We start from the raw sequence: 56,399 nt of genomic DNA, 5'->3' as shown, positions 1-56,399 counted from the left end.
AGCGAGCAGAGTACGAGATTTAATGGATAGAATAGATTTAGAGGTTCTGCCTCGACGCTCATCTGAAAACCACTCATTGCAAAATGACCTATGAATCCTCAACTTTTGGATAAACCAGTCAGTGAAAGCAACCAGTGCCTCACGCTTTATGATGTTAGCTGGGAGAAATTGGAAGCAATAGAAGCAGCTTTAGAAGATTTTCCAAATGTGCGGCTAGCCTACCTCTATGGAACCTTAGATATTATGTCTCCTCTTTCAGTAGAACATGAAGATGGTAAAAGCACTATCAGTCTCTTACTGCTGGCTTATTTTCAACACACAAACATCCGATTTTACAAGCGTGGTAGCAAGACTCTCGGCAGTATCCAACTAGGAGGAAGAAAAGAGCCTGATGAATCATTCAATCTGGAAACTAAGAAAGAGATTCCCGACATTGTAATAGAAGTAGTTGTCACCAGCGGCGGAGTAAATACTCTGGAAATCTACAGGCGAGTCAAGGTTCCCGAAGTATGGTTTTGGAAAAAAGGCAAGCTAGCCCTGTACCGTTTGCAAGACGAAGAATACAAACAAGTCGATCGCAGTGAATTGCTACCTGATTTGGATTTAACATTGTTCGTTCGTTGTGCCAATATCCCCGATCAATACGATGCTGTAGTTGAGTTTCGCAATCAACTGCGCGAGGGACAAGAGGAAGCATAATCAAAACATATTTGCTGCAATTTGTCAAGAAACATAATCGAAAAACAAGAGGAATTATGAAACGAAACGATTTGCTGAATGATATTTTGCCTAGAGATTTTCAAGACACCGTTGAGTTAGGACAAATGCTGTGGCAGCGCCACCCAATCCCGGTGCAGCTATTTCTAGTAATGTGCTTTAATTTGATAATAGCTCCCGCTGTGTATGCCGCTACAGATGAAAGTTTAACTAAAAAAGCTGCATGGGGTTTAAGCCTTTTGGGTTTAGTAATCATCGGACTCGCAGTTTATTTGTTTACGGTAATTTTCCAACCGGAAAGATTTTAGGTATAGCGTGTAGGGCGCGCCGACTCTGAGAAACCGGGTTTTTGACCTAATCTGTGCGCTAAAACGAAATATTTCGCGAAAAAACCCGGTTTCTGGCCCCCGCGTGTAAGTCCTTCTTCCTTCTTCCTTCTTCCTTCTTCCTTCTTCCTTAATTGAGGTAATTTATGAGAGAATTAATCAGAGCGATTCGCGTGACCTTAGTTTTGTGGGGAATCACCGCAATTATTTATCCTTTAATCGTGCTAGTAATCGGTCAAGTCGCCTTCAACTCGCAGGCTAACGGCAGCTTAATTACTAAGCAGGGAATTGTAGTCGGTTCATCCTTAATCGGTCAACCTTTCAGTTCGGACAAATATTTTTGGAGTCGCCCCACCACCACAAATTACAGCAGCTTTGCACCTACAGATTTCGATCCGACAAAAGCAGATAATTTAACTCAAAGAACGGGAGTTTCGGGAGCTAGCAACCTTGCACCCACTAACTCGGATTTGCTGAAGCGAGGTAATGAGAAAGATGGTTTTCAAGGCGTGGAAGTAGAAATAGCCCGCCTCAACCAAGCCGGCATCAAACCGACTGCAGATTTAGTCTACACCTCCGGCTCTGGGCTCGATCCGCACATTAGTGTAGAATCAGCTAGGGCGCAAGTTGAGCGTATAGCAAAAGTGCGATCGCTAAATCTCAATCAAGTAGAAATGTTGGTATCCAAAAATACAGACGGCAGATTTCTCGGCATTTTCGGCGAACCAGGAGTTAACGTCCTCAAACTGAATGTGGCTCTCGACGGTTTACAATAGTCATTAGTCATTAGTCATTAGTCATTAGTTAGTTGTTATTTGTTATTTCTGTCAACTGTCAACTGTCAACTGTCAACTGCCAACTGCCAACTGTCAACTGTCAACTGCTATGATTCACTCTAGCGAACTCCCAGACCATCCAGACGCGGTTTACATCCAACCCAACCACACTTATGATCGCACCCGCCGCCGGGGAAAGCACAAAATATTTATCGGGATGGCCCCCGGTGTCGGCAAAACTTTCCGAATGCTAGAAGAAGGCCACAGACTCAAACTTGAAGGAATTGATGTCGCCGTCGGACTGTTAGAAACTCACGGGCGAAAAGAGACAGCAGCTAAAGGCGAAGGACTCGAAATAGTACCGCGCAAACAAATGCTGCGTGGCGAAAAAATGCTCAACGAAATGGATACTGAGGCGGTGATTGAACGCCGCCCTCAACTAGCATTAGTAGACGAATTAGCTCATACAAATATTCCTGGTTCTCTCCGAGAAAAACGATATCAAGATGTCGAAGAAATTCTGAATGCTGGAATTGATGTTTTCTCCACGCTCAACATTCAGCATATAGAAAGTCTCAACGATTTAGTAGCTCGAATTACCGGAGTTGTCGTGCGAGAACGAGTGCCCGATCGCATCCTCGAAGCTGCTGACGAAATACTCGTTGTCGATGTGACGCCGGAAACTTTAGAAGAAAGGTTGTTAGAAGGCAAAATTTATGCTCCCGAAAAAATTGAACAATCATTAAAAAACTTTTTCCAGCGCCGTCATTTAATTGCTTTGCGAGAACTCGCCCTGCGAGAAGTCGCAGACAGTGTTGAAGATGACGCAGCAACATTAAAAGGTCAAGTTTGCAACATTCACGAACGAGTTTTAGTGTGCGTCTCGACTTATCCCAATTCCTTACAATTACTGCGGCGGGGCGCGAGGCTTGCTAACTACATGAATGCCCCGTTTTATGCTTTGTTTGTCGATCATCCAGATCGATTTTTAACAAAATCAGAAAGCTTGCACGTTGAAACTTGTGATAAACTCTGTAAAGAATTTAACGGGAAATTTTTGCGAGTAAACGGCAATAAAATAGCCAGAGCGATTTCGGATGTAGCGAAACAGTATCGGATTACTCAAATTGTGATCGGTGAAAGCCAGCAATCCCGCTGGAATTTGCTGCTGCGGGGCTCCTTGACTCAACAGTTAGTGCGATCGCTCAAACACGTAGATTTGCACATCATCGCTACCGAAAAAAATGGGGTTCCTAATTAGTCAGTTGACAGTTGACAGTTGTCAGTTGGTAGTTGTATTAGTAAGTCCACCTAATTAAACGTAAACGTAAAATACGGATCGCTCTCCAGCTTACTGTGTATATCTTCTCCCTTCTTCCTTATTCCTTATTCCTTCTTCCTTCTACTTAACAACTGTAACTTTCGGAGGATAGCAGACTCTAGCTGGTGGTGGATGCGCCAGAAGCTTTTAGCTGTCAAGATCGCACTTGTTAAACCAGCTCAAAAGTGCGATCGTCATGGTAGATCCTTACATTTTAAACTTGCTAGTGATTGGTATCCTCCTGCTCACAGTCACCTTGGGATCGGGATGGATTTCGCGATTGCCGGTATCTTATGCCTTAATTTATCTAATTGTCGGTATCGGATTGGGGCCCTACGGCGTCAAGCTGATTGAATTGCGCCCCGAAGCTCAATTTTTAGAAAGACTTACAGAATTTGTAGTGATTGTTTCTCTGTTCAGTTGCGGCTTAAAAATGAATCGCCCGCTGCAACTTTGGGCTTGGAATTCCACAGCGCGGCTGATCGGTTTTTTAATGCCAATTTCGATTTTTGCTGTGGCTGCGATCGCTCATTGGTTTGTGAAATTAGATTGGGGGCCTGCTATTTTATTGGGAGCAATTCTCGCTCCCACCGATCCAGTTTTAGCCTCAGAAGTTCAATTAGCTAATATAGACGATAGCGATGAATTGCGTTTTGGTTTAACATCGGAAGGTGGTTTAAACGATGCTTTATCTTTTCCCTTTGTTTACTTCGGCATTTATGCGATGAAAGATAACAATTGGTCGAACTGGTTTCCGCAGTGGGCAGCAGTTGACTTAATTTGGGCGATCGCCGCAGGTATCGTGATGGGCATTTTAGTAGCTAAAGCCGTCACCTGGATCGATCGCCAATTGCAACGCTACAGACCGGCCGACGAATTAATGGAAGATTTCATCGCTCTCAGCACAATTCTGCTCACCTATTCCCTCACAGAAGTAGTCAACGGCTACGGATTCCTCGCAGTTTTTGTAGCAGGAATTGTCGTGCAGCGCAGTTACCACGACCCCGAAAAACCGCTTTCCCAACTAAATTTTACCGAACGCATTGAAAAGTTGACAGAAGTAGCAACTCTTTTACTATTAGGTTCGCTCCTGCGCCTAGAACCTATGTTGGCATATGGCGGCTACTCGCTTTTAGTAGGTGGATTGTTAATTTTTTTGATTCGGCCTGTGGGAGCTTGGATTAGTACGATCGGCAGTCCTTTGCATCCCGCCAGCCGATTGCTGTTCGGTTGGTTCGGCATTCGTGGCGTCGGTTCTATCTATTATTTTACCTATGCTTTGGGTCACGGTTTGAAAGGCGAAACTGCCGAAAAAGTAGCCTGGATAACCTTTACAACTATCGTAATTTCTGTGATAGTACACGGCATTAGCGCCACCCCGTTAATGAACTGGTACGAGCGCCGAATTAAACCCAAAGTACCGGATTTAATTTAATTCAGTAAGGTGCGTGACTTTAATAGTCCTGGACGCAACTGTCACACAACAATCGACTTGTAGGGTGCGTCAGGCGAAGTTCTCTAATGGCGATCGGGAATTTCGGGAGCTGACGCACCTTACTATATAATCTAAAATCGACTTGTAGGGTGCGTCAGGCGAAGTTCTATAACGACACCGAAAGAAAAAAAGATTATAATTTTTTCGATAACTCTAATATAAACATTCGCGGAATCAAACATGGATCGATTTGAATTTCAGCTAGCAATGCTGCAAAAAGGAGCAGAGGAACTAGAGAAAAAAATAGCTAACTTCACAACAATTCTGATGCAATTAAAAACTGCGGCAATTACCATTTGGGTAGCCTTGATTGGTTGGGTTTTTACAAGCAAAATAGATGCGTTGGTTCCCCTAGGATACGTTATAATTTTTGGTTTTTGGTTTTTAGAAGCTACCTACTGGAAGGTGCAATTTTATTACCTGCAAAGAGTCAATGCAATTACCCAATTCTTGAATAATGAAAGCGCCTTAAATGAAAGTTTTAATACTCGCTCAATTCCTGAAGGTCTTGTTCACCCGCTCGGTTCATTAAAAACAATTAAAATGCCTTCTTTATGGAGAGCTATCTGCGCTCCATCAATCTATATTTTTTATACCTTTTTGTTTGTTGTTAATTCGATCGTTTGGTTAATAATTCTTAAAACAGCCCTCTAACTGGGTAAGATCCCAATGTGCGATCGATCGCACAATATCTTCCATCCCAACTAACTAAAAGTGTAAATTGGAGGTTCAATTTGCTTGCTACTCCAAAAAACGGTTGCTTTTTGTATGGTTTGGCTTAAGAGTTCGCCTGTTTTCTTCTCAATACTCTGTTGGTTATTTTCAAAACACAGATTTAGACTTTTATCGCATCATTCGTTTGTTTGCAGAGTTGTTATGCCGCCTTCTACCTACAGGGAGCATCTCATTTTTGTAAAAAGCATTTTTTCTTATAGTGCTGTCCTCGCTCGCGTATCGTATAATACGCGAGCGAGGACAGCACTATATAAATGCAAAGCTGAGATGCTCCCTACCTACATCTCCAATCGACTAATTTTTGTAACTCTGAATATAAAATATCTTTACCTCTTAAATCAGCGAGCCATCTTTTAGGAATTGCTTTCATTCCATCGCGTATTCCAGCTATCCCACCCGCCACACACGCCGTTGTATCTGTATCTCTACCCAGAGAGATAGCAGCTTTTACAACCTCTTCGTAAGTATTTTTTTTCATCGCCCATTTAGCAGAACGTAAAGTATCAACCACATAGCCACTTCCCTGCCCATCAATACTATCGTCAGGTCTTACTGCCCACATTAGTTCTGCATATTCATCTGAGTCTTGACCATAGATTTCTTTAATTTTGGTTACTGCCTCTTTCCAAGAATTGGCTTTTCCCTCTAAAGTGTACCTAGCCCACAAACAGTATAAAGCACAACATATTTGCGATCTAAGATGTCCATGAGTCACAACTGACTGTTGATGAGCATCGTTAACAAGTTGTTCATCACTACCTTTATGCCATAGTGCCAGCGGCAGAACTCTCATTAATGAACCATTGCCCTTGGCTTGTTCAGTTTGTCCAGCTATTGCTGCCTTAACTCCTAATCTTAGTTTTCTAATAGCTTGACCTGTTTGGATGCCAACATCAAACACATTGCCATCGACTGCCATATACCCAGTTTCATACCAATCAACTAATCTCGTGCCAAAATTGTCAATATCTAATCTTCCGCAATCTAGGAGGGAAGACAACAGAACAAGTGCTTGTGCCCCATCATCAGACCAGGTTCCAGGTGCGATAGTTTTATGCGATCGATCGAAATAGTCAGGTGGGGTAAATTCTATTTCCGATACAGGAGGAATTTCAGTTTGTGCATGAAACTCATAAGGTACACCAAGGGCATCACCTATCAATAGCCCATAAACACCTCCTTCTATTCTTTCTTTGAGCTTTACCATGAATTTATCCTAAGCGATCGTATCCTTATAGGAAACATAACAAAGTATTCTACAGAAAATTTAAGTACATCTACCCAACATAGGGCGATCGCACTAAAAGTTTCTAGATAACATACCCAATTCGATGTAATACCCCGAAAGTTTCTGGAGCGAACCCCATAAAAGCATATTATACAGAAAAATTTAGGAAGCAATTTAAAAGGAAACCCGTGTCAGGACAGTTGCCGCCCGAAGCGGTTGATGCTGATACCCACGATCGCGATCGCTCTTTCAAACCATATCAATATCTATGGAATCGCCAGCCAAATCGTTTCTATAAGCCTTTGGCGTAGTTTTAACCTGTTGGCGAAACACTCTGGTAAAATGACTCTGACTTTGAAAGCCGACTTGATGACAAATTTCCCTGTCGGGGCGACAAGTCGCCTATAACGCTGATAGAATAAGCCTCATAGCTCTTAAGCCTTGTTGATAATTAGGTAGTTTATGTGGGGACAAAGACATTAATTCAACAACAACCTGCCAATTACCAAACATCGAATCGACCCATGATTCACCCCAAAGTCCAATATAAAAAGTGCTATGACGTGCATATTTTCTGTGACTTTCTGTTTTTCTACTTAGATATTCTTGAACTTGTTTTGACTTAATTTTTATCCCTTGGATTATACTCTTCAAGTATGCTAGTGATAACAGAATTAATAATTTACTCAATCGCTCGCCCGTAAGATTAGTCCTTTCTAGGTTATATCCTCCACCCTTAAAGTCTCTAAACATTTCTTCAATTCCAAATCTTTTTGCATAAGCATCAACTGCTGCTTGTATATTTGCCAAGCTTGTCAGAATATACCAAGGTTCTTCTGTAGTAATATTTCGATATTTACCCAGCCACTTACCGGCTAAATTAAACCCCGTAATTGGTGCGGTTTTTCGGATTGTTACTTCTTGATTGAAAAAGCTATTTCCTGGCTCTAATCCTAGCATTTTTAGTTCAGTCCATAACTCTAATTCCGTCTTGATACAAACATTTTTTTTTAGTCGTAAACAGAAATCTACTTTCTTCTCCCTCAGCCAGTTTGCCAGGGTAACACTACAAAATTCACGATCTCCTAACACGAGCAATTTATAATCTGATAAGCCGGCGAATACTGGCGTTAATACTAATTGTTGATTTTCTAATGTGCTGTTCCCTTGTTTGTCAAGAACTTTCCAATAGATAGGAATAGCTCTTTTTCGCCAAATCATGCTGACCATCAAAATATTATTTGATTGCCATTTCGTTTTTGTCTATTGCTAAATATACAACCTTATTTTGTTTGACATTACCTTTGGTCCAACCAATCACCAGTGGCAACCAAATATTATCTAGACTCCATTCATCCTCCGATAAAAATCTCTGAATCTTTTTTCTTCTACTTTCAAATTTAATGGGCATCCCTAGTTTTGTTGCTATGCTTTCCAATGTAACTTCTTTAATCGATTGCACTACTTGAATCAATAAAATTGTCAATAAGTAATTAGAAGGTGTCAGCTTTTCTGACAAATGGGCATGATATAATTCTGGTATCATTTAATTGTTTTTGGGTAAGAAGCTTTCTTACTCTATCTTTTTCTAGGCAATTTGTCTAGGATTGCCTGACTGTCTGATTTTCAGGCAACCTGTCACCCCGTCAGCAAATTTCCACAAGAGTCAACTCCCGCCGCCGAAGCAACTGCTTTGCTCTCTCGATGCGACATTTCATCACATACTGATGGGGTGTACTCCTGTAGATTGCTTGAACAAACTCACAAAATAATGCGAACTAATCTGCACCGCACTACTCAGTTTTTCCAAGCTCAAATTACCATAGCAGGAATAATTGCAATATCGCCGCTGGCATAATCTACCTCTTGCCAACTTCCATTAAACATAAAACTCGCCCGAAAATCATTTTTAGCTATGATAATAAAGTGGTGTTCTAAATCAGTTTCCGGTATTTCGTCAGCAGGTTCTAGCTCGTAAATGAGATTCATCAAACCATCCCATCCCAATTCAAAGCTAGAAAGGAGGTGCAAATGCGGTGCAGGTTCGTTATCAGACACGGCAAGTCTCGACTTCAAGCGATAAACAAGGTTTGATCGTTCGGAATTTAGTCCACAGATTCAGAAGACTAAAGTCCCAACGATTTGAGATATTGCACCACGGCTAATAACTTTGGAAAGAGCGGGCGGGACGCCCATCCCACAATCACAATTAAAATTGTAAGTTATTTAATTTGCGCTCCTAATCTGATGGCGATGCGGTTGGTTTCACCCCAACTAATAAAGCGAGTTCGCGCCACTTCCAATAACAATCTACATCTGTAAAACCAATTTCTCTAAACCAGCGCAATTGCGTTTCCACATCGAGCAATTTATTAGACGGATCGTCGGGCGAATCGCTAATACCGAGCGCCTCTCGAAATTTCTCGTGTAAAGCCTTTGTTGGGGATGCTACGTGCTCCAAATTGCCAAAAATGCCTCCGGGTTCCAAAAGCTCGAAAATCTCGGTGTAAAGGTCAAATTTGCGATCGTCCTTTACGTGATGGATAGCAAAACTAGAAACGATCGCATCAAACTTGCCCAAATCCGGCAGCGGTTCGTCAAAATTGTGCTCGATTACCGTGACATTCTTATCATCAGCAAAGCGAATTCTGGCTTTTTCCAGCATTGTCGGCGAAAAGTCGATCGCCACACACTCAACATTCGGGCGATCGCACTTAAGCAAACCCAACAACCGTCCATCACCCGTACCTACATCCAGAATACGGCGCACAGTTTTCGGCACCTCCTCCAACAAAACCGCCTCACCCTCAGTGCGGTGAGGAATACCATCAGCCTTAGCCAGATACCACAAAGCGTGTTCCGCCGAGCCCCAAAGATTGACTTGACTCATAATTTTTTAACCCTCATAAATCTCGCCATTTTTGCGAGTAAAAATCCAGCTATTACCGTCAGCTTTCGCAATTAAATCATCATCGGGATAATTTGCTGAATCTCCCGGAGTGCGATCGCCAACTTCCAGATAAACAACAACAGCATTCGTGCGGTTAACCAAATGATGCCCATCAGCATCACCAGCCCGAAAACCCGCCGCCATACCCGGTTGCAGCACTTCCTCACCCGCATTAGAAATCAGAGTAATCTCCCCTTCCAAAACATAGACTAACTCATCTTGACGGCTGTGCCAATGTCTCAGAGCAGAACAACTTCCCGGCGCCAGCCGCACCAAATTCACCCCAAAATTCTGCAAACCCGCAGCATCGCCCAAGCGTTTTTTCACCCTTCCCACCACCGCAGATTGAAATTTCAGGGGATAATTCGAGCCTGTAATATCCGGCACATTTTCAGGATTGACAATCATAAAATACTCCTTCTAGCAGTTGTGACATCTCTCTCTTTTCTTGCTTCGCGTCCTTTGCGTCTTCGCGGTTCCTTCGTTTTAAATTCTAATCAGCCAGTGGATCAACCATACGACCCAGAAATAAGATACTATCCGATTGAGTGTCCCGAATCAGAAACATAAAAGGGCGATCGGCTCTAAACATTGGTGAAAGGCTCCTATCCTGCATCACAACTGCTGTAGCCGCCGCCGCCTCAGTCCCCTCCTCATTCACATCGACGAAAGCTTTGTGAATTACCGCTGAGATATACAGCCCTTGCTCATTACTTAGGTTAGATAAGTCAGTTTCCGCAGTTGTCATGCCAGTAAAGTCAGCCTTTTCCCTATCAAAAGCAAGCGGCATCCCCATCTCTGAAAGTGCTTGGTTGAGTTCAAACTCTGAAGTCAGCTTAAATTTAGGCAACCAAACTAATAACTCGCTCATTAGGGAGAGTGAAGATAGCCATTTCTTCAAGTTTTCGATTGTCAATTGCTGCTCCAACTGAGCCAACCCATCCAGCTTCCTTGGCAAGAGAATCACCATAGATAGCCGATCGCCCACATAAGGAAGTTCCAGCACTTCTAGGTCTTTTAGGGAAGCGTAGCGGAACGCTCCTTTCTGGTACATCATTAGCACATTAACCTGCCGATATGGTGCAATTGTAAAGGGTTCTTCCTTTGTGGAAATTGGCTCGAACTGACTTGCCCAGTTGCCTTTGAAATAGATAGCATTAGTCAAAACCAATCGTGTATCTTTGGTTAAAATCCCTGCACAAATTAGGTTTTGAATCTTCTCCTGAGTTTGTTGCGCCACCCAAGTGTTAATCGTCCAACGAGTCTCCTCAGTAGCTCCCATAAAGTCCACAAATGCTAGTGCAGCGTTGTAGTATTCTTGGGTAGTTTGAAGAAACACATCAAGGAAATGAAACCCCTGCTGTCCCCAAAGTCGATTAGCAGTGTTCAGTTGATAGCCGGAATTTTGACCCATATTGAGGTCAGCCATCAGTGCAGCAAAGGCTGGGTGCAGGTGCTTTTGTTTTAGCTGCAAGTGCAAAACATTGTCCATCTCCGAAGCTGTCTCGCTTCTAGCACCCGCATAAGTCATCGCCAGCGCTGTTGAGATGCTGTAGGGAGAGAAGAAAAGGTTTCCTTCTTCGTGGCGCAGTTTGTTATAAAGGTCGATCGCGAAAGCATTGTTGCCTTTCACCAAGATTGTCACATGATCTAAACTCTTTATTTTCATTGAATAAATTCTCCTTTTTTATGGTTCGTTCTTAGTGGGACAGGCGTCCCGTCTGTGATTGTGAGTGTTCCTTATTTCAAAGGTTTAAAATTAGTAGGATTTTCCCTAATCGGCTTAATAAAACGGCTGTTAGCCCGCACAAAACAATTACCCTTATCCGTTGAAATCGGCAACCCAGGTTTACCCTGAGAGTCAGCAATCATAATTTGATTAGCATTATTTCCAGTCACCGCTTGCAAGCGTTCTCCCAGACGAAAAGTAGTCACCACCGGCCACTGAGAAATATTGTGTTTATTTCTTTCAAACAAATCAGCAGGCGCATCAACGCCATCTACAGAAACCGATCGAAATCCCTGAGCCATAAGCCTAGATTAACCCCCAATCCTCAAACCAAAACCACCTCCAGAGACACAATGCTAATTTCTGCTTTCATCGATCGCAAAAAATCCTTAAATCCAGGCTCATCACAATTTTATACCCGCTGGCAGTCGCCCGTCAGCTTAATATCCCACCTCCGACAGTTTCCGCAACCCATTAAGAATGTGTTATATAATATTTAGATTCATTAAGAAATATTGCAAAAATGCTTCTTTCACCCTCTGGCGCCAGCAAACTCAAAGAATCTTTAAAAGAAAAAGTATTCTTTGGGAATGAGCCAACCCCCGAACTCATAGCCATCTTACTGATTTACTTCGTCCAAGGCATTCTCGGACTAGCTCGCTTAGCCGTCAGCTTCTTCCTGAAAGACGATCTTGGCATGACTCCGGCCGAAGTATCAGCAATGATGGGTGTTGTCGCCCTACCTTGGATTATCAAACCCTTGTTCGGCTTCATGTCGGACGGTTTGCCCATATTCGGCTACCGCAGACGACCTTACATCGTCCTCTCCGGGTTCTTGGGCACGTCAGCATGGGTGAGCCTCGCAACAATTGTACACACGCCACTGGCCGCCACAGGGGCGATCGCCCTGAGTTCCCTCTCCCTCGCCGTCAGCGACGTAATCGCCGACTCCCTCATAGTCGAAAGAGCTAGAAAAGAATCCGTCACCGACGCAGGTTCCCTGCAATCCTTATCCTGGGGCGCATCAGCCCTCGGCGGACTAATCACCGCCTACCTCAGCGGCTACCTGATGCAACACTTGGGCACCAACACCATTTTTTTAATTACCGCATCATTCCCCCTAATCGTATCAGCAACAGCCTGGTTAATTCACGAAGAAAAAGTAAACAAAAAAACCGACTTTGATACAGTAAAAAAACAATTCAAACAACTGCGGCAAGCTGTTACCCAAAAAACAATTTGGTTGCCCACCGCCTTTCTCTTCCTGTGGCAAGCCACCCCAAGCTCCGACTCAGCCTTCTTCTTCTTCACCACCAACGAACTAGGCTTTCAACCAGAATTTCTCGGTCGAGTGCGCCTCGTCACCAGCATTGCCTCCCTCCTCGGCATTTGGCTGTTTCAGCGATACCTAAAAGCAATTCCATTTAGAGTAATTTTCGGCTGGTCAACAGTAATTGCAACAGCCTTGGGAATGACTACATTATTATTAGTAACTCATGCCAACCGAGCATTAGGAATAGACGACCAGTGGTTCAGCATCGGAGACAGCCTGATCCTGACAGTAATCGGACAAATTGCCTATATGCCAGTGCTGGTACTCTCAGCGCGATTGTGTCCTCCCGGTGTCGAAGCCACATTATTTGCCGTGTTAATGTCAGTCACCAACTTAGCCGGACTTATTTCCCACGAAGGCGGTGCACTTTTGACCCACTTACTCGGAATTACCGATCGCAATTTCGACAACCTCTGGCTGCTAATAGTCATCACCAACCTCTCCACACTGCTACCCCTGCCATTCCTAAATTGGCTTCCCGCAGAAAATGCAGAAAGCAGCGACCAAAACAATCAAGAATCACTCCCCCTATTACAACCAGAACTAGGAGGTGCCAAACAAGGCGGACAGAACTTCATACCCGAATACTTTCCCGACTTAGTACCCACAGTCAGGTCAGAAAAACGCCGATCCGACTAACACAAATAAAGGAAGAAGGAAGAAAGAAGAAGGAAAATTGACTGCTAATATCTTTCTAGTTTGATTTAATCTCCTTTCATCTCCTTTTTTCTTACTTTCTTACTTTCTTACTTTCTCTCTGCGCCCTCTGCGGTTAAATCAATAAAAACTTATTCCACCAATGCAAAACTTACAAACTTCCCAACCCCAAACAGCAGCCCAAAAACCATCATACGATCGCACAGACTGGCAGCGCGGCTACGAATCCCAACCCAACGAATCCGACTACTGGATTGACGACATAGAAGGCGAAATCCCAGAAGGCTTACAAGGCACATTCTTTCGCAACGGGCCCGGATTGCTAGACGTTAACGGCCAGCGCATCCATCACCCCTTCGACGGCGACGGGATGGTTTGTGCGATCGCAATTTCCGAAAAACGCGCCCATTTCCGCAACAGATTCGTGCACACAGAAGGCTACCTCGCCGAACAAAAAGCCGGAAAAATCCTGCACCGAGGCGTTTTCGGCACACAGAAACCCGGAGGCTGGCTGGCCAACATATTTGATGTCAAAATCAAAAACATCGCCAACACCAACATCATTTATTGGGGCGACAAACTGCTAGCACTCTGGGAAGCAGCACAGCCCTACAGACTCGACCCCCGCACCCTAGAAACCCTCGGATTAGACACTCTAGACGGCATTTTGGAACCGGGCGAAGCCTTCGCCGCCCACCCCAGAATTGAAAAAGGGAAAAATGGAGCCGGAGACAGATTAATCAACTTTTCCGTCAAGCCCGGTTTGTCGAGTACAATTACCATTTACGAATTCGACGAAAGTGGCAAACTATTGCAGAAACACGCCCATGCAATCCCGGGTTTTGCTTTCTTGCACGACATGGTAATTACCCCGAATTACTGCATATTCTTCCAAAATCCCGTCAACTTCAATCCCCTACCATTCTTGTTAGGATTTCGGAGTGCGGCCCAGTGCATTCAATTTTCCCCAAACAAGCCAACCCAAGCAATTTTAATTCCCCGCAACGGCACCGACGAGGTAAAAGTATTAGAAACCGAACCTTGTTTTGTCTTCCACCACTGCAACGCATGGGAAGAAAACGGCGAAGTTTTTGTTGACTCAGTTTGCTACGATTCATTCCCAACCGTCGAGGCGGATGGCGATTTTCGCGAGCTTGATTTTGACACCATTCCAGCGGGGGAATTGTGGCGATTCAAGTTAAATTTGAACGAAAAAACTGTCAACCATCAAGTAATTGAAACTCGGTGCTGCGAGTTTCCGACTTTGCATCCCAACAACGTCGGACAACCTTACCGATATCTTTACATCGGTGCCGCCGATTCTCCGACGGGGAATGCTCCTTTGCAAGCTATTCTTAAAATGGATTTCCAGACAGGAGAGCAGCAAATTTGGAGTGCTGCGCCGCGCGGTTTTGCGGGGGAACCTGTCTTTGTTCCCCGTCCCGATGCTATGGCGGAGGATGACGGCTGGCTGCTAGTTTTGATGTATGATGCGGCTAATCATCGATCGACCTTAGCGATTTTAGATGCTAGCGACATCACCAAAGGCCCAGTAGCGCGCCTGCATTTAAAACAGCACATTCCCTACGGTTTGCACGGAAGTTTTACACCAAATGTACTGCTTCCTATGGATTCGTAGTTCGTAATAGTCGGCAATTAAAATCGCGAATAGACAAACAAAGTCCGCCTCTTACACGGTGCCCAGAAACCGGGTTTTTTACGAAAATACTTGCTTACTACCCGAAGTTCTGGTAAAAAACCCGGTTTCTTTAGTCCCTGTTCGTAATTCCTGAACTATTCAAGATGTAAAATATATTATATAAAATGCAAACTGTCAACAAATTAAATCTCAAAAAAATACTTATTTTAATTTGCAGCATCGCCGTAAGCTTGGCAATTATCTTATCTATTTACTCTCACAATGCTAATGCCCAAGAACCTTACAAACCAGCTCCAAAAAGCACTGTATCCTCCAAAGGCTTGGTTGAGGTAAAAATGACGGTAATTGGGGTAGACCCGATTAAAAACGAATTAGAAACCCGTTTACAGTTTGAACTAAAAGGTATCTATAAAAAAGGGCCGACTTACCCCGCTCAAGACTTGTTAATGACAGTTAATGGCGCAAATGTAGTGGATTCGGAAATTACCTTTAAAGAAGGCAAACCGATGATTGTCCCTGCATTAAAGTTTAACTTAGTCAAGGGAAAAATTAATAATTATCCGTTTGATACGCACATTGCTAAAGTGGCTATTTCAATCGATCCGCTGGCTTCGATCGGCAAAAAATTTGCTCCCTTTGAACTGAATCCCGTGCCGCTGGAATTTAAGTTTAATGCCGATGTTCCCGGTTTTGACATCAGTTATAAGCCGATGGAAGAGAATTCGTCTATCTTTATTTATATTGATGTTGCTGCAACTCGATCGATTCCGGTGAAATTCTTTGCTTTAGTGATTATTGTGATCATGTGGGTGCTGTCAAGTATGGCGCTGCTGCTAGCATTAAAGGTGATGAAATCTGGCAAGTTACCGGAAGTGGGAATGCTGAGTTGGACTGGTGTGATGTTGTTTGCTTTTCCTGCCATTCGCAACTCTCAACCGGGAGTACCACCTGTGGGAACTGCTAGCGATTTCCTGTCGTTTTTTTGGACTGAGATTATTGTTGTGGTGGCGTTGGTGATTATCGGTAGCTGTTGGTTGAAGCGGTATCATCCGCCGGTTGATGAGTAATATCGTTTGTAGTGCGGACTTCAGTCCGCTTTCATGCAGCGGACTGAAGTCCGCACTACAAACTGTCAATTTTTCACCTGCAAATTCTCAATATCCTTGGCGGGTACACCCAAGCCGCGCAAGATAGTAAAAGCAATAATTCGATATCCCGATGGATTGGGGTGAACTCCATCGGCTGCTAACAAATTTAAAGTTTTGCCGGCGTGTTTTTGATAGGTGCCGATCACTTCCCGAAAAGGTGCATTCAAATCGATAAATAAACACTGGTTTTGCTTGGCAATTTCTCGCATCGCCGCAACATATTCTTGCAACCTGCGATTTTCTGGGCCGTCTAGAATTTCGCGGATGGGAGTAGGAGAAAGCAGGACGACTCGAATTCCGGCGGCTTTTGCTGCCTGCACCATTTGGGTTATTTTGTCTATGTATTCTGCCAGCGATACTCCGGTGGCTAAGTTGCCTTGCGGATGAAACTGAAGCTTTTGGAAGTCGAAGAAAGCGTGCCAAACGTCGTTGACTCCGGCGTTAATCATGACTAAATCTGGCTTTTTGTCGATCGCATCTTTCTGAAAACGCGCTTGCATATCAGTCGCCTTGTTACCGGAGATGCCAGCGTTGACGATTTCGATTTCGCGATCGGGATACAGGGCATTCAGATAGCGTTGCAGCAGCCAAACGTAACCTCCGGGGTATTTCCCGGCTTCGGTGATGCTGTCGCCCACAGTCACAATTTTGCGCTTGCCGGCGAGCACGTTCTGGATTTCTGGCGGCGGCGATGCTTCGGATACGGGCTCTTTAAACATGGGAATTAAGGAGTGAGGAATGTTGAAGATGATAACAACCGCAATTACGGCGAGAGCAAGTCTGATTAAAACTTGCTTCAGGGGGGATTGGGGACGGGGCGATTCCCTACGGGATAGCTTCGCCGCGCGTACATTTGGAGACATTACGCAGTTTGTATTAAATTGATGCTTGAGGAAATTGTATGATGAAACTACAACAGTTATTACAATCCAAGCGCGAGGATATTCTGGCGGTGGCGCTGCGACATGGGGCGTTTAATGTACGGGTGTTTGGTTTGGTGGCGCGGGGTGTTGTCGATGAGATTAGTGATATTGACCTTTTGGTGGATTATGATTTACAGAAAATTTCGCCTTGGTTCCCAGGCGATGCTCTTGATGAATTTGCAAGATATACTAGGTTGTAAGGTAGATATTATGACGGAACAAGGATTAAGCCATTTGATTAAGGATCGGGTTTTGGCGGAGGCGAAATATTTCGTCAATTTTACTTTCAAGGAGGCTGTATGATGACTTTACAAGAAATTATCGCTCAGGTCGAGAGTTTATCAGTAGAAGATCAGGATCAGTTTTTCGAGTTTATCCGCAAGCAACGGATTGAAAATCGGCGAGCTGAAATTTTGGCGAATGCTCAAGAGGTTTTTAAGGCTGTAGAGACGGGAACAGCCATGAGAGGAACTTTTGAAGAGTTGAAATCATATTTATTGGAGGATGAGGAATGATTTTAACAACCTATCCGAGTTTCAAAAGAAGTTTTAAGCGATTACTGAGATGTTACGAGTTGTTGCAAGTTATAATGATTTATTAATTGTTGAAATTTTGAACGGTTGAGGGTATTATTATGAATGACAATTCAGATAAAACAAATATTTTTGTGATAGACAAAGAATTCATAGCTGAACTACGATCTTTGGTCGAAGAAGTAGCGATCAAAGCCAAATATCAATATATTGAATTTTACTATAAGAGATTACCACTAACGAATTTCTACGGCTTGTCTAACTTTACTCCTCATTTTTCAATTACAGGGGCATACGAAGGTGAGGAGTATAACATAGATACGACGATTGAATTATTAAATCAATTAGGAAGTCTGGGTTGGAGATTTATTAGCGTTATGGAACGACGTTTTGCTGGAAAAAACTCTGAAGGTAGCATGGAGTTTTATCATAGCAATGTTTATTTATTGGAAAAGAAGTCATCCGAGTTCTGTTTGGATCAATTGGCAAATATACTAAACACTGAAAATATAGAAAGTAAAGACACAGAAAATGAAGATGCTGATGCTGATAATGAAAATATAGAAAGCAAACACACGGAAAATGAAGATACCGATCCTCTATCTTTAGTTCCTATTGAAGAATTACAATTGTCAGTTCGTGCCTATAATCTTCTAAAAAGAGCACGAATAGACTCGGTAAAAGATTTGTTAGACTATAGTAAAACAGATCTCAGTGAGATCCTAAAACATCGTAGGAGTGAAGAGGAGGTAGTTGAAACGCTTAAAAAAAGATTTGACCTGATACTGAATGACGATTAAATGGCTTTTTTAACCTTGATACTGAATCGAGAAACTTGACCTAATATGCACAGGGTGGAAAGCCTACCGCAAATACAGCGGTTCCCGCTTTCATGAGGTATAGCAGCAACAATTAACAAACCAATTTCTTAAATGTTGAGGATTCATTGAGTGTGCCGTAATACAGCAGGAACCGCTGTAAAAGTTAAGTCCTCAACCACTACCATGCTCTTATTAAGAGCTAAAAGCAATCTAGCAAAGACTTAAAGAATAAATTACAAAAATCTTGCCGATTTTGATTGTTTGTGTTATCATGACTTTTATAAGCCCAAAGCTTAGAAAATCCAGCACTCCCTGCTTTGCAAGAAGCAAGTGCAAATATTCAAACTTAGCACTTATAACCTTCTCCAAAAATTCGACAGTTATCTTGTCGGGTGAGCGTTTGGTTCTTCCAACGCTTAACAACCAAAAATTGAATAATGATCAACCTTAGCCAGGAGTTCTACCAAGAACTCCTTTTTTTTGTCATTTACACATCGAATTAAGTTGAAATTTTGTTTGCTGAATCAGAAAGGAGTTTTTGACATGGCTAAATCCAAACATAAAAGCATTAGAAATCAGCCAGAGATGTACGACGAGATCAAAAAAAGCTGCACCTTTGGCCTCACCAAAACGGCTATCAAAAAACTGGATTCTCTTTCTCAAAGATACGGTATTTCTCGCTCGGAACTTGTTGAGCGAATTGCTAGAGGACTTATCAAGTTATAGCAACCGCCAAGGCTATTAAGGCGCTTTGGTAATTGATCCCTTCTACTTCGCGAACTGGGTGATGAGTAAAGCGCCTTGGCGATGCTGTACATACATTTTTTTTAAATGCTGTATAGCCGAGAATAGCCATGAGATTAACTTTTGAGAATTTGAAGTCATATTTATTGGAGGATGAGGAGGAATGATTTTAACAACCGATCCGAGTTTCAGAAGAAGTTTTAAGCGATTAATCAAAAAAAATCAGCAATTACAAAACCAGATATTAGAGGTTTTAGAATTGTTGGGCGATGATCCTTTTAATCCGGCTTTAAAATCTCATAAGTTAACGGGTAAATTGAACAGCTTATGGTCTTGTTCAGTGGCTTATGATTGTCGAATCATTTTTGCTTTCAAAAAAGATGCTACAACAGGTGATGATTTAATTGTCTTGGTTGATATTGGAAGCCATGATGAGGTTTATTAATATGTAGCTGCGCCTTGACTCTATGCCCTACGGCTCCAAGCCCCTTGATTTCGATTACGATAGAAACAGGACTTACGCATTTCAAAGTAATTCTTTTTTTTTGCCCATGAGTTCCGACTTAGTTCCCCTGCTTCCGAAAGTATCGATCGGCCGTCGCGCTGCTGCTTTCTGCATCGACGCGATCGCAGTTGGGTTGCCCAGCTTGCTTCTCGGCACTAATCCGATCGCCCAAACCATCTTTTTTGTCCTACTGTGGATGATCCTGCGCGTACCCATCGTCAGGAAAAACCACGGTCAAAGTATCGGGCGCTGGGCGTTGGACATGAAAATTGCCGATGTTAGATTCCAACGGATTCCCGGAGTGCAGGAACTTTGCAAGCGCGAGGGATTGCTGGGCATTTGCGCCGCCCTAGCCTTTGCGGGTGTAGGCGGACTCACATCTACCAACGCCGCCGTCTTGCTGCTGATACTGCCGCTGGCGATCGACTGTAGCACTGCTTTCATCGACACCGCCCGGTTTCCCCAAGCTTTTCACGATCGACTCAGCGGGACGATGGTCATCGGAACCAAGCGCGGCTACTCCCTCGACATCAAAGTTAGAAGATTGCTTGACCAAGTGCAGAGCAATGTGAGAAGATAATAAATTGTGTTTAAATTAGTCGAAATTTATTTAGAATTATGGCTAAAGGCGTCCGCATCATAATTACCCTAGAGTGTACTGAGTGCCGAACCAACGCGAGCAAACGCTCCAAAGGCGTGTCTCGGTACACCACCACCAAGAACCGTCGCAACACGACGGCGCGGCTGGAACTCAAAAAGTTCTGCCCCCATTGCAACAAGCACACTGGCCACAAAGAGATCAAATAGTCATTAGTCATTAGTCATTAGTCATCAGTCATCAGTAGTTGGCAATTGATATTGACCCGCGAACAGCAGATAACTAACAAATGCTTTCCTGACGGCTAGCAACTAACGGCTAATAACTAGGAACTAACAGTTAACAGTAGTCAACAGTCAACAAAGAACAAACCATGACTTACTTTCGCCGGCGCGTTTCGCCAATCAAACCAGGAGACCCGATCGACTACAAAGATGTCGATTTGCTCAAAAAATACGTCACAGAACGCGGTAAAATTTTGCCCCGCCGGATTACCGGTTTGACGGCAAGACAGCAACGCGACCTGACTCGTAGCATCAAAAGAGCAAGAATTGTAGCTTTGATGCCCTTCGTAAACCAAGAAGGTTAACTGGATTTTGGATTTTAGATTTTAGATTTTGGACTGGAAATAAGACTTACGCGAAAACAACGTCTTTTTGTCGCCAGCGATGGTCGCTAATCGATCGCAATATTTTGTATTGAGTCGCTGCTGCGTAAGTCTTAGTCAAAATCTCAAAAGTTAAAGATTAAAGCATAAAAAGCATAACTTTTTAGATGTTATTTTTAACAATTGATGTAAAAATTGTCAACATCCAAAATCTAAAATCCCACATCGTAACCAGATAAATGGTAATAGTAAAAATATCAAATATAAAATAATAAAGCTGCCAAGTGGAGAAGGGAACGTTAGTAGAATTTAGAGTGCACGGCGACCGTCGTCTGGCAGTTGCCGATCGCCCCGACGGCAAGAAAAACTGGGTTGTCGTAGACGAAAACGGTCAACCGCACAGCATACCGCCCAAACAAATCAGCTACGAAACAGTCGGAGAAACTTACAAACCCTCCGACATTTCCAAATTTATTAAAGAAGTAGAAGGTTACTCAGATCCATCGAGTCTAGAAGTGGCTTGGGAACTGCTAGTGGATGACGGAGAAAATACAGACCCCGAATCCCTGGCAATGTTACTATTTTCCGATCGCACTCCGGCGCAATGTTATGCAGCTTATTGTTTGCTGTCAACTGATAAACTGTATTTCAAACAAAAGGGCGATCGCTACGAACCGCGATCGGCCGCCCAAGTAGCCGAAATCAAACACCAGCAAGAAGTAGAACAGCAGCGACACCAAGAATCCCAAGGATTTTGGGATCGAGTCAAACAGCGACTGGCTGGGGAAAATAATGTAGATTGGCTTCCTAGCGATCGAACTCGCCTCGATGCCCTAGAACGGTTTGCCACCCTCGGAGAAGAAGCAACCCATCGCACGCCGGCATTAGAAACTTTAGCCAGCTTACAACGTCCCGAAAACCCCGAAGCAGCATTTGGGCTTTTAGTCGATCTCGGCCTGTGGAGTCCCCACGAAAACCTGTTTTTGCGGCGCAGCCAAATTCCTCTACAACTATCGGCAAAGGTATTAGAAGTGGCGCAAAGCTGCCTAAAAGAACCCTCAACCGACTCCGATGCAGATCGTCTCGATTTAACTCACCTCAAGGTTTACACGATCGACGACGAAAGCACCACCGAAATCGACGACGGGCTCAGCTTAGAATTCCTCGAAAACGGCCAGCAGCGCCTGTGGATACACATCGCAGATCCCACCCGCTTGCTTACCCCCGGAGACGAACTCGACCTCGAAGCCAGAAAGCGCACCACTACGGTTTATCTGCCCACGGGCATGATCCCGATGTTTCCTCCAGCTTTGGCAACCGGGCCGATGAGTTTAATTCAAGGTAAAGAGTGTAGCGCCCTCAGCTTTAGCGTCACCTTAGACGAAACAGGCGCCGCCCAAGATGATTACAGCATCCACATCAGCAAGATCAAACCTACCTACCGCTTAACCTACGATGATGTAGACGAAATGCTGGAGTTGGGAATCGAAGCAGAACCGGAAATAAGCGCGATCGCCACTTTGGCGAAACTGCGCCAAAAATGGCGAGAAGCCCAAGGTGCAATCAGCATTTTCATGCCCGAATCGGTGATCAAAGTCAACGGCGACGAGATCAAAATCCACGTCATCGACGACTCCACAGCCAGACTGCTAGTAGCCGAAATGATGATTTTAGCTGGCGAATTAGCCGCCCGCTACGGTCAAACACACAGCCTACCAATTCCCTACCGCTATCAGGCGCAGCCAGAACTCCCCCCAGAGGAAGAACTGCTAGCCGTACCCGCAGGCCCAGCCCGTGCTTGCGCCGTGCGCCGCTGTATGCCCCGCAGCGAAATGGGTCTGACCCCAGGACGGCACGCAGGCTTGGGTTTGGAATCCTACACTCAAGTTACATCTCCCATCCGCCGTTATACCGACTTGTTGACTCACTTCCAAATTAAAGCCCATCTGCGGGATGAGCCCCTGCCTTTTTCGGCCCAAGAAATACAGGATATTGTGATGTGTCTCGGTACCGCAGTTAGAGAAGCCTCTACCGTGGAACGCCAAACTAACCGCTATTGGGGATTGGAATATTTGCGGCGCAATCCTGATGAAGTTTGGGAAGCTTTGATGCTGCGCTGGTTGAGGGAAGATAGCAATCTTGCTTTGATTTTGTTGGAAGAGTTGGGTTTGGAATTGGCGATGCGATTTGGTCGATCGGTCGAAATTGGCGATCGGCTAGAAGTCAAAGTCACTCACTGCGATCCGCGATCGGATGTGATTAACTTCCAAGAAGTGATTCTGGAAGCGGCACAATAGGATTTGAGATTTTGGATTTTGGATTTGAGATTTTAGTTATTGTAGGGTGCGTCAGGTGAGAAGGTAACGATCAAAGACTCAGAATTTTCCTCCTGACGCACCCTACGGTTAGTTAGCTATTGTAGGGTGCGTCAGGTGAGAATATAAGGATGGCAGACTCAGAATTTTCTGCCTGACGCACCCTACGGTTAGTTAGCTAGAAACCAATACGCTTAGGTTAGCAATCTCAGACGAATTTTATCTCACGAATTTATGGGAGATACACACCTGTGAAAGGAAGTCTAATTGTTCTTCTCTAAACGCTATTCGGTTAAAACTGCTCACTCTTCAACCCGCGCATCCGGGTTTTGTTTCTGTAGAGGCGGTTTCAACCGTACGTCTTAACTAAAATCTAAAATCTAAAATCACAAAATGCCCAATTCAATTAACCAAGTTCAGCCGCCGCTGGAATTCATACCCCCAGCCTACAACCCCCTAGTAGTCAAGGGTTGTCAGCAAATACTCCCTTGGTGGCTGCGATTTAAGACGAATATCAGCCACATTCAAGCCGAAAACGTCGAAACCCTCGCCGAATTATTCCACCAATTTCAAAATCAGAAAGTTCGTTTCTTGCTAGCCTTCCGCCACCCCAACTGCGACGATCCCTACTGTTTGGGACAACTGGTTTGGAAACTCGTTCCCCAGGCGGCGCGCGCCAAAGGCATTCCCCTGCAATTCCCCGTACATTCCCACTTTATCTACGATCGCGGAATTCCCCTGTGGGCCGGTTCTGGCGTCGGCTGGCTGTATTCTCGCCTCGGTGGTACTCCGATTGTGCGCGGTAAGATCGATCGCGCTGGATTGCGATCGGCCCGCGATTTATTTGCTAACAGCCAATTCCCGATCGCCGCCGCCCCAGAAGGCGCTACCAACGGTCATAATGAAATAGTTAGCCCCCTGGAACCGGGAATCGCTCAAATGGGTTTCTGGTGCGTTGAAGATTTGCTGAAAGCCGGACGTACTGAGGAAAAAGTGTTAATTGTGCCGATCGGCATTCAATACCGCTATGTCAATCCGCCTTGGGAACCCTTAGAAAAACTTTTAACTCAATTAGAAATAGATTGCGGACTGCCACCCTTAGATCGCACCAATGTTGCCAATTTAGAGGCGGAAAATTCCGCTCCAGAAGACCAAAATCACAAATTTCAATATCTGCGACTGATTCGACTTGGCAGCCACTTATTAACAGTAATGTCAGACTTTTACAGCCGTTTTTATCATAAAAAGATACAACCAACAACCTCGATTTTAACATCATTATCCCTACCAGACACAACGACCAATGATTCGAGCAATGAAGTGATGGTAGCTCGACTGACAGCACTGTTAGACGTGGCTTTGCAAGTAGCAGAAGAATATTTTTACTTAAAGCCCAAAGGCAGTTTAATAGACCGCTGCCGCCGTCTGGAACAAGCAGGCTGGGACTATATTTATCGAGAAGATATCAAAGATATTGCAGCACTTTCTTCCTTAGAAAGAGGATTAGCCGATCGCCTCGCCGAAGAAGCAAGTCTGCGGATGTGGCATATGAGACTGGTAGAAAGTTTCGTGTCCGTCACGGGCAGGTACGTCGAAGAAAAGCTGACAGCAGAACGGTTGGCAGAAACAACTTTGCTGCTGTGGGATGTACTGGCTCGCATCAAAGGCGGAAATCCTTTTGGCCGCCCTTCTTTGGGCAAGCAGCAGGTGCAAATGACCGTGGGCGAACCGATATCAGTGGGCGATCGCTGGGAGGCATATCAAACCAGCCGCCGTTTAGCAGTTGCCGAACTCACCCAAGACTTGCAATCAGCTTTAGAAGGAATGATTAAATCTTAATTACTCCAAATTTGCAATTAGGAATACGAAGAGAGAAGTAGGAAGAGAGAATCAAGAAGAGAGAAGCAAAAATAAGGATGATATAGCAACCGCCACATAGGTTAGGACATAAATAATGTCATGAATAGATTCTATAACCCTGTAACCTAAACGGTTTGATTCTCATACTATGTAACTGTCAACTGTCAACTGTCAACCGCTATATCTTGCCTTTCTGTTCCCGCTCCGTTTTTGATTGGTCATGAAGCAAACAACTTGTTATAAACTTGGAGAAGATGTATAATTAACAGCAACTAATATCCAGTGCCGGTTAATCACTGACAATAAACTTGTTGATAGAAGAATTTATATGTTTGAGGATTTAATTTTTCATGATCAACTTAATTAGAATGGTTTAACCGGACTCGTTCCAACAATAAACGCTCGACAATGAACCAACAAAAATAACCGATGAATAACAAACATATAGATTTGTATACTAACTCAATCAAGCTAAAATTGCTGAATTATTTAGCCCAGGAATTGCTCACCCCGCTCACTTCTGTCATCGGCATGACGAGCGTGTTGAACCAAGAAATTTATGGCCCATTAACCAGCAAGCAAAAAGAATATATTGATGTGATCCAAGACAGCAGCCAGTCTTTGCGATCGCTAGTTGAAGAAATTTTGGGACTGGCAGAACTAGATGATTCCGCTTTCACCTTGAAGCGAACCGCAATTGATATAGAAACTTTGTGTCAGCAAGTGGTGACAACCCTCTCGCCGGCGGCAAGTAGACGAGAAGAAGAAATTAACTTGTCGATGGGGCCCGGGCCGCGCATCTGGTTGGCGGATAAGGATAAAGTTCAGCAAATGCTGCACCACTTAATTTTTAGCATTATTCAATCTGCTGGGGCAGGCAGCGTGATTCGAGTCCACCTTTCTCGGAAAGAAGACGGTATCAACATCGGAGTTTGGGTTTTTCATCCTTGGTTGGGAGAAAGTTTGCCCCATGCTAAACTCTACTCCGACTACTTGCAGAAGGTCGGAGCCGATAGCGGTGCGCGATCGAACTCCGAAACCAGTTCCCTCGGACTCGAACCGCAACTCCCGAAACAGACACAGGGTTCCCAGCGATTAACGCTGGCGTTTTCTGAGTTGGCGGCTTTGGTGGCCCAGGATGCTGCGGATACCGCACCTGTGTTAGCTGGTTACGGCGCCAGGGAACGCTTGGGGCTGCTGCTTTGCTGCCAGTTGGTGGAAATTCAGGGCGGCCAACTCTCGATTCAGGGCACTCCAGAATCTGGATATCGCTACGTGCTCTGGCTCCCCTGCACCAATGCTACGGAGTTGTTGGAATGGTAAAAAGTGAAGGAAGAAGGAAGAAGGAAGAAGGAAGAAGGAAGACGGAAGAAGGAAGAAGGAAGACGGAAGAAGGAGAAAGGGAGAGGGGGAGAATTGCCCAATTACCCATTCCCAATTACCGATTACCAATTACCAATTCCCAATTCCCAATTTCCCAATTACTAAGTACAAATATAAAAGTGAAATGAATTCAGTTTGGCAACAGTTAACTCTGGCAAATTTGCCGCTCTCTCAGTGGCAAAGTGGCAGTTATTTATTGAATTTGGCGATCGGCTCTTTGCGTAGTTGGCGGCAGAGTAGCTGGCTGATGCAGTGGGCTGAACCCCTGGGTTTTGGTTTGCTGGCCTTGACGTTTAGTATGGGCCCGTTTGTGAACAATGCCCTGGTGGGGGTGTTGATGGCTGCTGGTGCTGCATTTTGGGTGCTGCTGACTGTTTCGGACGATCGCGCGATCGCCCTCACACCCATTCACTTACTGGTACTTTTGTACTGGGGCATTGCTACCGTCGCCACCGCGATGTCGCCGGTGAAAGCCGCCGCTTTTACAGGTTGGACGAAGCTAACGCTGTATTTGCTATTTTTTGCCATGATGGCGCGGATCTTGCGAGATCCCCGACTGCGATCGTGGTTAATAGCCGTATATTTGAATGTCGCTCTAGTTGTCAGTTTCTATGGCGTGCGGCAGTGGATTGATAAAGTGCCACCATTAGCTACTTGGAACGATCCAACTTCTACTCAAGCTGATGTCACGCGAGTTTACAGCTTTTTGGGCAATCCAAACTTGCTGGGTTCCTATTTGCTTCCAGCCATTGCCTTGAGCGCCGCCGCACTTTTTGTGTGGCAAGGATGGGGAACCAAACTTTTAGCGCTGACGATGCTGGTGGTGAATTGTGCGTGTTTGCGCTACACCGACAGCCGGGGTGCTTGGATCGGTTTTGTGGCTCTGCTTGTGGTGTTTTTGGTGCTGCTTTGGTACTGGTACAGCCCTTTGATGCCTAGGTTCTGGCGTACTTGGGCGCTGCCGTTAGGGTTAGGAGGTTTGGCTGGGGCGTTAATTTTGGGAGTGGCTTTGGTGGAGCCTCTGCGCGATCGAGTTTCGAGTATGTTTATCGGTCGTGGTGACAGCAGCAACAATTTTAGGATTAATGTTTGGACGGCGGTGATTGACATGATTCGCGATCGGCCAATTATCGGCATTGGGCCGGGAAATACTGCTTTTAATAAAGTTTATCCGCTTTATATGAAGCCAAAATTCACTGCTTTGAGCGCTTATTCTGTGCTGCTCGAAATTGCTGTAGAAACAGGCTTTATCGGTTTAATGTGTTTCCTGTGGCTGATGACTGTCACCGTCAATCAAGGTTTGTTGCAGATAAAAAGATTGCGCGATGCCCAATTTAACATCTCTAACTCGCAGGAAGCATCCCCAAATCTTAACTCGAATCAGGGGTTTTGGTTGATTGGGGCGATCGCAACTTTAACTGGCATGATGGCTCACGGTTTTGTCGATACCGTTTGGTACCGGCCAGAAGTTAATATGCTTTGGTGGTTGATGGTGGCGATTATTGCTAGTTTTTACAGCAACTCGCAACAGCAACAAGATTCAGCTTTAACCGAGGGCGAGTAGAGAGAAACTGGTAGCGGGGTTTTCTCCCCGCAGGCCTGCGGATGCTAGTTCAAAAAAAGAATGCAGCTTTAGGCAAGCTGCAAGCGATGATAGTCATCAGTCATTTCCAATTCTTTAATCTCAATTCTTTAATCTAAAATCTCAAATGGTATAAGGTGCGCATTGCGCACCTACACAACTACTACTACATACTACATACCTGTGGATGTAAAGTGCTGATGGCGCACTCTAAAAAATTCCTTGAAAATAACTCTTATTCTTCGCTCGTAGGAGGCATGACGAACCTAGGACACGGATAATTTCCACCATTTCTATCTCTGCACCGCCGCCACGTTGACTGATTCGAGTTGAACGGCGTTTCGACTGATTCATTCACTGTGGGCTTAACAGTCGCAGGAGTTGGCAGTGCTCTTGAGGCTTGACTTAGCTCCAGTACCGTTATAATTGCCAGTATGGTTGATGAAAGCAAAACTGTGCGTTTCATTTATTTGTTTTTTCCTCTTTTAATCGTTGACGTGCCATTCCTATCCATATATCCTCATCGAATTCTTGGGAATCCGCATACTTTAGACAAATCTTCCACTGTGGTAGCGCCTCCTTCGTCTTTTTCATCCCTTCGAGGACTTGCGCTTTTAAGCAGTAAGTTGCTGGTCTTTCGCTATCCAGCTTAATTGCTGCATCCAGATGCTGCAATGCTTCTGAATATCTACCCTGCTTCAGCCGAGCCCATCCCAAATTTTTGAGTAAAGAATATTTTACTCGATCGTCCTCAGCTAACTTTAAACCTTGCCACAGCAAGTGAACGGCAGCAGGATAGTTTTTTTTGTCTACTATATATAATCGAGCCAAATTGCTGTAAGCAGCAGGCATACCGAGTTTTGCAGCTTGCAGATATTTTCCTCTGGCGCATTCTAAATCTTGCACCTCTTCGCAAAGCCATCCCAAATTGTAAAGAGCTGGTCGGCTTTTGGGATCTACGGAGAGCGCTAACTCATAGGCTTCTTGAGTATCAGCCAATCGATTGGCTTTATAGTTTTCCAAGCCTTTATTGTTAAACAGTGAGGCGAGTTCTGGCAACCCAAATTGCCAGCCACCAAAGCCTACTGCTAACATCAGTAGAAATGCCGCCCATTTGGACTGATGATGCTTTTTTGTTGGCTCTTTCATGACATTAAAAATTTTAGCTAACGGTGTCGTTTTTAGCATCTTTTAACTTGAGAGTTGGGATATTTTCTTGTCTAGATTTAATTACCACCCTCATGGCATCATAATTTTACGAAATGACTCAAGCTTGAGCCTATTTCTCATTTCTGGTTTGCAATTCCACAACCGAATGCTGGCGTAATGCTGTGATTACGTAGATGTATTCGAGCATAGGTTAATCTTTCGTGGGACTCCACAAGCAATCCGGATATTTTCAGAAAGATTGAAGCGGGAAGCGGGAAGCGGGCAGAATGTTTACGAAAATAAGTAATAATACTTAGTCTGGACAGCAGATAGGGGACAGTAGACAGTTGAGAGGTGACTGACTACTGACTACTGACTATTGACTACTAACTACTAACTACTGACTACTGACTACTGACTACTAACTACTGACTAAAATTGCTTCATTGCGCGCTGCATATCCCGGTTGTCTTCCCGTTTCTTCAAATCTTCGCGCTTGTCGTAAAGTTTTTTCCCTTTCCCCAAACCGATATCAAGTTTTACCCAGCCACCTTTCAAATACATTTTTAACGGCACTAAAGTCAAGCCTTTTTCTTCGACTTTCCCGATCAATTTGCGGATTTCTTGCTTGTGCATCAGCAATTTGCGGGTGCGGCGAGGCTCGTGATTAAAATAGTTGCTAGCACTTCTCCAGGGCGAAATATGAACGTTAATCAGCCATATTTCACCGTTTTTGACCAATGCGTATCCGTCCCGCAAATTTGCTTTTCCTTCTCGAATTGATTTGACTTCGGTTCCTTTCAATTCGATGCCCACCTGATATGTATCTATAATTTCATACAGATAGCGCGCTTGTCGGTTGTCGCTAAGAATCTTGTATCCTGTACTTTTTTCGCTCATTTTTACCTCCGATAAAATTATTATAAGGCTAACATTTATGTATAGAAAATAGAAGCTTGACAAAACTTAATTTACAGGTCTAGGCATTACCAATTTTGCTGAGCTAAGATTTCATCAATGTGAATGTCAAGCGGTATTATGCAGCGCACCAACATTCCCGATTCGGGAATTTCAGATTCTGTTAGTCCCCCTCATGCGGTTAATTTGGTTTGGCTGGCTCCTTTTTTGCTGGCTCTTGCTTGGTTTTGGGCCAATATCTCGGCTGTTAAGTGGCTGTTATCCTCGTTTGTTGAGATACCGACACTGTACAAGATAGCAATTGGTTTTTTGATTGTAGCATTAGTAGTGCGATCGCTCAGTTCGGGCGATCGCCCGTTAGCGAAGCCCATCCCTACGGGAGGCTCATCAACGAAGAGGATCGCCCTTTCCCCAAATATCGTTTTGAGGCGCAATCCGCTGCTGTTGATGTTGGGTACAGGTGTTTTGTCGATCGCCGCAGGGTGCATAATAGATATCCCACAACTTACCGTACTGCTATTTATCCTCGGAACTTACGGGCTGTGCGGCTTGTTTGCGGAGCCGAACTTTTGGCAAAAAAACTTGCCAATAGCCGGCTTACTGGCTTGTATTTTACCCTTCAGCAACCAGTTTAATAGCGGATTGGGTTTACCCGCGCGAGTAATGACTGCTCATGTAGTAGAACAATTGCTCTCAATCCTGCACGTAGGAGCTATTTCTTCTTACGATATCCTGATTTTGGAAAACGGTATCGCTCAGGTTGACGTGCCTTGCAGCGGCATTAAAACCCTATTAGTCGGCACGCTATTTCTGCTAATGGCTACCTGGTTAGAAAGCCGAAAATTGAGTTTTCAATGGCTAGCAGTATGCGCTGCCAACTTGTTAATGTTGTTGTCTGCTAACGCTTTGCGGGTTGTCGTGTTAGTGCTGGTTGCCCAAGCTTGGCAACAGCCAACCTATGCAGAAATCCTCCACGTACCCCTAGGAATTGTGGGTTTAGTCTGCGCTTGTTTTGTAAGTTGGTTGATGCTACAACAAGTTCCCAAATTTCAGGCAACCCAAGAAAGTGATTTTAACTCGCAACAACATTCAGAAATACTGAAAAATCAGCCTCTGGCAAAACCCGGACTAATTGTGGCAGTAGCTGTTTTGGCAGTAATTGCTCAATTATATCATGTAGAAAGTGACAAATTGGCGATCGCCCCTTTGCAACTACCGGCACAAATCCTATCCGAAGCAATCCCCCTGAATGCCAGCGAGCAAAAATTCTTCGGTAATTACCCAGACACCCAAACCGAAAAAAAGAGATTTGTCTCCGGCAACTTAAACGGTTCCATGTTGACAGTAGCCAGCACATCTTGGCAAACCTATCACGCACCAGAGTTGTGCTTTGTCGCCAGCGGCATCCCCGTCAATCGCATAGAAAAAAAACAGCTAACTCCTGCTATAACAGCGCGCTGGCTGTCTCTCAAAAATAACCAACTATCTGCTGCATACTGGCTGCAATCTTCCCAGCAAACCACAGATAACTTCTTGTCGCGCATCGGCAGCGACATCACCAATCGCAATCAGACTTGGGTGCTAGTTTCTATTCTTTTTGACAGTTCCGTAAATCCTGAAAATTCCGAGGTGCAAGAGTTTACTACTAACGTACATAATGCTGTCAAACAAAGCTTAAAAGGAGCAAAACATGAAAGGCAAGCAGGTATTTAATGCAATTTTTAAAATTATTTTCTGGGTGTGGAACCTGACATTTTTGTCAATTGTTTATCTGGGATTTTTGCCGTACCTGGCAATTCCCTTAATCCAAGCAACAATAGACCGAATTATTCCCATTGAATTTTCCTTGACTCTAACAGCACTGATCGCAGTACCGACAGTATTTACCATAGTCGGAGCAAGGCGTTTTCAAAGGCAACCGCTACAGCTAATGCGCTTATTTTACGGAGTAGAAGCGCCGTTATTTTTACTCTGCTTAGTCAGGCTATTTATGCTGCGAGAACTGAATCCAGCTAGCTCGCTAATTATCGCTACAATCGTTTTGTGCATCGCAGCATTTTTAGTAGAAATGCTCTACGGATATTTGGGTAAACAAGAAAATATTGAAGATATTTCAACATCTCAAGATGCTGGCAAAAAACAGCCAAGTTTGATGGGATTCCTGGGAAACAAGCGAAGTGCGTGGATACAGTTAGGATTTCACAGCTTAATGTTGTTAGTGGGAACTTGGGCGGCAACCTTGCTGATGTTTTATGCTTTACCCATCGCACTTGTGAGCATAGTTGGATTTTTTAGTTTTGGCTGGGTGACACCACTGATAGACTCTCTAAAGTACAGTTCATTTGAGATAATTTGGTGGCTACCATTATCCTTCATTCTATTTGGTCTTACCTCCAGCTTATTCGTGGTAATGCCTTCACTTTACGGCTTTCTTTACATCCAATCCGGGCGCAAAATATTAAACAGTTTTGCTTCCCAATACGGAAAAAATAAAGCAATCATGGGCAGCTTGGGAGTTATGGCGGCTTGGCTGGCGATTTTCGCAGCTTTGCTACAGCAGCCCCAAATTCAAGCAATAAAAATGCTAGCGACTCCCGCAGCAAATGATACTGCGCGTCAAACTTTATTAGCCAAGTCTGATATGATTCGATCGGGCTTAGTTAACGCTTATTTATCTCCGTACCGCTACCTCAGCACTGTGGGAGAAAACAACCACATTTATGAGATGTACAAAAATACTTTCAGTTTGCCCGATCGCGCGGCTCGGAACGTGCAGAACAGCTACAATTATTTAATGTCGCCGTTTTTGTATCAAGGCTCTGATGCCGATGTTAAAAAAGCCGAAAAACTCTACGCTGAATTCTTCGATACCGAAATTCAAAAAGGCAACGCAGCAGCAGTAAAGCACGCGGTGCAGTCAACATCTAACCGCGAAGAAGCTAAGGCAGGTTTGCTGAATGTCAATGAGGAGAAAGTATGGTTGCAATCGCAAGAAGTTACAGTTACTGAAAACGGCGATTGGGCTGATGTTCAACTCTACGAAGTTTACAAAAATCAAACGCCGAACTTGCAGGAAGTATTCTATTACTTTTCACTGCCGGAAAGCGCCGCAGTTACAGGAATTTGGCTGGGCGATACTGGGGAGTTGAAAAAGCGTTTTGTATTTACGGTATCGCCCAGAGGTGCTGCACAACAAGTTTACAACCAGCAGGTGAGAGAAAGGGTAGATCCGGCTTTGCTCGAACAAGTTGGCCCGAAACAATACCGTTTGCGAGCTTTTCCAATCCCGCCTAAACGAGAGTTTACTCAAAATAACGGGCCGACGGAAATGCACTTGTGGCTGACTTACAAAGTCATGCGACAAGCACAGGGTTGGGCGATGCCAATCTTGGCTGAAAAACGCAATATTTTTTGGAATCAAAATACTCGTCGGGTTATAGCGGGGAAGGATATTAAATACAGCGGAAAAGAGGCAAAAGAAACTTGGTTGCCGACTTTTGTGCCAGCAGTTTCGCAGCAGCAAGCAATACCGCGTCTGGCGAATTTACCTGGGAAAAATACGATTTCTGCTAAGCCACTGGTTGAGGCAAATTATTCGCTACCGCAGGGCAAAAAATTTGCAGTGATTCTGGATACTTCCCGCAGTATGGCGGGGGAAATGAAGGAAATTAAGGAGAATTTTGAATGGTTGAAAACGAATACTGTAAAAGCAAATACGGTTGATTTGTATGTGGCGAGTGCTGCGGGAATGCCGCCGAAGTTGGTGGAAGATTTGCGGACTTTTGATGTGGGAAAGTTAACGTTTTATGGTACGATCCAACTTAAGGATATTCTGCAACAGTTTGCAAAGTTACGCGGTGATCAAAGTTATGATACTGTATTCTTGGTGAGCGATCGGCATAGTTACGAGTTATCGGACGATCGCAAAAACGCAATTTCCATGCCCTCACCCCTATGGACTGTGCATTTGGGAGGCTTACCACCTGGTTATGATGATGGAACTTTAAAGCTGATTCAAGATAGCGGCGGCGGAGTTGCGACAAATATCACAGAGGCTATGCAGCGAGTGGCGACGACAGCAGCATCGGGTAAGTCTGCAATCAGTGTTGTTGACGGCTATGTTTGGAGTTACAGCAAAACTCCGAAGGCGGCAGCGGTTCCGAAAATTACAGATGATGAAAATGAAGGTTTTAAACCGATAGCTGCGCGGCAGTTAATCACCGCACTTAGCAAAGAGAAAAGTTCCAATCAGTTGACTCAGTTGGATGCCATGCACTCACTGGCTAAAACCTTTAAAGTCGTGACGCCTTATTCTTCGATGATTGTGTTGGTTAATGACGCGCAAAGGGAGCAGCTAAAGGCGGCGGAAGCTAAAAATGATCGATTTGAAAGAAAGGTAGAATCTGGTAAGGAGGAGTTGACGAAACCTAGCAATCCTTTGAATGTTTCTGGGGTTCCTGAACCGGAAGAATGGTTGCTTTTGATCGTTGGGGCGATCGGGCTTTTGGCGGTTTTTCTCCGTCAGCGACGCGCCAAAGTGATAGGTTGAGAGTGAAAAGTGCGATCGCCCAGGGACTCAGAAACCGGGTTTCTTAACCAAATTCCGGTCAGGATAGCCAAATTCTCGCAGAAACCCGGTTTCTGGCGATCGCCCAGGGACTCAGAAACCGGGTAAATCATGACTAATCTATATCGACAAAAACGCGATCGCCCTCGATCTTTACCGGATAAGATTCCAGGGAATCGGGTGAATTCAAACACTTACCAGTATCTAACTTGAACCGATATTTGTGAAACGGACAGGTAATAATGCCGTTATCAACCTTACCCATGTCGATCGGATATTCTAAATGAGTGCAAGCATTGCGGTAACAAGTGACATTCGCACCTTGGCGATTCAAAATCAGTGAAGTATCCTCAACTTTTACCTTTAAAATATCCCATTCTGGGACTTGATTCAGCGCTGTTATCTCTACCCACATAAAATATTTTTGCTCCGAAATGAATTTTGTCTAGGCTTACGCAAAATCTTTATATAGCGGTTCTCAAAAAAGTGAGATATGCCCTATGCCCTATGCCCTATGCCCTATGCCCTATGCCCTATGCCCTATGCCCGATAGTACCTCATATGAGAGCTCGAAAGGCTATAACTTCACCCGACTTTTGGGCTGGTTGCAGCGGACTCTACTCGCTGACAGAGGCAAAACTCAAAACGATCGCCCTCTGAGACAATCTGAGGCATGGGAAAAGCAGGCAAAGCACTCAAACAGGTGCTGAAAACTTACGTTCAAACAGGATGGTGGAGCCGTTAAACCAGCCTGGTTTTGCACATTTAGGGATGGTTTCCTGTGCGATCGCACAGATTCGGCGATCCGAGGTGGTTTCAGCCTTAGCCGTGCCTTTGTTTTTCTAGGATATGGGAAACGGGCGGGCGCTCCCAAGAAGTTGCGGGCGATAATGCTCCGCATCGCTAGCGCGATCGTGTTTCACATCTGGGAAAATAAAAATGTAACGTTCCGGTTGAGTGGCTACAAATAACTTTTTCATCACCACCAATATCTTTCGGTAGTCCGCTCCAACCGGGTTGTTAGACCGTCGCGATCGCCAGTTGACGCTGTTATTGTCCGCGTCCTGGTTTGCAATCTGCAAAACCTAATGCCTCTGTGTCAAGGAAACTAGCGATCGCCATTTCAATGACTGCTTCGATTGGGTATTCAATTTCAGCAGCACGAGCAATTAGGGCAGCACGAATTCGTTCAGGAAAACGTCCTAAAATAACTTCGGCATCAGCGAGGGAAAGTTGCTCTTGAAGTTTGGCTTGCATGGGTTTACATCTCAGTTGGAATTTGGACGTTGTAAGGGGGTTCAGTAGCTCTTAGAATGATGGCTTCTAGCTCCAATAGTAACGCAGGCTTCTCCCAATGAGAAATTGTCTGTACTGCAATCCGTATGTCTTCATCGCTATATTTATCGAGCCACGCCCACAAAAAAGCTTTGTGCCCGCCACTGAAGCGACCTCGTAAACTCTTGGTTTTACCGATGTATAGCAATCCATCAGTTCTGTGTCTGATTGCATAAATGCCAGGACGTGCAGGAATGCTCTCAAACCTACGGGTCAAGGGTTGACATTGCTCAAAAGGAATGAAAGCAATCGCGTCTAGAATTCTTCGCGCTTGGATTTGTAGGTCAGAATCATTCGTTGGCATGAAGGCAAGAAGGCTAATTGCACAGAAATCATAATCCCACAAATTCTGTTACAACCATCATCAACTAGGGATGGTTCCCTGCGCGATCGCACTGATTTGGCGATCCGAGGTGGTTTCAGCCTTGGCTGTGCTTGTATTTTTCTAGGATATGGGAAAAGAGCGGGCGATCGATCAAAGTTGCGGGCGATCGGGTTTCACCTGTCGGGAAAAATGTAACGATCAGGTTCACCGGACGCTAGTAACCTCTGCACCATAACCGATCAACTCTCTGCGGTCGGTGTGCATGGGCGTTGTTAGACACCATTTGAGCTAGATGATGCAACTGTAACACCATCTAGCATACGCATTAATAAACTTGCAAAACCTAGAATCTCAAAAGTTTTTATTGGATCAGAGGTATCCAAGAAACGATGGCTGAGTGGATTCTTAAAACTACCGATTGCGCCTCGGTACATAAACTGTGCTGCGTCCTGTTCTGAATTTACTTCACTAAAAATGAGCTTTGGTTGTTGATTAGGACTCATAACCTTTGAAACCAGCTTAACTCCTAGATCAGTTGGTTCTGCTGATGCACGAGCTCGAATTTCTTCCTCGACAGTTTTCATCGCATTGAATATTGCATCATCATACTTTCCAGATTCAAACTGTTGCTGGCATCGCTGAATAATTTTTGGATGCAGAGAATTGATTGTGAATTTGAAGCTCGTCTGGGGTTCAGGTATCATCTGACCTAACCTGCGCTGCAAGTCGTCAATTAGTTCTTCACTCGATGATATCGAATTTGCGCCATGCTTGTAGAGAGTATCTTCAAATGGTGTGAGAACCTTTTCGTAAAGTTCCCGAACATACTGACGACGTTCAGAATAACTACCCAAATTAGCGGACCAGTAACTATACCAATCCCACAGCGATCTAAAAGAATTTGGATTGTCAACATTGAGGCCTTCATTTTGTAGAGATTCCAGCTTCAATCTCACTTCCATATATAGCTGCTTATACTCATCCTCTTTTTCCTGAATACGTGCTTCACCTGTTGCCACTGTCTCCATAAGTTTCTGAACTTCGTGAATTTTCTGCACAAGTTGTTCAAGTGATTGTGGTGTCATATAGAAAAAAAATCTCTATTATTGATTAGTTATCAGTTTCGCGGTCTAACGATTTAGTTTAACTGCGCGCGATCTTTCCAGGATAGAAAGACTTTCTAATAGTGCTTCTACAACTTCTCTTTTTCGTCTCATATATTAATTACTAAGATAAAATCAAACAACTTACAGTTTCAGCAATGCTCGTACTTGTATCTCTCTACTTGTACTTTATGTTAATAACAGTCTCCCCTTGTGACCCAACTCTAAAATTCACATTACAAGGAATACCTAGTTCATTTAGGTTAGTACCAATATTTATACCTGCTTCTTTGGCAATTTTTATCTCTAATTCATCGACCCCGTTTTCTTTGCCAGATCTAATTATTTCCTTGATATTTTCAAGATCATTCCCCTGACTTAAAGTAGCAGCATCAATAACCTTCTGAGCTAGTGGTTCAATCAATAGTTTCCATATGTCATAACCAGGGATAAGGCTTCTCCAACCATGAGGAAGGACAGATTTAAAGGCAATTGCAGCTATATCATTGTAATCAATTGAGACTTTCTTAGTCATCGCTTAATTTGCCTGAGCAATCTCTAGAACTTCGTTGTGATCCGCAGCAACTGCGTACACCTCTGCGTCAAATTCACAATCAAAAGGCGTGTGAACCACTAGCTGAACACAAAACCAAGGACTGTCGCTCGCAGTTGCGACGTACTCCCCCACAATGGGAATCTGCGCAAACTCTCGTGTTTCGTTGTTAGACCAACCCCGTTCCTGCGGGCTTCTAGTGTGAAAAAACACTTTCATTGACATACCAAACTCCTTTGAGTTGCATAACAGTCTAGCTCAACCGCAGCAGCTACTGTGCACGCTTAGCTCTTTTCGCTACATAGCTATAAAATACCGCAAATTGCTCATGTATGTCAATTTCTTCTTACTCCCGTCGGAATCTCCTGTTGCGGGTATAAAAGCATAGCATATCGTGACTAGCTCCTTCCTTGACAACAGCGATCGACTAAAGAACGCATCAAACAGTGTAAAGCCCCTCAATCTACAATTGTTATGCTGAAACAAAGCATCTGTCCTTTCAGCACTATCCAATATACATCATTAAAACGAGCGAATTGGAAGTCTACAGTTGGGTGAATACTCGCGATCGCCACCTAGAACCGATCGCCCTTCAACCTCCCCCAGCCCACCCCAACCACAATAGTTAATAAAAACTTTACAAAACTTACCAAGTCGCCCAACACGAGTTAGAGTTATCCTAGAAAATCCAGCAATCCTGCAAAGCGTCAACCTTCCCGTAACTCATCCAGTGGTTCGATGACTCAAACCCAAAGCACAAAAACTACCAACAAAACCGCAATTTATTCCTTGACAATTGCTCCCGCCCGTGTATTGCGGGGTCAAAAAGCCCTATCACAAGCCGGAGAGGCGATCGCCCGTTTCGGAAAACGGCCACTAATCGTCGGCGGCAGCAACTCCCTCGCCGCCGCCCAACCCTACCTGCAACCAACCCTCGAAAGGGCGAGCACGGGGGCATCGCCCCTACAATCCGCGTACATAGACTACGGCAAAGATTGCAGCGAAAACAGCCTCGAAACCCTCCGCGAAGCCGCCCAAACCCATCAAGCCGACTTCATCATCGGCGTCGGCGGCGGCAAAGCCTTGGATGCAGCCAAACTCCTCGCCCATCAGTGCCAAATTCCCATTGTCACCATACCGACATCAGCAGCCACCTGCGCCGCTTGGACAGCCCTTTCTAACATTTATTCCGAACAAGGCGCATTCCAATACGATGTCACATTAGCCAGATGTCCCGATTTATTGATACTCGACTACGGCTTAATTCAAACTGCACCTGAACGAACATTAGTAGCAGGAATTGGAGATGCGATCGCCAAATGGTACGAAGCATCAGTCAGCAGCGGACACTCCGAACAAACAATGATAATTGCCGCAGTCCAACAAGCTAGAATCCTGCGCGATATCTTATTCCAAAAATCAGCCGCCGCCCTCAAAGAACCCGGTAGCGAAATCTGGCAAGAAGTCACAGACGCAGCCGTATTGCTAGCAGGAGTAATCGGCGGCATCGGCGGAGCCCAATGTCGCACCGTCGCCGCCCACGCCGTCCACAACGGCCTAACTCATCTATTAGCAAGTCACGGCACATTGCACGGAGAAAAAGTCGCCTACGGCATTTTAGTGCAACTGCGATTAGAAGAAATGCTGCAAAACAATCAACTCGCAGCCACCGCCAGACAGCAACTGCTCAAATTTTACAGCGAGATTGGATTGCCCCAAACTTTAGACAATCTAGGACTCGGAGAAATTAGCCTCACACAATTGCAGCAGGCCGCCGACATAGCCTGCAATCCCGACTCTGACATCCACAGACTGCCGTTTAAAGTCGTACCCGAACAATTAATGGCGGCGATGGTTTCTACTACCGCACCTGTGGGAGAATTGAAAATCAAGCATTAAAACCTTTTGTAGTAAGGACTAAAGTCCTGAAAAAACCGTGCTAGAAAGCAATACGGTTCCGTTAAGTCCGATCCCCCCTAACCCACCTTAAGAAAGGGAGGACAAGAGTATTCTCAAAGTCCCCCAAGGAGGATTTAGGGGGATCTCCGGGTGTTAACTAAACCGTATTCTGCTAGAAAGGACTGAAGTCCTGACTACAAACCAGGAAAACTGACAACTGACAAAAAACAAATGACTTTGGATTGGATTAGCCCTGCTGACAGGTTGCAAACACTACCGCCCTACGTATTTGCCCGTCTCGACGAACTCAAAGCCCGCGCCCGCGAACAAGGACTAGATTTAATAGACTTAGGAATGGGAAACCCCGACGGTGCCACTCCTCAACCAGTAGTAGAAGCCGCCGTCGCAGCCATCCAAAATCCTGCAAATCACGGCTATCCACCCTTTGAAGGAACTGCTAGTTTTCGCCGCACAATTACCAAATGGTACAGCCGCCGCTACAATGTTGAACTCGATCCAGAAAGCGAAGCATTGCCTTTATTGGGTTCCAAAGAAGGTTTAGCACATTTTGCGATCGCCTACATCAATCCCGGCGACTTAGTATTAGTACCGAGTCCCGCTTATCCGGTATTATTTCGCGGCCCGATTATCGCCGGTGCCAAAGTTCATAACATCATCCTCAAACCCGAAAATGACTGGGTAATTGACTTAGGTTCGATTCCCGACAGCGTAGCCGAACAAGCCAAAATACTCTACTTTAATTATCCCAGCAATCCGACCGGAGCCACCGCCCCCCGCGAATTTTACAAAGATATTGTTGCTTTCGCCCACAAACATCAAATATTACTGGTTCATGACTTGTGTTATGCGGAGTTAGCCTTTGACGGCTATCAACCGACAAGTTTATTAGAAATTCCCGGCGGCAAAGAAATCGGCGTCGAATTTCATACGATGTCAAAAACCTATAACATGGCAGGTTGGCGAGTTGGTTTTGTCGTAGGAAACAGCAAGATAATTCAAGGTTTACGAACCTTAAAAACTAACCTAGATTACGGTATATTTTCCGCTTTGCAAACAGCAGCAGAAACAGCACTGCAATTGCCCGATAGTTACTTGCACGAAGTTCAGCAACGCTACCGCACTCGCCGCGATTTTATGGTTGCAGGACTGGCAGAATTGGGGTGGAATATTCCTAAACCTCTGGCTGCAATGTATCTCTGGGTTCCTTGCACTCCGGGGATGAGTTCGACGGATTTTGCTTTGAATGTTTTGCAGCAAACGGGTGTTGTAGTGACTCCTGGTAATGCTTTCGGCCCTGGCGGCGAAGGATATGTGAGGATTAGTTTGATTGCTGATTGCGATCGGCTGGGAGAAGCTTTGCGACGCTTGAAACAAGCTAATATTCGCTATCAATAGTCATTGGTCAGTAGTCATTGGTCATTGGTCATTGGTCATTGGTCAGCAGCAAACAACTAATAACTGTAGAATCAAGACATCGGACAAATAACGTCAGCCAACAATTAATAACCAATGACTACTGACTGCTGACTACTGACTACTGACTACTGACCAATGACTATAACGTTTTAATTTGCTCGATCGCCCAGCCAAAAGTTTCCATAACTTGCTGGAGGGCAAATTCGTCTTCCAAAGTAGATAAAGCCAGACTCGGAGACCTTCTCTCTCCAGGTTCTGTAGGTAGCGAGAGACCGATCGAACTCAGCTTGTTTCTCAATTCCAGCCAATTTTGTTCTGCATTAAACGGCGGCTGGGAACCATAATTGTCAGCAGAAATCTCCATTCTGCCAGCAATATCTACAGTGAATAACTGATATAGTTTTTTTCCCCTGTGATGCAACCCGGCGGCAAAACCGCCGTAGGTGTCCCCCGTTCCCCAATTGATTTGAATTTCGGGTTCTTGATTTTTCGCCCAAAGGTATATGGATTTTGCGATTCGCGCCTCATCTGCGCCCCTTCTAGCCTTGATTTCGGCAAAAAATGACAATTCATCCCAGCGTCTTCTTTCGCGAGTTGTGCTGGATTTTTTCTGCTGTGCTTCTGCTGTCTGACCGATGACTCTGGGAACCAATGTTTTTAAACCATCTTCACTGACATATTGCTTAATTTCCAGGGCTAAAACTTCAACCGGATCCATTTGTTCGTTGAGAAATTCCACAACTCGGCGCATTTCAGCGGAAATCTCGTCAGCTACAAATACTAGGCGAACTTTACCCGCTTGCAAATTAGTTTTAACCTTCTGCCAAAATAGGTCTTCATTCACATCTTCACCGAGAAACTCTTCAAAAATCTGTTCTGGATCGCGACCCCGATCGCGACAATTAGCTTCAAACAGAGCAATAATAGAATCGATCGGCCAATAAACCAACGCATTAGCAGCATAGTCGATCGACTGACCCAACACTTTTTGCCGCAGTTCGGCATTAGGAGTGCGCCTGACATCCACCAAAGTAGGAACGGCATTTTGGTCGAGAAACAAATGATCCAGCGACCATTGGACGGCTGTTTCCTCATCCGTGGGCGTTGCTGCTTCCCGCGAAATTAACAGCCACCTCCGCGCCGTCGCGCGATCGATTTGGTCTCCGGCGATCAAGTTAGGATAAGTTACTAGCAAGTCTTGTAACTGGTCTTCCGAGTCGTAGGGCTGTTCCATCATTTCTACCAGCCTGTCGTCGTCCTGAATCAGATAAATACCTCCAGCCATGCACATTCACCTAGTAAATTTTAGATTTTAGATTTTAGATTTTAGTCAGTTGTCATTGGTCATTAGTCAGTAGTCATTAGTCAGTAGTCTTCAGCCAATGACTTCAGAAGGCGCAGGGCATTAGTCATTCAGCATTCTTCATAATTAAAAAAGTAAAGAAAAATTTTGAATTCAAGAATTTTTCTTATTTGTCAATTCCACCAAAAACTGCTTCTGACTAATGACCAAAGACTAATGACCAAAAACTAATGACCAAGGACTAATGACAACTGTCAACTGTCAACAGACTACTGACAGCCAGTAAATACTCGCTGTGCCGGCCCAGTCATGTAAATCCGCCCAGAAACTTCTGCCCATTCGATTTCCAAAACGCCGCCGGGGAGTTCAACAGCAGTTGCCCGATCGCACTTCCCGACCAACACCCCAGCCACCACAGCAGCACAAGCACCAGTCCCACAAGCTAGAGTAACACCTGCGCCCCTTTCCCACACCCGCATTTTTACGTAGTTCGATCGTATAACTTGAATAAATTCCGTATTGGTACGCTGCGGGAAGACCGGGTGGTGCTCGAATTGAGGTCCGACATTTTCTAAAGCAACAGCCGAAACATCGTCTACAAAAGTAATGCAGTGAGGATTACCCATGCTAACGCAGGTAACAGACCAAGATTTACCGGCAACATCGATCGGCACATCTATCACTTTCGCATCCGGTGCAGCTAAAGTTGTCGGAATTTCCGCAGCCAGAAGCCGGGGAACTCCCATATCCACCTTAACTTGACCGTCCGATCGCAATTCCGGGCTAATCACACCCGCCAGAGTGTGGATGCGGTAGTCAGTTTTTGCCTTCTCACCTTCCAAATCAGCGATAAACTTAGCCAAACAGCGAATCCCATTGCCGCACATTTCCGGTTCCGAACCGTCGGAATTAAAAATCCGCATCGTATAGTCAGTGCCGTTTTGACCCGGAAGAGCAAAAATCACGCCGTCTGCGCCAATGCCAAAATGTCGATCGCACATTTCGACAGCTTGTTCTGGTGTTAAAACTGGTTCTGAGGAGTGGCGGTTGTCAATCAGAATAAAATCATTGCCCAGGCCGTGATACTTCGCAAACTCGATCGGCATAAAAACAAACCTCTTTTGGTTAAAACTGATTAGTTGATACACTGCATAAAGTCATTAAGTCATTACTCATTTGCCAGTTGCGTCCCGCCCGGATGTCATTAGTTCTCAATCCTCACTCCTCAGTTGGCCACCCTACGACTAATGACTAATGACTAATGACCAATGACCAATGACCAAATTACCCATTTCCCAGTATGTCTGAATTTGAGACCGGATTGCCCAGCATTCGCTTAATACAAAGCTACATCAAAGAAAAAGAACAGGTAGAGATCAAACTCATGACCGGCGACTTGCTAGCCGGCAGAATTTTTTGGCAGGACAATAGCTGTCTTTGCCTCCTAGATCCCTCAGAAACACAAATTATGATTTCGCGATCGGCAATTGCCTATATTAAACCCAACAAGTGAGGAGATGGGAAGAGGGGGAGAGGGGGAGATGGGGAGAGGGGGAGATGGGGAGATGGGGAGATGGGGAGAGGGGGAGATGGGGAGAGGGGGAAAATATTCCCTCTTCCGTCTTCCTTCTTTCTTCTTCCGTCTTCCGTCTTCCGTCTTCCGTCTTCCGTCTTCCGTATTCCGTCTTCCGTCTTCCTTCTTCCTTCTGACTAATGTCAACTGTCAACTGTCAACTGTCAACTGACAACTGCCAACTGCCAACTGCCAACTGCCAACTGCCAACTGACTAATCGCTAAACAGCTTTTCGCTGACTTGGGCGGTGAGAAAAGGCAGCTTTAAGGCTGGTTGCCGAACTGGCGGTGAGGCAGTCCGCTGCATCAAACCGAGCTCGTAGAAGCCCCCACACAGTAACAAACGATCGCCCTCTTGCAAACTGGTAGTTGCGTCCGGCCAGCGAGTAAATTTCCCCTCCCGGCGGATTGCCCGCACCTGCACCCCGTACTGGATCAGCAAATCTACCTCTGACAGTTTTTTGCCCGCCCAAAGGCTGTTGGCTGGCAGCCTCAGCCACTGGCAAGAACTACCGCCCTGCGGCACTGCAACTTCGCCCTTCGCCAGCAACTCAAAGCTGATGATTTCTTCCGGTTCTCCCACTACCAAAACTCGATCGCCAGACTGCAAAGCTGTCTTGCCGTTGGGATAATCAATTTCCTCGCCATCTTGGCGGACGATCGCCATTACGCTGACCCCTGTCAACTGTCGCAAGTTAGTTTCTTCCAGAGTCATGCTGGCGATAGGAGAACCCTGCGGCAAGTTGTACCACTCGCTGTTCATATCTTGAACGGCCACCTTCAAATCCCGCGAAATCGCCAAAGGTTCGCGCGCTGGCCGCAATTCCAGATAACGGCTGCTGCGAATTTGCTGCACTTCCCGTCCAATTGCCATTGTTGAGACGCCCATGCCAGCCAGCAAGTGGGCAGACAGTTCTAAACTAGCCTCAAACTCCGGCTGCACAACTTCCCACGCCCCCAGTTGGTAAAGCAGTTCGATATCTTTATCTTTGTTGGCCTGCACGACAATATCCAAATCTGGAACTAATTCTAAAGCCCGCTTCAGACACAAGCGAGTGCTCATGGGATCGGGAAGGGCGATCGCCATTGAAGCGGCCCGTTCGATCCCGGCAGATTCCAAGACGTGCAAGCTAGCAGCATTCCCGTAAATGTAGGGAATTCCTAGCACTCTGCAATCTTGAATTCTCCTTTCTGACTCATCGATCACCACAATTGAACAGTTGCGGCCCTGCAGCATTTTGACTAAATTTCTGCCAACTCGCCCGTAGCCGCAAATCACAACATGATTTTGTTCCGGCAAATTTTCCGCGATTTCCACAGGTTGAGATGTTTCGTCAAAATATCGCTGCAAAGGCCCGAAATTTTCCGCCCAATTCAATAATTGCGGCACGCTTCTCAATACAAACGGAGTCAGCACCAAGGTGACTGCTGTCGTTCCTAAAATTAATAGATAAACTTCTCGCGAAACCAGTCCCATCATTTGACCGGAACTAGCGAGTACAAAGGAGAATTCTCCGATTTGAGCTAAGCCCAAACCTACGATCAATGCTGTTTTTAGCGGATAACCAAATAGTCGAACGAGCGGCGTGATTATCAAGAATTTGCCGACAAATACTAGAAATACCAGTCCGAGAATTAATTCTAGATGGCTCCAGAGAAACATCGGGTCGATTAACATTCCGATGGTGACAAAAAATAAGGATGCAAAAATATCTCGCAAAGGCTCAACGTAAGTTAGAGTTTGGTCGGCATATTCCACCTCCGAAATCATTAAACCCGCCACAAAGGCGCCCATCTCGATCGAGAAGCCCAGATATTCTGTCAGCAGCGCAATCCCTAAAGCCAAAACCACAACTCCCAGCAAAAACAGTTCCCGGCTTTCCGTTCTCGCGAGGTAGCGCAGCAATTGCGGTACGATCCAAATGCCGGCCACTACTGCACCAGCAGCAAATAAACTGATCCGCACCAGAGCCCAGACTACCGTCATGCCGATCGCCTCTGCGGGCTGATTGAGGGCCGGCAAAACTGCCAGCATTAGCCCCAAAGCCAAATCTTGAACTACCAAGATTCCCAGCATGACTTGCCCGTGGGAAGTACCGCCTTCATTGCGTTCCATCAAGCATTTGAGTACAACTGCTGTCGAGGAAAGCGACAGAATCGACCCTAAAAACACGCCTTGGGCGGGGGATTCTACCCAGCCTACGGCTAAGGAAATTGCAGTAGTAAAGGCGATCGTCAGCACAATTTGCAAGCCCCCCCCGCCCAGACTAATTGCTTTAACTCGATTTAATTCGGCAAAGGAAAACTCTACTCCCAAAGCAAACAACAGAAAGGCAACACCGAATTCAGCGAGGGTGTCTACCTGAATTAATTCTTTAATCAGCCCCAAACCAGCCGGCCCAATTACGATCCCTCCCAGGAGGTATCCGAGAATTACCGGCTGTCGCAACAGCGATGCAAAGAGTCCTCCTGCTGCGGCAGCAGCGAGAACTATAACTAAGTCAACGATCAGTCGGAAGTCTTCTTGCACAACTTTATGAAAAAAGTGTAAAGTTATATTATAGTGTTTAATGTGTTGACTATGTTGGGGGCGTTGATTATAGTTGAGTAGCAAGCCCAACTGCCACTGTTGAACAAGGTATTTTTTCATGACAAAGAGTTCTACTCCTCACAAAAAGCTCAATCTCTTGCAAGTTTATCGAGGGATTGGGGCGTTATTGGTGGTAATGTTTCATGTCAACCAGATGAGCACGGAGAGATTAAATCAAGTTACTTTTTTTAATCTATTTCAGGCTGGCTGGAGTGGTGTTGATTACTTTTTTGTATTGAGCGGTTTTATCATGGTGTATGTTCATCGATCGGCGATCGGGAAAAAAGACCAGTTAAAATCATTTTTAGTCAAGCGCTGCGTCCGAATTTACCCGATCTACTGGATAATTACTCTGATAGTTTTGTGTTTCTTTCTAGTTATTCCCGGTTTTGCTAATGCTCAAGATTTAAATTTTGGAAAGATAATTCTGTCGCTGCTCTTGATTCCTCAAAATGACAAGCCGATTCTGGATGTAGGTTGGACTTTAGTTTACGAAATGTATTTTTACGTATTGTTCAGCATAGCTATCTGGTTCAAGCCTAAACAGTCAGTGCCTATACTTTTGGCTTGGCTATTGATTACACTTCTACATTTTTCTAAAGTCATACAATTTTCCGATACTTTTTTCTTACTAAATCTAGTATTTGGTAATATGAATCTAGAATTTGTTTTGGGTGGATTGGCTGCTTATATAGTGATTAAATATAACAATAAAATTACCAATTACAGATGGTTATTATTTGGGATAGCCAATTTAGGATATCTTATATTAGCAATACTGGTAGCTTGGGGCAACATTGAGTTCGATCGGATCCAAACTTTTGCAGTGCTGGCCGCTCTGTTGATCGTTGCTGCAAGTTCGATCGACCTTAAGGATTCTCCGAGAATTCCTGCTCTTTTCATCTTCCTAGGCGATGCCTCATATTCAATATTTCTGCTCCACAGCCCAGTGATATCAGCAAGTACAAAAATTGTGCAAAAGGCGAATTTAGGAAAATATTTCGACGGTTTCTTTGCTCCGGCTCTGGTGGCATTGTTTGCCGTAGTTGTCGGCTGCATATTCTACTCTTTGATCGAAAAACCTCTGACGGTTTATCTGCGGAAAAATATAGTTGAAAAAATGAGCCTTCCAAAGACACAAGCAGGCTAATTGTGTGGTGCGTCGGGGTGAGATTGTCGATTTGATGCGAATATTGGCGATCCCGACGCACCCTACATCTGAGGCTATCGGATCACAAAAAAAGTGCTAAATTTGCCAGCTTTGTGTAACATTAGCTTGACAAAGGTTAAGGAAGCCTAACTATGCTCATGACTGTGAATCGAGGCAACTGCGGGCAAAGTGCGAACATATCTGTGGGTGCTATTTCCCGGTGGCGACAGTTGAAAGCAAATAAGCTAACGATAAGTTCGATCGCGCCTATGGTGGCCGGCTTTCTGAGTTTGGCCCTGCCGGTGCAAGCTTTGCAGGTAGTCGTAACACCACAAAATCCCGAACTGGGAGATACGCTGTCAGTAATCATTCAGGTTGACGGTAACGGCGGGGAAACTCCAACAGTTTCTTTACAGCAGAAAAACTACCCCGCGTTTCCGATCGGCAACGGCCGCTTTCGGGCCCTGCTACCGACGACGCCGGTAGAGAAACCCGGTGCCCGCCTTCTGCAAGTCTCCGGTGACGGACAAGTGCAGAAGTTGAACGTGCAAGTGCGCGATCGAGATTTTCCCACTCAATCCATCTGGCTGCCACCCGGTAAAGACGAAGAAGGTACAGATGCCGAATTCGATCCCGTGGACGCCTTTAAAGCACTGGTGACACCCGAAAAATTTTGGGATGGCAAATTATTGCGCCCTAACTCTGGCGAAGTTACCACTATTTACGGCGTGCAGCGATACTATAATGGAGTATTTGCTAAAGACTACTACCACCGTGGCGTGGATTACGGCGGCGCTTACGGTTCCCCTGTAGTCGCACCGGCCGCTGGTAGGGTTTCTCTCGTGGGACGGGAATCCCAAGGGTTCAAAATCCACGGTAATGTGGTTGGTATCGACCACGGTCAAGGGGTAGCAAGTATTTTGATGCACCTCAGCCGGATTGATGTCAAGGAAGGTGATTTCGTAAAAGCGGGTCAAGTAATTGGTGCTCTGGGGTCAACGGGGGCTGCGACAGGCCCTCACCTGCACTGGGGACTTTATGTGCACGGGCAGTCGATCGATCCGGTACCTTGGCGGCTTCAGGGAATTGAGTAGGACTTTTTACCGATTTTGACGAATTTAACGGTCAATTATGGGGTAAGTTTGTGGCTGGGGTACACAGATAAGTGTTCTAGGCGATCGGTATTGAGTTAGGATTTGTATGAAAATTCTCAACTCCACCATCGAAACTCGAATCTGAAGACGCCAGCAATTGCGTCTTTAAAAAACAAAACTGTATTAATGATGCCGTTGAGCGGGAAGCATATATGAGTATTGAAAAAATTGTTGAACAGGCTTTGCAAGACGGCTATTTAACGCCGGCTATGGAAGCTGAAGTGGGACGGATCTGCAATACGGCTTCTGAATTGTCGATCGAAGAGTACATGGCTCTCGATCGCCTGATGGGAGCTTTGTTGACTGGGGAAGTTGTGGTTTTGCCACGCAAACAGTTCATCAATGTGATGGAAGAGTTGGTGCTCAGCGATGCGATCGCTAGGGTGGCAGAAATTGAAGCGACGAGCGAGCTGAATTTGGATGTAGGAGATATTGCAGCTTATGCTTTAAATAGGCTGCCGCCTCTGTACGCTACGACGGAAGAGGGAGCTCACTTTCAAAGGGCTAGGGCTAAAGAACAACTTCACGATTTGATTTCCAAAGAAGTCAATGCAGCGATCGACCGCAACTTGGACAGACCAGATCCCGTCCACCCCACAGCTTTGGGCAAGTCTTCTGGAAGCGAAGTTCTGTCTAATCTCAGCAATTGGCTGCAAGCTAACGCTGTTAACTTTGAACTCCAGCCGTAGTACCACCTCCAACAGCTCTATTTTGGTTAAGTCGATCCCGCTCTATTCAGAAAGCGGGATTTTTAATTTGTGAGCCACAAACATTCATTGATCCGCAGAAGCCAGAAAGCAGAAGGGATTCATCAGAATGCCTTCGTCATAATTAAAGAAAAAAATTTTTAAGAGTTTTCTTGGTTTGTTACCTAAAACAAACAATTCCCTTTTCCTTCTTCTCTCTTCCCTCTGACTGACGACTGACGACTGACGACTGACGACTAATGACCAATGACCAATGACTTCAAACGATTAATTATTGCTCTCAGAAGAGTCTGCTGAGGGGGCGGCAGTAACTTTTATTTCTCGCTTTTCACGTTTTTTCCGTTCCGCTTGGATGACATCTTGAAGCACGATTCGCGCTTGGGCCATTTTTTCCAAATTGCTCCGGTACAAATCTAAATCTTTGCTAACTTTGTCTTGAGGGAGGTGCAAGGCCGCACTGATTTTGGCGATCGCGCCATTTCGCGTTTCTTGGTCTTTTACCATTTCGGGGTCAGCTTTTTCTAACAGCGAAAACAAGCCGATCGCAAATAAGCGACTGTACTTAAATTGAGCGTTGCTGGCGATCGCCCCTAAAGACGCTTGCAAATCTCCTGTATCCTCAAAGCTGGTTGAGCGATCGAGCCACGACAGCAACTCAGACCCGGAAAGTCGCTCGGCCAAGCTTTCCAATCTGTGAGCGTCTTGCTTGTAGCGATCGGGATCGTCTTCTAGGGACTTGCACAAAGCGTTAAAAATCGAAAGTCTATCTGCTTCTGGGGCGTAACCGAGCATGAATCGATCGAAAGCTGTCACCACACCCAAAGCATAAATCGGGTCGTATTGAAAATCGACATTCGCCAAAAGCAAGTGCATTTCTACCATCAACTCTTCCACCACTCGACGGTAAATTGAGTTAATTGGTCGAGTGTGAATCGTATAGAAACTTCGCTTAGTATCTGAAACAGTACGGTTATTGTTCACCTGAGTTTTATAGATAAATAATTTTGCCGCAGCCTATGGGCGAGCGCGGCATGAGTAAAGTCGGGGGAGTCGATTGGCGATCGCGCTGACAAAATTTGCCAGTTTTTTTCAAAGTGCAGCAGCCGGGAAGACAGACAAAATTTTATGAAAAAGATTTTGCGGGCGATCGGCAGCAACAATTAATAGGTCGCACTACGAGGACAAAAGCCAAGTATCTTTACAATCATAGCTTAGCTGGGATCGCTCAGAAATCTAATCTTTTGACTTGTCCAGCCCATCTCTCGCCAGCCATATCACAATAAATTTTTAATGTCAAGCCCAAATCCTCAAAAATCCCACAAAAATGACAATTTCTCCTGAACTAAGAACGTTAGCCCAGTACATGGCCGGTGAATTTGACAACCGGGAACAAGCCCTAGCAGACCCGGCTTGGTACGTTCACCTGCGTTTCTGGCAAAGACCATTGCCCGTGCCTCTATTTTCCGAACCCAGCATTGCCCTGTTTGCCGAACAAGCCAACATTCTGGAATTAGACAAGCCCTACCGCCCGCGAATCGTGCAACTGAGGCACGTGAAGACAGCACCGGGACTTATAGAAGCTCAGTATTATATGTTTAAGGATATCGAAACCGTCAAAGGAGCCGGTCGCAACCCCGACTTACTGGCAAAACTCAAGGGCGAGCAAATCGAACTTCTCCCCGGTTGCACTCTTTCCATTGCGGTGCAAAATTTAGGCTCAAATCGCTATCGTTTTCGGGCATCTCTGCCGGAGGGAACTCGTTGTGGATTTACCTACGGCGGGCAAAGTTACCAAGTAGACTTGGGGTTTGAAGCCGCAGAGGAGGAATTTCTCAGCTATGACAAAGGAATAAGCCCCACGACAGGCAAGGCTATCTGGGGAGCTTTAATGGGCCCTTTTAGATTTGTGAAGCGTCAGGATTTTGCTTCTGAAATATTGGCTAATACGCTTGGGATCAGATCGGACGGCGGTTGAAACCGCCTCTAAACAAACAAAGATCGGACGTACGGTTGAAACCGCGCCTACAAAAACAAAGTCCGCCTCCGCGGACTAAAGAAGAAGTTGACATTCTCACCGCCCTAAAAGTGCGGCGATTCCCAAACATCGCTATTTGGGTTCCTGTTTCATTGCAACTGCCTCCACCTCCCGAAGGGTTTTCCGGTCTTATGCTCGCTCCACAGGCTTTGGCTATTGCCTCCCGCAAGCCCTGCGGTAGACTTTTAATTAGAGACTAAAAGTCCCCCTAAAAGGGGGGAGGTTTCAACCCTCCGCTACGCTCCGCCCAATTTTTCGATGACGTAATTTTCACCGCCCGGTCTTCAACCTGCGGAGGCAGGTTTTGTTTGTCTAGACGCGATTTCAATCGCCCGGTTTTCTTCAACCTGCGGAGGCAGGTTTTGTTTGTCTAGACGCGGTTTCAACCGCCCGGTCTTCTTAACTTGCGCGTGGCACCCCCTCTAGAGCTTCTTCTTCCGTGTCAAAGATTTCAAACACAGAATCCATCATGGTGACTTCAAACACCAGTTTGGCTTCTGGATGAACATTGCAAATGCGGAAACTGCCCTTAACTTTATCCGCATCGCGCATACCGGCTACCAACGAGGTCAGGCCAGAACTATCGATAAAGTTTACCTGACCAAGATTCACGACGACATGACGGCTGAGTTTGGAAATACACTCTTGCAACTTGAGGCGGAATTGCCAAGCTGTCGTGATGTCCAACCGTCCTGTCGGTGCTAAGACGATAACTGTTGTACCGTCTTGAAGCGTGTGGGTTTTTTGATCAATATGAATCACTGACCCTTCCCTCAAAATTATTACTATTTATCGCGGTGGTTACTTTCTCAGTAGTTTAACTCAGGTCGGTGACTGCTGAGGCATCCAATTCGCCCAATCTTGGGGTTTTAAGAATTTGGAGTAGAGTTCGGCTTCTGGAGAGTTGGGTTCTGGCTCGAAGCAATATTCCCAGCGTACCAGAGGCGGCAGGGACATCAGAATCGATTCGGTGCGTCCGTTGGTCTGTAAGCCAAAGGTCGTGCCCCGATCGTACACTAAGTTAAATTCAACGTAACGGCCGCGGCGATAAAGTTGGAAATCGCGCTCGCGATCGCCGTATGCTTTCGATCGATGCTTTTCAACAATTGGGGTGTAAGCCGGCAAAAATGCGCGGCCGCAGTCCTGTACGAAGGCGAACAGCGACTCCCAGCTTCGGGGTTCCGGGTTGCCGGCATTCTTGCTGTACTCAGCGGCTTTGCCTTTGACGTTATGGTCGCGGTAAAGCGCGCCTTGAGCGCTTTGGTAGTCAAAAAACAGGCCGCCCACGCCGCGAGTTTCTTGGCGGTGTGGGAGATAGAAATATTCGTCGCACCAGAGTTTAAAAGTCGGATAATAGTCCGAGTGGTGTTTGTCGCAAGCTGCTTTCAGAGTTTTGTGAAAATGAGCTGCATCCTCAGCCAACGGGTAATAAGGAGTCAAATCCACACCGCCGCCAAACCACCAAATCGGCCCAGCCTCAAAATAGCGGTAATTGAGGTGAACCGTAGGCAAATAAGGATTGCGGGGGTGCAGCACCATCGAAGTCCCAGTGGCGTAAAAATCGTGACCGGCCGCTTCTGGGTGCTTCGCAAGAATCAAAGCCGGCAAACTTTCGCCCCAAACTTGGGAAAAATTAACTCCGCCTTGTTCAAACACATTGCCTTCGCGCATGACGCGAGAACGTCCGCCCCCGCCTTCGGAGCGTTCCCAAGAGTCCTCTTTAAATTTGCCACCACAGTCGAGCTGTTCGAGGGATTGACAAATTTCGTCTTGTAGGCTTTTCATAAATTGGCTGACTCTAGCTCTAGAATCAGCGGGCGGCAAAAACGGGGAAGTGGCTGTTTTAAGTGTTGTAGAAACTGTCATAAAATTTCTGTTGTCAGATTTAAGTCTGAGATGGGCGATGATTCCCAAATCCAGTCGCCATGTAATTATGCCACCGTAGGTCTGCAAATGATCGCAATGAAGATACATTAAAAAATAGCAACAAAAATATACTTAAACCTGCGATCGAAAATTCGCTAACCCAATTGCAGAGCTATGGTGGAGAACACAATGCCCAATACACTCGATATTAGTTCAGTCTTAGAAATCCTGCGACCCGTGCAAGACCCCGAACTGCAAAAGAGTTTGGTGGAATTGAACATGATTCGTAACATTAAAATTGACGGCGGTGTCGTCAGTTTTACTTTAGTGCTGACAACGCCTGCTTGCCCGCTGCGAGAATTTATTGTCGAAGATTGCCAAAAAGCTGTCAAACAGTTGCCAGGAGTCGAAAAAGTGACCGTGGAGGTGACAGCGGAGACGCCGCAGCAGAAGGGAATGGTCGATCGCCAAGGCATAGAAGGAGTCAAAAATATTATCGCCATTTCCAGCGGCAAAGGCGGCGTTGGCAAAAGCACGGTGGCGGTAAATGTAGCTGTAGCACTGGCGCAAACTGGCGCTAAGGTGGGTTTACTCGATGCCGATATTTATGGGCCCAACGACCCAAATATGTTGGGTTTGGGGGACGCGAAAGTGATGGTGAGGGACGGAAAAAGCGGGGAAAGCCTCGAACCGGCTTTCAACTACGGCGTCAAATTGGTGTCGATGGCATTTTTAATTGAGAAAGACCAACCTGTGATTTGGCGCGGCCCGATGTTGAACGGGATCATCCGACAATTCCTCTATCAGGTGAATTGGGGCGATTTAGACTATCTGATTGTTGATATGCCTCCGGGTACTGGAGACGCACAGTTGACAATGGCCCAAGCGGTGCCGATGGCTGGTGTGGTGATTGTGACGACTCCGCAGACGGTGGCTTTGTTGGATTCGCGCAAGGGGTTGAAGATGTTCCAGCAGTTGGGAGTCTCGGTATTGGGAATTGTGGAAAACATGAGCTATTTTGTGCCGCCGGATATGCCTGACAAGCAATATGATATTTTCGGTTCCGGCGGCGGGGAAAGGACGGCTGCTGAGTTGGGAGTGCCGCTGTTAGGCCGCATTCCGCTGGAAATTCCGCTGCGGGAAGGTGGTGATTCGGGTGTGCCAATTGTGGTGGGACAACCGGGTTCTGCTTCGGCGAGGGAGTTGCGGGCGATCGCGGGTCGGATTGCTGGTAAGGTTTCTGTAGCAGCCCTAGCTTAACAAAGTTAGTCCAGGACGCACGGGTGTCGAGAAACCGGGTTTTTTAGGAAAAAACACAGGTTGCAGCCCTAGAATTGATAAAAACCCGGTTTCTCAGAGTCGCAGTGCGTCCTAGAAACCAGAAACGGTAAACTATAAACAGTCAAACTTAACTTTGAAACAATTATGATTTTTCCAGGTTCGGCAGTTCGAGTTAAAGATAAGGGCGAGATTTACTACGGCTTTCAAGGACTTGTGCAGCGAGTTACCGACGGGAAAGTCGCGGTACTGTTTGAAGGTGGCAATTGGGACAAGCTGATCACGTTCCGCCTTTCGCAGTTGGATCTCGTGGATGCTACGGCTGGCCGCGCGAAATAGTAATTAGTCAGTAGTCAATAGTCAGTAATCAGTAGTCAGTAATTATTGGTTACTGATTATTGGGAGAGATTCAAAAATAATAACTGTCAACTGACTAAACTATGCGTTTACCTTTACCCCAATTTGGCACAAAAGAGCGCCATCCCGATCGCATTGCTGAAGTCATCGAGACAGCAACTTCGGAGTTTTTGGCTCAATGTTTGGAACCGGAAGACTTGAGTTTTCCGGCGATGCCGCCTTTTGGGAGTTGGGTGAAGGCGGAAGATGAAGAGTCAAAAAATCAAATCTATGGCGTGGTTTATCATGCTACCACTAGCCCGATCGACTCCGTGCACAGAGCCCGCGCCTTGGGTTTGTCCCTAGAAGAGTTGCGGGAAGAACAACCGCAGATTTTTGCGATGCTCAAAACCGAGTTTAGAGTGGCGATTGTGGGGTTTGAGAAGCCACCGGAAAGGTTCAACGGCCACGGCCAATCGAGGGGTACAATTTATCAGTATTTGCCGCCACGCCCGCCGCAAATTCACCAGGCGGTTTATCGCTGCGAATCGGATGAGGTGATTGATTTTACGGTGCAGTTGGATTTTTTGAGGACGCTGCTGGGGGTGACTAATGCGCCTGTGGATGCACTGGCGGCGGCGACGATTCGAGAGATTTATCAGTTGCGGATGCGCGATCGAGCTTGGTTGGTAGAAGCCGGGAGGAATTTAAGTGTTTTGTTGAAGGATGATTATGACAGATTGCGGGTGATTTTGAGCCAGATTCATCCCTAGGATATGGTATAGCTTTTCTCAAAAAAATGAGGTACGCGAACGGCATAGGGCATAGGGCATAGGGCATAGGGCATAGCGCATAGGGCATGAGGCTCTCCTCACTTTTTTGATAACCGCTATAATTGTTTAAATAGCCGAATCTTCCCAGAATTTCCGATTATCGAACTGATAGCTCAATACGGTTCACTTAAGACAGATCTCCTTGGCACACCCATTAAAAAGGGGAGTAGGGGGTGGGACAAGAAAGCTCTCAAAGTCCCCGTTGCTTTCGGGGGATTTAGGGGGATCTCCGGGGCATAAATAGTGTTAAGTGAACCGTATTGACTAGACCTCCTGCGAAAGTCTGATATAATTGTCAAATAAATAGAAGTTCAACGCATCAAAAATGAGTTACGAAAAAGT

The 56,399-nt window shown here is 45.4% G+C and carries 61 protein-coding genes and 1 pseudogene; 35 read left to right on the top strand and 27 right to left on the bottom strand.

The window, feature by feature from the left end; genetic code table 11:
- The first annotated feature begins 90 nt into the window (after positions 1-90).
- The 6 genes from QUB52_RS07645 (at position 91) to QUB52_RS07620 (ending at position 5,289) form a co-directional block, all read left to right on the top strand.
- Positions 91-699: a Uma2 family endonuclease gene (locus QUB52_RS07645; protein WP_332966155.1), complete on the top strand. Its 609-nt coding sequence runs from the start codon at positions 91-93 to the stop codon at positions 697-699.
- Positions 700-755: 56 nt separating this feature from the next.
- Positions 756-1,025 (top strand): K(+)-transporting ATPase subunit F, encoded by a 270-nt coding sequence (gene kdpF, locus QUB52_RS07640; protein WP_332966152.1) that lies wholly within the window; start codon positions 756-758, stop codon positions 1,023-1,025.
- A gap of 164 nt (positions 1,026-1,189) precedes the next feature.
- Positions 1,190-1,819 carry a K(+)-transporting ATPase subunit C gene (gene kdpC, locus QUB52_RS07635; protein WP_332972799.1) on the top strand — a complete coding sequence of 210 codons (630 nt, stop codon included), beginning with the start codon at positions 1,190-1,192 and terminating at the stop codon, positions 1,817-1,819.
- A 109-nt stretch (positions 1,820-1,928) separates the two neighbouring features.
- Positions 1,929-3,080, top strand: a complete 1,152-nt coding sequence (locus tag QUB52_RS07630; protein ID WP_332972798.1) for a universal stress protein — start codon at positions 1,929-1,931, stop codon at positions 3,078-3,080.
- A 226-nt stretch (positions 3,081-3,306) separates the two neighbouring features.
- On the top strand, positions 3,307-4,575 hold the full coding sequence (locus tag QUB52_RS07625) for a cation:proton antiporter (protein WP_332972797.1): 1,269 nt from the start codon (positions 3,307-3,309) through the stop codon (positions 4,573-4,575).
- A gap of 240 nt (positions 4,576-4,815) precedes the next feature.
- Positions 4,816-5,289: a hypothetical protein gene (locus QUB52_RS07620; protein ID WP_332972796.1), complete on the top strand. Its 474-nt coding sequence runs from the start codon at positions 4,816-4,818 to the stop codon at positions 5,287-5,289.
- Positions 5,290-5,644: 355 nt separating this feature from the next.
- Here QUB52_RS07620 and QUB52_RS07615 read toward each other — a convergent pair whose 3' ends face one another.
- Complete coding sequence (locus QUB52_RS07615; RefSeq protein ID WP_265239160.1) at positions 5,645-6,577, bottom strand: ADP-ribosylglycohydrolase family protein; 933 nt, start codon at positions 6,575-6,577, stop codon at positions 5,645-5,647.
- A gap of 209 nt (positions 6,578-6,786) precedes the next feature.
- Between QUB52_RS07615 and QUB52_RS07610 the strand changes: the two genes are divergently transcribed.
- Positions 6,787-6,909, top strand: a complete 123-nt coding sequence (locus QUB52_RS07610) for a hypothetical protein (RefSeq protein WP_265239159.1) — start codon at positions 6,787-6,789, stop codon at positions 6,907-6,909.
- 19 nt (positions 6,910-6,928) lie between these two features.
- Here the strand turns inward: QUB52_RS07610 and QUB52_RS29215 are convergent.
- The 8 genes and pseudogenes from QUB52_RS29215 to QUB52_RS07575 form a co-directional block, all read right to left on the bottom strand.
- A pseudogene (locus QUB52_RS29215) lies at positions 6,929-6,976 on the bottom strand (hypothetical protein); the annotation flags it as partial.
- Positions 6,977-7,000: 24 nt separating this feature from the next.
- A complete protein-coding gene (locus QUB52_RS07605) occupies positions 7,001-7,828 on the bottom strand; it encodes an IS4 family transposase (RefSeq protein ID WP_332972794.1) in 828 nt (275 codons plus the stop codon).
- Between the two features lie 7 nt (positions 7,829-7,835).
- Positions 7,836-8,144, bottom strand: a complete 309-nt coding sequence (locus QUB52_RS07600; protein ID WP_332972793.1) for a hypothetical protein — start codon at positions 8,142-8,144, stop codon at positions 7,836-7,838.
- Between the two features lie 266 nt (positions 8,145-8,410).
- Positions 8,411-8,656 carry a hypothetical protein gene (locus QUB52_RS07595; protein WP_265238855.1) on the bottom strand — a complete coding sequence of 82 codons (246 nt, stop codon included), beginning with the start codon at positions 8,654-8,656 and terminating at the stop codon, positions 8,411-8,413.
- A gap of 181 nt (positions 8,657-8,837) precedes the next feature.
- Positions 8,838-9,488 carry a class I SAM-dependent methyltransferase gene (locus tag QUB52_RS07590; protein ID WP_265238854.1) on the bottom strand — a complete coding sequence of 217 codons (651 nt, stop codon included), beginning with the start codon at positions 9,486-9,488 and terminating at the stop codon, positions 8,838-8,840.
- Positions 9,489-9,494: 6 nt separating this feature from the next.
- A complete protein-coding gene (locus QUB52_RS07585; protein ID WP_265238853.1) occupies positions 9,495-9,956 on the bottom strand; it encodes a cupin domain-containing protein in 462 nt (153 codons plus the stop codon).
- Positions 9,957-10,041: 85 nt separating this feature from the next.
- Complete coding sequence (locus QUB52_RS07580; protein ID WP_332972792.1) at positions 10,042-11,217, bottom strand: serpin family protein; 1,176 nt, start codon at positions 11,215-11,217, stop codon at positions 10,042-10,044.
- 71 nt (positions 11,218-11,288) lie between these two features.
- A complete protein-coding gene (locus QUB52_RS07575; protein ID WP_332972791.1) occupies positions 11,289-11,579 on the bottom strand; it encodes a hypothetical protein in 291 nt (96 codons plus the stop codon).
- Positions 11,580-11,800: 221 nt separating this feature from the next.
- On the opposite strand from QUB52_RS07575, the gene QUB52_RS07570 reads away from it, so the two are divergent.
- From QUB52_RS07570 to QUB52_RS07560, 3 genes are all read left to right on the top strand, one after another.
- Positions 11,801-13,249, top strand: coding sequence for a folate/biopterin family MFS transporter (locus QUB52_RS07570; protein WP_332972790.1), 1,449 nt, complete (start codon positions 11,801-11,803; stop codon positions 13,247-13,249).
- Positions 13,250-13,409: 160 nt separating this feature from the next.
- Positions 13,410-14,906 (top strand): carotenoid oxygenase family protein, encoded by a 1,497-nt coding sequence (locus tag QUB52_RS07565; RefSeq protein WP_332972789.1) that lies wholly within the window; start codon positions 13,410-13,412, stop codon positions 14,904-14,906.
- A 185-nt stretch (positions 14,907-15,091) separates the two neighbouring features.
- A complete protein-coding gene (locus tag QUB52_RS07560; protein ID WP_332972788.1) occupies positions 15,092-15,994 on the top strand; it encodes a DUF4436 family protein in 903 nt (300 codons plus the stop codon).
- Positions 15,995-16,059: 65 nt separating this feature from the next.
- Here QUB52_RS07560 and QUB52_RS07555 read toward each other — a convergent pair whose 3' ends face one another.
- Entirely contained in the window at positions 16,060-16,938 is an 879-nt protein-coding gene (locus tag QUB52_RS07555; RefSeq protein ID WP_332972787.1) for an SGNH/GDSL hydrolase family protein, read from the bottom strand.
- 38 nt (positions 16,939-16,976) lie between these two features.
- Here QUB52_RS07555 and QUB52_RS07550 point away from each other — a divergent pair, with 38 nt between their 5' ends.
- The 13 genes from QUB52_RS07550 to QUB52_RS07490 all read left to right on the top strand — a co-directional run bounded on the left by QUB52_RS07550 (position 16,977) and on the right by QUB52_RS07490 (position 27,928).
- Positions 16,977-17,198 carry a nucleotidyltransferase family protein gene (locus QUB52_RS07550; protein WP_332972786.1) on the top strand — a complete coding sequence of 74 codons (222 nt, stop codon included), beginning with the start codon at positions 16,977-16,979 and terminating at the stop codon, positions 17,196-17,198.
- Between the two features lie 99 nt (positions 17,199-17,297).
- A complete protein-coding gene (locus tag QUB52_RS07545; protein ID WP_332972785.1) occupies positions 17,298-17,513 on the top strand; it encodes a hypothetical protein in 216 nt (71 codons plus the stop codon).
- 119 nt (positions 17,514-17,632) lie between these two features.
- Entirely contained in the window at positions 17,633-18,331 is a 699-nt protein-coding gene (locus tag QUB52_RS07540; RefSeq protein WP_332972784.1) for a DNA-directed RNA polymerase subunit alpha C-terminal domain-containing protein, read from the top strand.
- A 564-nt stretch (positions 18,332-18,895) separates the two neighbouring features.
- The gene (locus tag QUB52_RS07535) at positions 18,896-19,078 is read left to right on the top strand and encodes a hypothetical protein (RefSeq protein ID WP_332972783.1); all 183 of its coding nucleotides are present in this window, start codon (positions 18,896-18,898) and stop codon (positions 19,076-19,078) included.
- 181 nt (positions 19,079-19,259) lie between these two features.
- On the top strand, positions 19,260-19,541 hold the full coding sequence (locus QUB52_RS07530) for a type II toxin-antitoxin system RelE/ParE family toxin (protein ID WP_332972782.1): 282 nt from the start codon (positions 19,260-19,262) through the stop codon (positions 19,539-19,541).
- 106 nt (positions 19,542-19,647) lie between these two features.
- Positions 19,648-20,181, top strand: a complete 534-nt coding sequence (locus QUB52_RS07525) for an RDD family protein (RefSeq protein ID WP_265238845.1) — start codon at positions 19,648-19,650, stop codon at positions 20,179-20,181.
- Between the two features lie 38 nt (positions 20,182-20,219).
- Positions 20,220-20,408, top strand: coding sequence for a 50S ribosomal protein L33 (rpmG, locus tag QUB52_RS07520; protein ID WP_265238844.1), 189 nt, complete (start codon positions 20,220-20,222; stop codon positions 20,406-20,408).
- Between the two features lie 164 nt (positions 20,409-20,572).
- Positions 20,573-20,788 carry a 30S ribosomal protein S18 gene (gene rpsR / locus QUB52_RS07515; protein WP_265238843.1) on the top strand — a complete coding sequence of 72 codons (216 nt, stop codon included), beginning with the start codon at positions 20,573-20,575 and terminating at the stop codon, positions 20,786-20,788.
- Between the two features lie 302 nt (positions 20,789-21,090).
- A complete protein-coding gene (locus QUB52_RS07510; protein WP_332972781.1) occupies positions 21,091-23,103 on the top strand; it encodes a ribonuclease catalytic domain-containing protein in 2,013 nt (670 codons plus the stop codon).
- A 411-nt stretch (positions 23,104-23,514) separates the two neighbouring features.
- Positions 23,515-24,960 (top strand): 1-acyl-sn-glycerol-3-phosphate acyltransferase, encoded by a 1,446-nt coding sequence (locus QUB52_RS07505; protein WP_265238841.1) that lies wholly within the window; start codon positions 23,515-23,517, stop codon positions 24,958-24,960.
- Between the two features lie 450 nt (positions 24,961-25,410).
- Positions 25,411-26,304 carry a sensor histidine kinase gene (locus tag QUB52_RS07500; RefSeq protein WP_265238840.1) on the top strand — a complete coding sequence of 298 codons (894 nt, stop codon included), beginning with the start codon at positions 25,411-25,413 and terminating at the stop codon, positions 26,302-26,304.
- Positions 26,298-26,492: a hypothetical protein gene (locus tag QUB52_RS07495; protein ID WP_265238839.1), complete on the top strand. Its 195-nt coding sequence runs from the start codon at positions 26,298-26,300 to the stop codon at positions 26,490-26,492. Before QUB52_RS07500 ends, QUB52_RS07495 begins: the two co-directional genes overlap by 7 nt.
- Complete coding sequence (locus tag QUB52_RS07490; RefSeq protein WP_265238838.1) at positions 26,489-27,928, top strand: IctB family putative bicarbonate transporter; 1,440 nt, start codon at positions 26,489-26,491, stop codon at positions 27,926-27,928. Before QUB52_RS07495 ends, QUB52_RS07490 begins: the two co-directional genes overlap by 4 nt.
- Positions 27,929-28,181: 253 nt before the next feature.
- Here the strand turns inward: QUB52_RS07490 and QUB52_RS07485 are convergent, their stop codons facing one another.
- The 3 genes from QUB52_RS07485 to smpB all read right to left on the bottom strand — a co-directional run bounded on the left by QUB52_RS07485 (position 28,182) and on the right by smpB (position 29,995).
- Positions 28,182-28,412 carry an Osc7112_2153 family protein gene (locus tag QUB52_RS07485; RefSeq protein WP_265238836.1) on the bottom strand — a complete coding sequence of 77 codons (231 nt, stop codon included), beginning with the start codon at positions 28,410-28,412 and terminating at the stop codon, positions 28,182-28,184.
- Complete coding sequence (locus tag QUB52_RS07480) at positions 28,409-29,095, bottom strand: tetratricopeptide repeat protein (protein WP_265238835.1); 687 nt, start codon at positions 29,093-29,095, stop codon at positions 28,409-28,411. The genes QUB52_RS07485 and QUB52_RS07480 overlap by 4 nt, the downstream gene beginning before the upstream one ends.
- A 432-nt stretch (positions 29,096-29,527) precedes the next feature.
- Positions 29,528-29,995 carry an SsrA-binding protein SmpB gene (gene smpB, locus QUB52_RS07475; RefSeq protein WP_265238834.1) on the bottom strand — a complete coding sequence of 156 codons (468 nt, stop codon included), beginning with the start codon at positions 29,993-29,995 and terminating at the stop codon, positions 29,528-29,530.
- A gap of 123 nt (positions 29,996-30,118) precedes the next feature.
- Between smpB and xrtO the strand changes: the two genes are divergently transcribed.
- Positions 30,119-31,726 (top strand): exosortase O, encoded by a 1,608-nt coding sequence (gene xrtO / locus QUB52_RS07470; protein WP_332972780.1) that lies wholly within the window; start codon positions 30,119-30,121, stop codon positions 31,724-31,726.
- The gene (locus QUB52_RS07465; protein WP_332972779.1) at positions 31,704-34,562 is read left to right on the top strand and encodes a TIGR02921 family PEP-CTERM protein; all 2,859 of its coding nucleotides are present in this window, start codon (positions 31,704-31,706) and stop codon (positions 34,560-34,562) included. Before xrtO ends, QUB52_RS07465 begins: the two co-directional genes overlap by 23 nt.
- Before the next feature lie 133 nt (positions 34,563-34,695).
- On the opposite strand, the gene QUB52_RS07460 is transcribed toward QUB52_RS07465, so the two are convergent.
- The 7 genes from QUB52_RS07460 to QUB52_RS07430 all read right to left on the bottom strand — a co-directional run bounded on the left by QUB52_RS07460 (position 34,696) and on the right by QUB52_RS07430 (position 38,115).
- Positions 34,696-34,995 carry a Rieske (2Fe-2S) protein gene (locus QUB52_RS07460; protein WP_265238830.1) on the bottom strand — a complete coding sequence of 100 codons (300 nt, stop codon included), beginning with the start codon at positions 34,993-34,995 and terminating at the stop codon, positions 34,696-34,698.
- A gap of 427 nt (positions 34,996-35,422) precedes the next feature.
- Entirely contained in the window at positions 35,423-35,662 is a 240-nt protein-coding gene (locus tag QUB52_RS07455) for a hypothetical protein (protein WP_332972778.1), read from the bottom strand.
- A complete protein-coding gene (locus tag QUB52_RS07450) occupies positions 35,631-35,837 on the bottom strand; it encodes a hypothetical protein (protein ID WP_006631417.1) in 207 nt (68 codons plus the stop codon). The genes QUB52_RS07455 and QUB52_RS07450 overlap by 32 nt, the downstream gene beginning before the upstream one ends.
- Positions 35,838-35,841: 4 nt before the next feature.
- The gene (locus QUB52_RS07445) at positions 35,842-36,219 is read right to left on the bottom strand and encodes a GIY-YIG nuclease family protein (RefSeq protein WP_332972826.1); all 378 of its coding nucleotides are present in this window, start codon (positions 36,217-36,219) and stop codon (positions 35,842-35,844) included.
- A gap of 293 nt (positions 36,220-36,512) precedes the next feature.
- Positions 36,513-37,325, bottom strand: coding sequence for a TIGR02391 family protein (locus tag QUB52_RS07440; RefSeq protein ID WP_332972777.1), 813 nt, complete (start codon positions 37,323-37,325; stop codon positions 36,513-36,515).
- Positions 37,326-37,521: 196 nt separating this feature from the next.
- Positions 37,522-37,878 carry a hypothetical protein gene (locus QUB52_RS07435; RefSeq protein WP_332972776.1) on the bottom strand — a complete coding sequence of 119 codons (357 nt, stop codon included), beginning with the start codon at positions 37,876-37,878 and terminating at the stop codon, positions 37,522-37,524.
- A gap of 3 nt (positions 37,879-37,881) precedes the next feature.
- Positions 37,882-38,115 (bottom strand): hypothetical protein, encoded by a 234-nt coding sequence (locus QUB52_RS07430; protein WP_332972775.1) that lies wholly within the window; start codon positions 38,113-38,115, stop codon positions 37,882-37,884.
- A 519-nt stretch (positions 38,116-38,634) separates the two neighbouring features.
- On the opposite strand from QUB52_RS07430, the gene QUB52_RS07425 reads away from it, so the two are divergent.
- A complete protein-coding gene (locus tag QUB52_RS07425) occupies positions 38,635-39,795 on the top strand; it encodes an iron-containing alcohol dehydrogenase family protein (protein ID WP_332972773.1) in 1,161 nt (386 codons plus the stop codon).
- 231 nt (positions 39,796-40,026) lie between these two features.
- Complete coding sequence (locus tag QUB52_RS07420; RefSeq protein WP_332972771.1) at positions 40,027-41,211, top strand: aspartate aminotransferase; 1,185 nt, start codon at positions 40,027-40,029, stop codon at positions 41,209-41,211.
- Positions 41,212-41,371: 160 nt separating this feature from the next.
- Here the strand turns inward: QUB52_RS07420 and QUB52_RS07415 are convergent, their stop codons facing one another.
- Both QUB52_RS07415 and dapF read right to left on the bottom strand, forming a co-directional pair.
- On the bottom strand, positions 41,372-42,517 hold the full coding sequence (locus QUB52_RS07415; RefSeq protein WP_265239434.1) for a hypothetical protein: 1,146 nt from the start codon (positions 42,515-42,517) through the stop codon (positions 41,372-41,374).
- 287 nt (positions 42,518-42,804) lie between these two features.
- Positions 42,805-43,641 carry a diaminopimelate epimerase gene (gene dapF, locus QUB52_RS07410; RefSeq protein WP_265239433.1) on the bottom strand — a complete coding sequence of 279 codons (837 nt, stop codon included), beginning with the start codon at positions 43,639-43,641 and terminating at the stop codon, positions 42,805-42,807.
- A 194-nt stretch (positions 43,642-43,835) separates the two neighbouring features.
- On the opposite strand from dapF, the gene QUB52_RS07405 reads away from it, so the two are divergent.
- Positions 43,836-44,048, top strand: a complete 213-nt coding sequence (locus tag QUB52_RS07405) for an Hfq-related RNA-binding protein (RefSeq protein ID WP_265239432.1) — start codon at positions 43,836-43,838, stop codon at positions 44,046-44,048.
- Here the strand turns inward: QUB52_RS07405 and QUB52_RS07400 are convergent.
- A complete protein-coding gene (locus QUB52_RS07400; RefSeq protein WP_332976145.1) occupies positions 44,032-44,262 on the bottom strand; it encodes a hypothetical protein in 231 nt (76 codons plus the stop codon). The two genes, QUB52_RS07405 and QUB52_RS07400, sit on opposite strands and share 17 nt — an antisense overlap.
- A gap of 60 nt (positions 44,263-44,322) precedes the next feature.
- Entirely contained in the window at positions 44,323-46,638 is a 2,316-nt protein-coding gene (locus tag QUB52_RS07395) for a cation:proton antiporter (protein WP_265237931.1), read from the bottom strand.
- Between the two features lie 118 nt (positions 46,639-46,756).
- Between QUB52_RS07395 and QUB52_RS07390 the strand changes: the two genes are divergently transcribed.
- From QUB52_RS07390 to QUB52_RS07380, 3 genes are all read left to right on the top strand, one after another.
- Positions 46,757-47,848 (top strand): acyltransferase family protein, encoded by a 1,092-nt coding sequence (locus QUB52_RS07390; protein WP_265237889.1) that lies wholly within the window; start codon positions 46,757-46,759, stop codon positions 47,846-47,848.
- A 152-nt stretch (positions 47,849-48,000) separates the two neighbouring features.
- Complete coding sequence (locus tag QUB52_RS07385; RefSeq protein WP_375339819.1) at positions 48,001-48,942, top strand: M23 family metallopeptidase; 942 nt, start codon at positions 48,001-48,003, stop codon at positions 48,940-48,942.
- Between the two features lie 212 nt (positions 48,943-49,154).
- Positions 49,155-49,691 (top strand): late competence development ComFB family protein, encoded by a 537-nt coding sequence (locus tag QUB52_RS07380; protein WP_265237890.1) that lies wholly within the window; start codon positions 49,155-49,157, stop codon positions 49,689-49,691.
- A gap of 285 nt (positions 49,692-49,976) precedes the next feature.
- Here QUB52_RS07380 and psb29 read toward each other — a convergent pair whose 3' ends face one another.
- The gene (gene psb29 / locus QUB52_RS07375; RefSeq protein WP_332972767.1) at positions 49,977-50,690 is read right to left on the bottom strand and encodes a photosystem II biogenesis protein Psp29; all 714 of its coding nucleotides are present in this window, start codon (positions 50,688-50,690) and stop codon (positions 49,977-49,979) included.
- A gap of 343 nt (positions 50,691-51,033) precedes the next feature.
- Between psb29 and QUB52_RS07370 the strand changes: the two genes are divergently transcribed.
- The gene (locus QUB52_RS07370; RefSeq protein ID WP_265237892.1) at positions 51,034-51,684 is read left to right on the top strand and encodes a chromophore lyase CpcT/CpeT; all 651 of its coding nucleotides are present in this window, start codon (positions 51,034-51,036) and stop codon (positions 51,682-51,684) included.
- 459 nt (positions 51,685-52,143) lie between these two features.
- Here the strand turns inward: QUB52_RS07370 and QUB52_RS07365 are convergent, their stop codons facing one another.
- The gene (locus QUB52_RS07365; protein WP_265237893.1) at positions 52,144-52,506 is read right to left on the bottom strand and encodes an STAS domain-containing protein; all 363 of its coding nucleotides are present in this window, start codon (positions 52,504-52,506) and stop codon (positions 52,144-52,146) included.
- A 60-nt stretch (positions 52,507-52,566) separates the two neighbouring features.
- Positions 52,567-53,610, bottom strand: coding sequence for an oxygen-dependent coproporphyrinogen oxidase (gene hemF / locus QUB52_RS07360; RefSeq protein WP_332972764.1), 1,044 nt, complete (start codon positions 53,608-53,610; stop codon positions 52,567-52,569).
- A gap of 189 nt (positions 53,611-53,799) precedes the next feature.
- Here hemF and QUB52_RS07355 point away from each other — a divergent pair, with 189 nt between their 5' ends.
- The 3 genes from QUB52_RS07355 to QUB52_RS07345 all read left to right on the top strand — a co-directional run bounded on the left by QUB52_RS07355 (position 53,800) and on the right by QUB52_RS07345 (position 55,997).
- Complete coding sequence (locus tag QUB52_RS07355; RefSeq protein WP_265237896.1) at positions 53,800-54,870, top strand: Mrp/NBP35 family ATP-binding protein; 1,071 nt, start codon at positions 53,800-53,802, stop codon at positions 54,868-54,870.
- Positions 54,871-55,035: 165 nt separating this feature from the next.
- The gene (locus tag QUB52_RS07350; protein ID WP_106149246.1) at positions 55,036-55,227 is read left to right on the top strand and encodes an NAD(P)H dehydrogenase subunit NdhS; all 192 of its coding nucleotides are present in this window, start codon (positions 55,036-55,038) and stop codon (positions 55,225-55,227) included.
- Between the two features lie 101 nt (positions 55,228-55,328).
- Positions 55,329-55,997 (top strand): HAS-barrel domain-containing protein, encoded by a 669-nt coding sequence (locus tag QUB52_RS07345; RefSeq protein WP_265237897.1) that lies wholly within the window; start codon positions 55,329-55,331, stop codon positions 55,995-55,997.
- Positions 55,998-56,399: the final 402 nt, after the last annotated feature.

This window comes from Microcoleus sp. A6-C6, assembly GCF_036705955.1.
Taxonomy (GTDB): Bacteria; Cyanobacteriota; Cyanobacteriia; order Cyanobacteriales; family Microcoleaceae; genus Microcoleus.
The sequence above is the reverse complement of the archived record's forward strand: the minus strand, read 5'-3'. Positions and strand labels throughout refer to the sequence as shown.

What these genes read in the sequence shown, in the direction of transcription:
- QUB52_RS07645 (WP_332966155.1), top strand. Translation starts at nt 91, where the DNA reads ATGAATCCTCAACTTTTGGATAAACCAGTCAGTGAAAGCAACCAGTGC.
- kdpF (WP_332966152.1), top strand. Translation starts at nt 756, where the DNA reads ATGAAACGAAACGATTTGCTGAATGATATTTTGCCTAGAGATTTTCAA.
- kdpC (WP_332972799.1), top strand. Translation starts at nt 1,190, where the DNA reads ATGAGAGAATTAATCAGAGCGATTCGCGTGACCTTAGTTTTGTGGGGA.
- QUB52_RS07630 (WP_332972798.1), top strand. Translation starts at nt 1,929, where the DNA reads ATGATTCACTCTAGCGAACTCCCAGACCATCCAGACGCGGTTTACATC.
- QUB52_RS07620 (WP_332972796.1), top strand. Translation starts at nt 4,816, where the DNA reads ATGGATCGATTTGAATTTCAGCTAGCAATGCTGCAAAAAGGAGCAGAG.
- QUB52_RS07615 (WP_265239160.1), bottom strand. Translation starts at nt 6,577, where the DNA reads ATGGTAAAGCTCAAAGAAAGAATAGAAGGAGGTGTTTATGGGCTATTG.
- QUB52_RS07605 (WP_332972794.1), bottom strand. Translation starts at nt 7,828, where the DNA reads ATGGTCAGCATGATTTGGCGAAAAAGAGCTATTCCTATCTATTGGAAA.
- QUB52_RS07600 (WP_332972793.1), bottom strand. Translation starts at nt 8,144, where the DNA reads ATGATACCAGAATTATATCATGCCCATTTGTCAGAAAAGCTGACACCT.
- QUB52_RS07590 (WP_265238854.1), bottom strand. Translation starts at nt 9,488, where the DNA reads ATGAGTCAAGTCAATCTTTGGGGCTCGGCGGAACACGCTTTGTGGTAT.
- QUB52_RS07585 (WP_265238853.1), bottom strand. Translation starts at nt 9,956, where the DNA reads ATGATTGTCAATCCTGAAAATGTGCCGGATATTACAGGCTCGAATTAT.
- QUB52_RS07580 (WP_332972792.1), bottom strand. Translation starts at nt 11,217, where the DNA reads ATGAAAATAAAGAGTTTAGATCATGTGACAATCTTGGTGAAAGGCAAC.
- QUB52_RS07575 (WP_332972791.1), bottom strand. Translation starts at nt 11,579, where the DNA reads ATGGCTCAGGGATTTCGATCGGTTTCTGTAGATGGCGTTGATGCGCCT.
- QUB52_RS07570 (WP_332972790.1), top strand. Translation starts at nt 11,801, where the DNA reads ATGCTTCTTTCACCCTCTGGCGCCAGCAAACTCAAAGAATCTTTAAAA.
- QUB52_RS07565 (WP_332972789.1), top strand. Translation starts at nt 13,410, where the DNA reads ATGCAAAACTTACAAACTTCCCAACCCCAAACAGCAGCCCAAAAACCA.
- QUB52_RS07560 (WP_332972788.1), top strand. Translation starts at nt 15,092, where the DNA reads ATGCAAACTGTCAACAAATTAAATCTCAAAAAAATACTTATTTTAATT.
- QUB52_RS07555 (WP_332972787.1), bottom strand. Translation starts at nt 16,938, where the DNA reads ATGTCTCCAAATGTACGCGCGGCGAAGCTATCCCGTAGGGAATCGCCC.
- QUB52_RS07550 (WP_332972786.1), top strand. Translation starts at nt 16,977, where the DNA reads ATGATGAAACTACAACAGTTATTACAATCCAAGCGCGAGGATATTCTG.
- QUB52_RS07545 (WP_332972785.1), top strand. Translation starts at nt 17,298, where the DNA reads ATGATGACTTTACAAGAAATTATCGCTCAGGTCGAGAGTTTATCAGTA.
- QUB52_RS07540 (WP_332972784.1), top strand. Translation starts at nt 17,633, where the DNA reads ATGAATGACAATTCAGATAAAACAAATATTTTTGTGATAGACAAAGAA.
- QUB52_RS07535 (WP_332972783.1), top strand. Translation starts at nt 18,896, where the DNA reads ATGGCTAAATCCAAACATAAAAGCATTAGAAATCAGCCAGAGATGTAC.
- QUB52_RS07530 (WP_332972782.1), top strand. Translation starts at nt 19,260, where the DNA reads ATGATTTTAACAACCGATCCGAGTTTCAGAAGAAGTTTTAAGCGATTA.
- QUB52_RS07525 (WP_265238845.1), top strand. Translation starts at nt 19,648, where the DNA reads ATGAGTTCCGACTTAGTTCCCCTGCTTCCGAAAGTATCGATCGGCCGT.
- rpmG (WP_265238844.1), top strand. Translation starts at nt 20,220, where the DNA reads ATGGCTAAAGGCGTCCGCATCATAATTACCCTAGAGTGTACTGAGTGC.
- rpsR (WP_265238843.1), top strand. Translation starts at nt 20,573, where the DNA reads ATGACTTACTTTCGCCGGCGCGTTTCGCCAATCAAACCAGGAGACCCG.
- QUB52_RS07505 (WP_265238841.1), top strand. Translation starts at nt 23,515, where the DNA reads ATGCCCAATTCAATTAACCAAGTTCAGCCGCCGCTGGAATTCATACCC.
- QUB52_RS07500 (WP_265238840.1), top strand. Translation starts at nt 25,411, where the DNA reads ATGAATAACAAACATATAGATTTGTATACTAACTCAATCAAGCTAAAA.
- QUB52_RS07495 (WP_265238839.1), top strand. Translation starts at nt 26,298, where the DNA reads ATGGTAAAAAGTGAAGGAAGAAGGAAGAAGGAAGAAGGAAGAAGGAAG.
- QUB52_RS07490 (WP_265238838.1), top strand. Translation starts at nt 26,489, where the DNA reads ATGAATTCAGTTTGGCAACAGTTAACTCTGGCAAATTTGCCGCTCTCT.
- QUB52_RS07485 (WP_265238836.1), bottom strand. Translation starts at nt 28,412, where the DNA reads ATGAAACGCACAGTTTTGCTTTCATCAACCATACTGGCAATTATAACG.
- QUB52_RS07480 (WP_265238835.1), bottom strand. Translation starts at nt 29,095, where the DNA reads ATGAAAGAGCCAACAAAAAAGCATCATCAGTCCAAATGGGCGGCATTT.
- smpB (WP_265238834.1), bottom strand. Translation starts at nt 29,995, where the DNA reads ATGAGCGAAAAAAGTACAGGATACAAGATTCTTAGCGACAACCGACAA.
- xrtO (WP_332972780.1), top strand. Translation starts at nt 30,119, where the DNA reads ATGTCAAGCGGTATTATGCAGCGCACCAACATTCCCGATTCGGGAATT.
- QUB52_RS07465 (WP_332972779.1), top strand. Translation starts at nt 31,704, where the DNA reads ATGAAAGGCAAGCAGGTATTTAATGCAATTTTTAAAATTATTTTCTGG.
- QUB52_RS07460 (WP_265238830.1), bottom strand. Translation starts at nt 34,995, where the DNA reads ATGTGGGTAGAGATAACAGCGCTGAATCAAGTCCCAGAATGGGATATT.
- QUB52_RS07450 (WP_006631417.1), bottom strand. Translation starts at nt 35,837, where the DNA reads ATGCAAGCCAAACTTCAAGAGCAACTTTCCCTCGCTGATGCCGAAGTT.
- QUB52_RS07445 (WP_332972826.1), bottom strand. Translation starts at nt 36,219, where the DNA reads ATGCCAACGAATGATTCTGACCTACAAATCCAAGCGCGAAGAATTCTA.
- QUB52_RS07440 (WP_332972777.1), bottom strand. Translation starts at nt 37,325, where the DNA reads ATGACACCACAATCACTTGAACAACTTGTGCAGAAAATTCACGAAGTT.
- QUB52_RS07435 (WP_332972776.1), bottom strand. Translation starts at nt 37,878, where the DNA reads ATGACTAAGAAAGTCTCAATTGATTACAATGATATAGCTGCAATTGCC.
- QUB52_RS07430 (WP_332972775.1), bottom strand. Translation starts at nt 38,115, where the DNA reads ATGAAAGTGTTTTTTCACACTAGAAGCCCGCAGGAACGGGGTTGGTCT.
- QUB52_RS07425 (WP_332972773.1), top strand. Translation starts at nt 38,635, where the DNA reads ATGACTCAAACCCAAAGCACAAAAACTACCAACAAAACCGCAATTTAT.
- QUB52_RS07420 (WP_332972771.1), top strand. Translation starts at nt 40,027, where the DNA reads ATGACTTTGGATTGGATTAGCCCTGCTGACAGGTTGCAAACACTACCG.
- QUB52_RS07415 (WP_265239434.1), bottom strand. Translation starts at nt 42,517, where the DNA reads ATGGCTGGAGGTATTTATCTGATTCAGGACGACGACAGGCTGGTAGAA.
- dapF (WP_265239433.1), bottom strand. Translation starts at nt 43,641, where the DNA reads ATGCCGATCGAGTTTGCGAAGTATCACGGCCTGGGCAATGATTTTATT.
- QUB52_RS07405 (WP_265239432.1), top strand. Translation starts at nt 43,836, where the DNA reads ATGTCTGAATTTGAGACCGGATTGCCCAGCATTCGCTTAATACAAAGC.
- QUB52_RS07390 (WP_265237889.1), top strand. Translation starts at nt 46,757, where the DNA reads ATGACAAAGAGTTCTACTCCTCACAAAAAGCTCAATCTCTTGCAAGTT.
- QUB52_RS07385 (WP_375339819.1), top strand. Translation starts at nt 48,001, where the DNA reads ATGCTCATGACTGTGAATCGAGGCAACTGCGGGCAAAGTGCGAACATA.
- QUB52_RS07380 (WP_265237890.1), top strand. Translation starts at nt 49,155, where the DNA reads ATGAGTATTGAAAAAATTGTTGAACAGGCTTTGCAAGACGGCTATTTA.
- QUB52_RS07370 (WP_265237892.1), top strand. Translation starts at nt 51,034, where the DNA reads ATGACAATTTCTCCTGAACTAAGAACGTTAGCCCAGTACATGGCCGGT.
- hemF (WP_332972764.1), bottom strand. Translation starts at nt 53,610, where the DNA reads ATGACAGTTTCTACAACACTTAAAACAGCCACTTCCCCGTTTTTGCCG.
- QUB52_RS07355 (WP_265237896.1), top strand. Translation starts at nt 53,800, where the DNA reads ATGCCCAATACACTCGATATTAGTTCAGTCTTAGAAATCCTGCGACCC.
- QUB52_RS07350 (WP_106149246.1), top strand. Translation starts at nt 55,036, where the DNA reads ATGATTTTTCCAGGTTCGGCAGTTCGAGTTAAAGATAAGGGCGAGATT.
- QUB52_RS07345 (WP_265237897.1), top strand. Translation starts at nt 55,329, where the DNA reads ATGCGTTTACCTTTACCCCAATTTGGCACAAAAGAGCGCCATCCCGAT.